This is a genomic window from Haloarcula onubensis, assembly GCF_031624605.1.
GTDB lineage: Archaea > Halobacteriota > Halobacteria > Halobacteriales > Haloarculaceae > Haloarcula > Haloarcula onubensis.
The window spans coordinates 445951-501725 of the sequence record NZ_JAMQOS010000003.1; the positions used below are offsets into that span (position 1 = coordinate 445951).

The 55775-nt window shown below is 68.5% G+C and carries 54 protein-coding genes and 1 tRNA gene (2 of these 55 only partly in view); 29 read left to right on the forward strand and 26 right to left on the reverse strand.

The window, feature by feature from the left end:
- Positions 1-2619, reverse strand: the 5' portion of a protein-coding gene (locus tag NDI86_RS11655) for a PAS domain S-box protein (RefSeq protein ID WP_310900598.1). 1122 nt of this gene lie to the left of the window's left edge; 2619 of the gene's 3741 nt are visible here — the first part of the coding sequence; it begins with the start codon at positions 2617-2619; its stop codon lies beyond the left edge, outside the window.
- Positions 2620-2827: 208 nt separating this feature from the next.
- Here NDI86_RS11655 and NDI86_RS11660 point away from each other — a divergent pair, with 208 nt between their 5' ends.
- Positions 2828-3148, forward strand: coding sequence for a DUF7344 domain-containing protein (locus NDI86_RS11660; protein ID WP_310900599.1), 321 nt, complete (start codon positions 2828-2830; stop codon positions 3146-3148).
- 65 nt (positions 3149-3213) lie between these two features.
- Here the strand turns inward: NDI86_RS11660 and NDI86_RS11665 are convergent, their stop codons facing one another.
- Positions 3214-3969, reverse strand: a complete 756-nt coding sequence (locus tag NDI86_RS11665) for a sugar phosphate isomerase/epimerase family protein (RefSeq protein ID WP_310900600.1) — start codon at positions 3967-3969, stop codon at positions 3214-3216.
- Between the two features lie 130 nt (positions 3970-4099).
- Between NDI86_RS11665 and NDI86_RS11670 the strand changes: the two genes are divergently transcribed.
- From NDI86_RS11670 to NDI86_RS11680, 3 genes are all read left to right on the forward strand, one after another.
- A complete protein-coding gene (locus NDI86_RS11670; RefSeq protein ID WP_310900601.1) occupies positions 4100-5485 on the forward strand; it encodes a phenylacetate--CoA ligase family protein in 1386 nt (461 codons plus the stop codon).
- Between the two features lie 61 nt (positions 5486-5546).
- The gene (locus NDI86_RS11675) at positions 5547-6164 is read left to right on the forward strand and encodes a class I SAM-dependent methyltransferase (protein ID WP_310900602.1); all 618 of its coding nucleotides are present in this window, start codon (positions 5547-5549) and stop codon (positions 6162-6164) included.
- Positions 6165-6235: 71 nt separating this feature from the next.
- The gene (locus NDI86_RS11680; protein ID WP_310900603.1) at positions 6236-6745 is read left to right on the forward strand and encodes a DUF8108 domain-containing protein; all 510 of its coding nucleotides are present in this window, start codon (positions 6236-6238) and stop codon (positions 6743-6745) included.
- 11 nt (positions 6746-6756) lie between these two features.
- Here NDI86_RS11680 and NDI86_RS11685 read toward each other — a convergent pair whose 3' ends face one another.
- The 6 genes from NDI86_RS11685 to NDI86_RS11710 form a co-directional block, all read right to left on the reverse strand.
- Positions 6757-7128, reverse strand: coding sequence for a winged helix-turn-helix transcriptional regulator (locus NDI86_RS11685; protein WP_417936267.1), 372 nt, complete (start codon positions 7126-7128; stop codon positions 6757-6759).
- 143 nt (positions 7129-7271) lie between these two features.
- Entirely contained in the window at positions 7272-8063 is a 792-nt protein-coding gene (locus NDI86_RS11690; RefSeq protein WP_310900604.1) for an alpha/beta hydrolase, read from the reverse strand.
- Between the two features lie 102 nt (positions 8064-8165).
- On the reverse strand, positions 8166-9017 hold the full coding sequence (locus tag NDI86_RS11695) for an eIF2B alpha/beta/delta subunit family protein (RefSeq protein WP_310900605.1): 852 nt from the start codon (positions 9015-9017) through the stop codon (positions 8166-8168).
- A 215-nt stretch (positions 9018-9232) separates the two neighbouring features.
- Positions 9233-10417, reverse strand: coding sequence for a site-2 protease family protein (locus NDI86_RS11700; RefSeq protein ID WP_310900606.1), 1185 nt, complete (start codon positions 10415-10417; stop codon positions 9233-9235).
- Between the two features lie 60 nt (positions 10418-10477).
- Positions 10478-11179, reverse strand: coding sequence for a DUF7504 family protein (locus NDI86_RS11705; protein ID WP_310900607.1), 702 nt, complete (start codon positions 11177-11179; stop codon positions 10478-10480).
- Entirely contained in the window at positions 11176-12159 is a 984-nt protein-coding gene (locus tag NDI86_RS11710) for a GAF domain-containing protein (protein WP_310900608.1), read from the reverse strand. The genes NDI86_RS11705 and NDI86_RS11710 overlap by 4 nt, the downstream gene beginning before the upstream one ends.
- Positions 12160-12268: 109 nt before the next feature.
- On the opposite strand from NDI86_RS11710, the gene NDI86_RS11715 reads away from it, so the two are divergent.
- The 4 genes from NDI86_RS11715 (at position 12269) to NDI86_RS11730 (ending at position 17822) form a co-directional block, all read left to right on the forward strand.
- Positions 12269-14302: a DEAD/DEAH box helicase gene (locus NDI86_RS11715; RefSeq protein ID WP_310900609.1), complete on the forward strand. Its 2034-nt coding sequence runs from the start codon at positions 12269-12271 to the stop codon at positions 14300-14302.
- 60 nt (positions 14303-14362) lie between these two features.
- Positions 14363-15763: an ICP22 family protein gene (locus NDI86_RS11720; protein ID WP_310900610.1), complete on the forward strand. Its 1401-nt coding sequence runs from the start codon at positions 14363-14365 to the stop codon at positions 15761-15763.
- A 75-nt stretch (positions 15764-15838) separates the two neighbouring features.
- On the forward strand, positions 15839-17695 hold the full coding sequence (locus NDI86_RS11725) for an SLC13 family permease (RefSeq protein WP_310900672.1): 1857 nt from the start codon (positions 15839-15841) through the stop codon (positions 17693-17695).
- Between the two features lie 56 nt (positions 17696-17751).
- Positions 17752-17822, forward strand: a tRNA-Pro gene (locus tag NDI86_RS11730).
- Positions 17823-17833: 11 nt separating this feature from the next.
- Here the strand turns inward: NDI86_RS11730 and NDI86_RS22105 are convergent.
- Complete coding sequence (locus NDI86_RS22105) at positions 17834-18037, reverse strand: hypothetical protein (RefSeq protein WP_417936269.1); 204 nt, start codon at positions 18035-18037, stop codon at positions 17834-17836.
- Positions 18038-18135: 98 nt separating this feature from the next.
- Here NDI86_RS22105 and NDI86_RS11740 point away from each other — a divergent pair, with 98 nt between their 5' ends.
- From NDI86_RS11740 to NDI86_RS11780, 9 genes are all read left to right on the forward strand, one after another.
- Positions 18136-18567: a group I intron-associated PD-(D/E)XK endonuclease gene (locus NDI86_RS11740; RefSeq protein WP_310900612.1), complete on the forward strand. Its 432-nt coding sequence runs from the start codon at positions 18136-18138 to the stop codon at positions 18565-18567.
- Positions 18568-18671: 104 nt separating this feature from the next.
- Complete coding sequence (locus tag NDI86_RS11745; protein ID WP_310900613.1) at positions 18672-19844, forward strand: AGE family epimerase/isomerase; 1173 nt, start codon at positions 18672-18674, stop codon at positions 19842-19844.
- A gap of 126 nt (positions 19845-19970) precedes the next feature.
- Complete coding sequence (locus tag NDI86_RS11750; RefSeq protein ID WP_310900614.1) at positions 19971-23990, forward strand: LAGLIDADG family homing endonuclease; 4020 nt, start codon at positions 19971-19973, stop codon at positions 23988-23990.
- Positions 23990-24262, forward strand: coding sequence for a DUF7854 family protein (locus tag NDI86_RS11755; protein WP_310900615.1), 273 nt, complete (start codon positions 23990-23992; stop codon positions 24260-24262). The genes NDI86_RS11750 and NDI86_RS11755 overlap by 1 nt, the downstream gene beginning before the upstream one ends.
- Positions 24263-24312: 50 nt before the next feature.
- Positions 24313-24876, forward strand: a complete 564-nt coding sequence (locus tag NDI86_RS11760) for a DUF7504 family protein (RefSeq protein ID WP_310900616.1) — start codon at positions 24313-24315, stop codon at positions 24874-24876.
- 40 nt (positions 24877-24916) lie between these two features.
- On the forward strand, positions 24917-25252 hold the full coding sequence (locus NDI86_RS11765) for a DUF7855 family protein (protein ID WP_310900617.1): 336 nt from the start codon (positions 24917-24919) through the stop codon (positions 25250-25252).
- A complete protein-coding gene (locus NDI86_RS11770; RefSeq protein WP_310900618.1) occupies positions 25249-26070 on the forward strand; it encodes a DUF7856 family protein in 822 nt (273 codons plus the stop codon). The genes NDI86_RS11765 and NDI86_RS11770 overlap by 4 nt, the downstream gene beginning before the upstream one ends.
- Before the next feature lie 33 nt (positions 26071-26103).
- Positions 26104-26880: a DUF7857 domain-containing protein gene (locus NDI86_RS11775; RefSeq protein ID WP_310900619.1), complete on the forward strand. Its 777-nt coding sequence runs from the start codon at positions 26104-26106 to the stop codon at positions 26878-26880.
- Positions 26877-27542, forward strand: a complete 666-nt coding sequence (locus NDI86_RS11780) for a MinD/ParA family ATP-binding protein (RefSeq protein ID WP_310900620.1) — start codon at positions 26877-26879, stop codon at positions 27540-27542. Before NDI86_RS11775 ends, NDI86_RS11780 begins: the two co-directional genes overlap by 4 nt.
- On the opposite strand, the gene NDI86_RS11785 is transcribed toward NDI86_RS11780, so the two are convergent.
- Positions 27521-28381 (reverse strand): transcription initiation factor IIB, encoded by an 861-nt coding sequence (locus NDI86_RS11785; protein WP_310900621.1) that lies wholly within the window; start codon positions 28379-28381, stop codon positions 27521-27523. The genes NDI86_RS11780 and NDI86_RS11785 overlap by 22 nt on opposite strands.
- A 170-nt stretch (positions 28382-28551) precedes the next feature.
- On the opposite strand from NDI86_RS11785, the gene NDI86_RS11790 reads away from it, so the two are divergent.
- From NDI86_RS11790 to NDI86_RS11800, 3 genes are all read left to right on the forward strand, one after another.
- A complete protein-coding gene (locus NDI86_RS11790; protein WP_310900622.1) occupies positions 28552-29046 on the forward strand; it encodes a DUF7858 family protein in 495 nt (164 codons plus the stop codon).
- A gap of 192 nt (positions 29047-29238) precedes the next feature.
- A complete protein-coding gene (locus tag NDI86_RS11795) occupies positions 29239-30759 on the forward strand; it encodes a glutamate-cysteine ligase family protein (RefSeq protein WP_310900623.1) in 1521 nt (506 codons plus the stop codon).
- The gene (locus NDI86_RS11800; RefSeq protein ID WP_310900624.1) at positions 30759-30986 is read left to right on the forward strand and encodes a hypothetical protein; all 228 of its coding nucleotides are present in this window, start codon (positions 30759-30761) and stop codon (positions 30984-30986) included. The genes NDI86_RS11795 and NDI86_RS11800 overlap by 1 nt, the downstream gene beginning before the upstream one ends.
- Positions 30987-31013: 27 nt before the next feature.
- On the opposite strand, the gene NDI86_RS11805 is transcribed toward NDI86_RS11800, so the two are convergent.
- Genes NDI86_RS11805 through NDI86_RS11825 form a run of 5 tightly spaced genes read right to left on the reverse strand, consistent with a single transcriptional unit; the run spans position 31014 to position 34409 of the window.
- Positions 31014-31457: a TIGR00725 family protein gene (locus NDI86_RS11805; RefSeq protein ID WP_310900625.1), complete on the reverse strand. Its 444-nt coding sequence runs from the start codon at positions 31455-31457 to the stop codon at positions 31014-31016.
- A 39-nt stretch (positions 31458-31496) separates the two neighbouring features.
- Entirely contained in the window at positions 31497-32966 is a 1470-nt protein-coding gene (gene phaC / locus NDI86_RS11810; protein WP_310900626.1) for a class III poly(R)-hydroxyalkanoic acid synthase subunit PhaC, read from the reverse strand.
- A 1-nt stretch (position 32967) separates the two neighbouring features.
- Entirely contained in the window at positions 32968-33510 is a 543-nt protein-coding gene (locus NDI86_RS11815) for a poly(R)-hydroxyalkanoic acid synthase subunit PhaE (RefSeq protein ID WP_310900627.1), read from the reverse strand.
- Between the two features lie 45 nt (positions 33511-33555).
- Positions 33556-34107 (reverse strand): hypothetical protein, encoded by a 552-nt coding sequence (locus tag NDI86_RS11820; RefSeq protein ID WP_310900628.1) that lies wholly within the window; start codon positions 34105-34107, stop codon positions 33556-33558.
- A gap of 5 nt (positions 34108-34112) precedes the next feature.
- On the reverse strand, positions 34113-34409 hold the full coding sequence (locus NDI86_RS11825) for an AbrB/MazE/SpoVT family DNA-binding domain-containing protein (protein WP_310900629.1): 297 nt from the start codon (positions 34407-34409) through the stop codon (positions 34113-34115).
- Positions 34410-34708: 299 nt separating this feature from the next.
- Here NDI86_RS11825 and NDI86_RS11830 point away from each other — a divergent pair, with 299 nt between their 5' ends.
- Complete coding sequence (locus tag NDI86_RS11830) at positions 34709-35257, forward strand: MaoC family dehydratase (RefSeq protein WP_310900673.1); 549 nt, start codon at positions 34709-34711, stop codon at positions 35255-35257.
- A gap of 6 nt (positions 35258-35263) precedes the next feature.
- Here NDI86_RS11830 and NDI86_RS11835 read toward each other — a convergent pair whose 3' ends face one another.
- The 4 genes from NDI86_RS11835 to NDI86_RS11850 form a co-directional block, all read right to left on the reverse strand.
- On the reverse strand, positions 35264-36118 hold the full coding sequence (locus NDI86_RS11835; protein WP_310900630.1) for an alpha/beta fold hydrolase: 855 nt from the start codon (positions 36116-36118) through the stop codon (positions 35264-35266).
- A gap of 126 nt (positions 36119-36244) precedes the next feature.
- The gene (locus NDI86_RS11840; RefSeq protein ID WP_310900631.1) at positions 36245-37540 is read right to left on the reverse strand and encodes an oxidoreductase; all 1296 of its coding nucleotides are present in this window, start codon (positions 37538-37540) and stop codon (positions 36245-36247) included.
- Positions 37541-37660: 120 nt separating this feature from the next.
- Positions 37661-38158, reverse strand: a complete 498-nt coding sequence (gene cgi121 / locus NDI86_RS11845) for a KEOPS complex subunit Cgi121 (RefSeq protein WP_310900632.1) — start codon at positions 38156-38158, stop codon at positions 37661-37663.
- Positions 38158-40566: an ATP-dependent DNA helicase gene (locus NDI86_RS11850; RefSeq protein ID WP_310900633.1), complete on the reverse strand. Its 2409-nt coding sequence runs from the start codon at positions 40564-40566 to the stop codon at positions 38158-38160. Before NDI86_RS11850 ends, cgi121 begins: the two co-directional genes overlap by 1 nt.
- A gap of 86 nt (positions 40567-40652) precedes the next feature.
- On the opposite strand from NDI86_RS11850, the gene NDI86_RS11855 reads away from it, so the two are divergent.
- The 6 genes from NDI86_RS11855 (at position 40653) to thsA (ending at position 47768) form a co-directional block, all read left to right on the forward strand.
- On the forward strand, positions 40653-41888 hold the full coding sequence (locus NDI86_RS11855) for a response regulator (protein WP_310900634.1): 1236 nt from the start codon (positions 40653-40655) through the stop codon (positions 41886-41888).
- 71 nt (positions 41889-41959) lie between these two features.
- A complete protein-coding gene (locus NDI86_RS11860) occupies positions 41960-42205 on the forward strand; it encodes a ferredoxin (protein WP_310900635.1) in 246 nt (81 codons plus the stop codon).
- A gap of 44 nt (positions 42206-42249) precedes the next feature.
- Entirely contained in the window at positions 42250-43722 is a 1473-nt protein-coding gene (locus tag NDI86_RS11865; protein ID WP_310900636.1) for an MATE family efflux transporter, read from the forward strand.
- Positions 43723-44214: 492 nt separating this feature from the next.
- Positions 44215-44763, forward strand: a complete 549-nt coding sequence (locus NDI86_RS11870) for a KH domain-containing protein (RefSeq protein ID WP_310900637.1) — start codon at positions 44215-44217, stop codon at positions 44761-44763.
- Between the two features lie 186 nt (positions 44764-44949).
- Positions 44950-45945, forward strand: coding sequence for an AAA family ATPase (locus tag NDI86_RS11875; RefSeq protein WP_310900674.1), 996 nt, complete (start codon positions 44950-44952; stop codon positions 45943-45945).
- Positions 45946-46088: 143 nt separating this feature from the next.
- Positions 46089-47768 carry a thermosome subunit alpha gene (thsA, locus tag NDI86_RS11880; RefSeq protein ID WP_310900675.1) on the forward strand — a complete coding sequence of 560 codons (1680 nt, stop codon included), beginning with the start codon at positions 46089-46091 and terminating at the stop codon, positions 47766-47768.
- A 282-nt stretch (positions 47769-48050) separates the two neighbouring features.
- Here the strand turns inward: thsA and NDI86_RS11885 are convergent, their stop codons facing one another.
- Both NDI86_RS11885 and NDI86_RS11890 read right to left on the reverse strand, forming a co-directional pair.
- Complete coding sequence (locus NDI86_RS11885) at positions 48051-49877, reverse strand: pentapeptide repeat-containing protein (RefSeq protein ID WP_310900638.1); 1827 nt, start codon at positions 49875-49877, stop codon at positions 48051-48053.
- 60 nt (positions 49878-49937) lie between these two features.
- Positions 49938-50429, reverse strand: coding sequence for a pyridoxamine 5'-phosphate oxidase family protein (locus NDI86_RS11890; RefSeq protein ID WP_310900639.1), 492 nt, complete (start codon positions 50427-50429; stop codon positions 49938-49940).
- A gap of 111 nt (positions 50430-50540) precedes the next feature.
- Here NDI86_RS11890 and NDI86_RS11895 point away from each other — a divergent pair, with 111 nt between their 5' ends.
- A complete protein-coding gene (locus NDI86_RS11895) occupies positions 50541-51491 on the forward strand; it encodes an AEC family transporter (protein WP_310900640.1) in 951 nt (316 codons plus the stop codon).
- A gap of 2 nt (positions 51492-51493) precedes the next feature.
- Here NDI86_RS11895 and NDI86_RS11900 read toward each other — a convergent pair whose 3' ends face one another.
- The 5 genes from NDI86_RS11900 to lrp all read right to left on the reverse strand — a co-directional run bounded on the left by NDI86_RS11900 (position 51494) and on the right by lrp (position 55097).
- The gene (locus tag NDI86_RS11900) at positions 51494-51754 is read right to left on the reverse strand and encodes a HalOD1 output domain-containing protein (protein WP_310900641.1); all 261 of its coding nucleotides are present in this window, start codon (positions 51752-51754) and stop codon (positions 51494-51496) included.
- 101 nt (positions 51755-51855) lie between these two features.
- Complete coding sequence (locus NDI86_RS11905) at positions 51856-52326, reverse strand: Lrp/AsnC family transcriptional regulator (RefSeq protein ID WP_310900642.1); 471 nt, start codon at positions 52324-52326, stop codon at positions 51856-51858.
- A 42-nt stretch (positions 52327-52368) separates the two neighbouring features.
- Positions 52369-53913 carry an MATE family efflux transporter gene (locus NDI86_RS11910; RefSeq protein ID WP_310900643.1) on the reverse strand — a complete coding sequence of 515 codons (1545 nt, stop codon included), beginning with the start codon at positions 53911-53913 and terminating at the stop codon, positions 52369-52371.
- Entirely contained in the window at positions 53910-54503 is a 594-nt protein-coding gene (locus NDI86_RS11915) for a TetR/AcrR family transcriptional regulator (protein ID WP_310900644.1), read from the reverse strand. The genes NDI86_RS11910 and NDI86_RS11915 overlap by 4 nt, the downstream gene beginning before the upstream one ends.
- Positions 54504-54641: 138 nt before the next feature.
- The gene (lrp, locus tag NDI86_RS11920) at positions 54642-55097 is read right to left on the reverse strand and encodes an HTH-type transcriptional regulator Lrp (RefSeq protein ID WP_310900645.1); all 456 of its coding nucleotides are present in this window, start codon (positions 55095-55097) and stop codon (positions 54642-54644) included.
- Between the two features lie 126 nt (positions 55098-55223).
- Here lrp and glnA point away from each other — a divergent pair, with 126 nt between their 5' ends.
- On the forward strand, positions 55224-55775 hold the 5' portion of the coding sequence (gene glnA / locus NDI86_RS11925) for a type I glutamate--ammonia ligase (protein WP_310900646.1). The gene runs 804 nt beyond the window's last position; 552 of the gene's 1356 nt are visible here — the first part of the coding sequence; its start codon is at positions 55224-55226; the stop codon falls past the right edge of the window.

Below are 55775 nucleotides of genomic sequence, written 5' to 3' on the forward strand. Positions count from 1 at the left end.
TTCCTCGCGAGTGGACTGCTCGATGACGGCGGCCGTCACCTCGCGGACGGCCTCGTTGAGGCTGTTGAGGGCGGCCAGCTGCTCGCGCTGGCGTTCGAGTTCGCGCTCGCGTTCGACGCGGTCGGTCACGTCGCGGACGACGCCGACCCGCTCGTGACCGCCGTCCGTTGTGAGCGTGTTGAACGTCGCTTCCGTCTCGACCGTCGAGCCATCGGGCCGCGACAGCGTCGCCTCGATGCTGGACGACTCACATTCGCCGGCTCGCAGTCTGGCGTCCATCTCGCGTGCCTGGGCTATCACATCCGGGTCGAGGACGCCGCTCTCGACCAGCCAGCCCGCCTTCCGACCGACCAGTTCCGTCGACGGAAAACCAATCATCTCTTTGTGTGCATCGTTGACGAAGGTGAACACGCCGTCCTCGGAGACGGTGTAGATACCGTCTTCGACGGTTTCGACGATGCTCTCGTAGCGTCTGAGCTCCCGCTCGCGCTTCCGGCGTTCGGTCACGTCGCGGACGACGCCGACGCTCCCGTACCCCTCGTCCCCGCGGTCGAACAGGGCGAAGCGCGCCTCGATGGGGACCGTCCCGCCGTCGGCGGTGGCGAGCTCGGCCTCCAGGGTCCCGACCGTTTCGTCGGACTCCAGCAGTTCGGCCCGGAGCGCGTCCCCGCGGTCCAGTCCGTCCTCGGGCGCGACCACGGACACGTGGGACCCGAGCAGCGCCTCGCGGTCGTACCCGGTCAGGTGGCAGTACGCGTCGTTGACGAGGACGAACTCTCGGTCCTCGTCGACGACGTAGACGCCGTCGCCGATGGTCTCGACGGCCCGCTCGTACTGTTCGAGTTCGCGCTCGCGCTCGCGGCGCTCGGTCACGTCGCGGAAGTACACCGAGAGGCCGCTCGCGGAGGGGTAGGCGTTGACCTCGAACCACGACTCGAGTGGCGGGTAGTACGTCTCGAACGTGACCGGCTCCTGTGTCTCCATCGCCCGCTCGTAGTTCCGCTGGACGTTCGTGTCAGTCGCTGCCTCGAACGCCTCCCAGATGTTCCGTCCGAGGATGTCACTGACGGGCCGGTCAACCAGACGAGTGGTCTGTTCGTTGACGTGCGTAATCCGCCAGTCGTCGTCGAGGGCGAAGAAGGCGTCGTCGATACGGTCGAACACCTCTCTGAGTTCGTCTTCGAGTTCGTCGCGGCGGCGCTCTAGCTGGTGCGCGGTCCGCTTGAGTTCGGTGACGTCCTCGCCGGCGACGACGACCCGCTCCAGCGCGCCAGAATCGTCGACCAGCGGCGCGGCGCTGACGCGCACCCAGCGCCGGTCGTCCGCGGGTGTGTCGTGGCCGACGAGCCGCTCCGAGACGGGCTCGCCGGTCGAAAGCACTGTCCTGGCCGGGTGGTCGGCCGTGTCGAGGGGCGTCCCGTCCTCGTCGTAGAACTGGTAGTCGGTCAGGTCGAAGTCCGACCCCTCGTCCGCTTCGAGGCCGAACATCTCCCGGCCCTCCGAGTTCATCCGGTCGAGCGAGCCGTCGGTGTCGAAGATGGCCAGCCGTACCGGCGCCGTCTCGAACAGCCGGGCGGTGAGGTCGCGCTCGCGGCGCAGCGCCTGTTCGCGCTCGCGGCGCTCGGTCATGTCGCGGGTAACCTTCGCGTACCCCTCCAGTTCGCCGTCGTCGTCCCGGATGGCGGTGATAGTCACGGTCGCCCAGAACCGCGACCCGTCCGCGGCCACGCGCCACCCCTCGGCTTCGACGGTGCCCTGCTCGGCGGCGGTCGCGAGGGTCTGCTCGGGGACGCCCGCCTCGCGGTCCGCGGCCGTGTAGAACGTCTCGACGTGTTCGCCGAGTATCTCGTCGGCGTCGTACCCCTTGATCTGCTCCGCTCCGGTGTTCCAGGTCTCGACGTGCCCGTCTGGGTCCAGCTTACAGATGGCGTACTCCTCGACGGCCGTGACGAGCGACTCGAACTGCCGGTGTTCTTCCGCGAGTTCCAGTTGCGTTCGCTTGCGCTCGGTCACGTCGTAGTACAGTTCGACCCGTCCGCCGGCGAAGGCCCCGGACTCGATAGGTTCGCTCCGGTGTTCGAGCCAGCGCTCCTCGCGGCCCTCGCCCGCCGTCACGCGACACTCGAACTCCTCGCGGCCGGCGTCGCCCTCGTACAGCGAGACCACCGTCTCGGTGAACGCCGCGCCGTCGTCGACGGTCTCGGCGATGGTCTCCTCGACGAGTCGGCGCTTGTCCGCGCCGATGACGCGCTCCCGGTCGAGACCGAAGTAGCGTTCGGTGGCGGCGTTTATCCACCTGACCTCGTTCGTGCCGTCGAGGACGAAGACGCCGACGTCGGCTCCGTCGAGTACGTCGTCGACGAGCGACGTCGCCGCCGCGGGCCAGTCCACGTCGGCCCGAGCAGTAGAAGACGCTTTCCGCCACCAGACCCGCCCGCTCGACCCGACCTTCTTCGTCTCCAGACAGCCGTGGTCGACCAGGCGCTCCAGGCGCTCGTAGGCGCTGCGGCGGCCGAGTCCGACCCGGTCGGCGACCTCGCTCGTCGCCAGCGGCGCCCCGCCGACGTCGAAGAGGGATAACGTCTCCTGTAGGGTGTCGGTCAGCGGTTGCTGTGCCATTAGGCCACATATACTCGGCGTCGACAAGAACCCTCCGCCGCCGGAGGCAGAGAAATCGTCGTCTTCGGGTTCGAAGGCAACACGTAAATTCGGTCACCTGGCCGTAAAGAGTATGCATACGACACGAACGAAACGCGGAACGCACCCTAATATGTTCTAGCGCAGGCTTAGGCAGATGGCAGTACTTCCCTGAGACAGAGTTCCAGATATGAATCTAACCGACGCTTCCGCAGAGTCGATGCCTGATGCCGCCTACGCCGAGGTCGACCTGTCGACCATCACGAGGAGCGAGCGCCACAAACTGCTCTCGGCCGAGCGACGGCGACACGTGCTCGACGTCTTCGACGCGGAGTCGCTCCCGATAGGGCTCGACGCGCTCGCAGACGGCGTCGGCGAACGCGAAGCCGCCGACGCGTCCGACATCGCGACGGCGGTCCGTGTCACGCTCCACCATCAGCACCTCCCGCTGCTGGACGACCTGGGCCTGGTCGAGTACGACCCGGTCGCCCGTCGCGTCCGCGCTCCGTAGCGACCGGTCCTCGCTGGCCCGGTTGGCCGCGCCTGGGTCCCGCGGCCGCCATCTGCCTGTCCGGGCTATCGTCGCTCGCCGAGCCACGCCGCCGCGCGGTCGGCGCTGTCCCGCAGTAACGCCACGTCGTCGGTGAACACCTCGACGGCGACGGTGCCGCCGAACCCGTCGAGGTGGCGTCCGAGCAGGTCGCCGTCGACCTCGCCCGCGCCCACCGGCATGTGGGTGTCGCCGCGGCCGCGAACGTCGTGGACGTGCAGGTGCGAGACGAGGTCGCCGTAGTACTTACAGAACCGCTCGACGCCGTCGTTGCCGGCCTCCATGTACGCGTGGCCGACGTCGAAACACACCGACGCGCCGACCTCGTCGGCGATGTCGCCAAGCACCGAGAGCTGGAGCCCGTGGCGCTGGTGGCCGACGTTCTCGACGACGACTTCAACGTCTCGGCTCTCGCCCGCCGCCACGATTCGCGAGAGCTGTTCGGCGGCCGTCTCGCGCAGCCCGGTGTCGTAGGGGTCCCGTACCGTCGCGTGCAGGACCGCTTTCCGGGCGCCCCGGGCGCTCGCCCAGTCGAGCAACCGCTCCTGGTAGGCGACGATAGCGTCGTTTATCTCGGGCACCGGCGTCGCCACGTCCTGCTTGAACGGGAGGTGGACGACGAGTCCCTGGTCGCGGTCGGCCAGCGCCCGCTCCAGGCGCGCGTCGTCGACGGACTCGGGGACGTCGAGGGCCTCGCCCAGCCCGAACTCCGCGAAGTCGAACCCGTCGGCGGTGCTTTCCAGGCGGTCGAGCGAGTCGCCGACGGTCACGCCAAACTCCATACTCGTCGTTCTCGCTCAGTGTCAATGAGCGGTTCGACGGCTGCGGTACCGGAAGCTGCTAGCCGACTGTCGACCACCCGACGGCCGACTGGTACGTGGTCCTATCCCGCGCACCGCCGAACCGGCTAGCATGGGTCACGTTTCGGCCGCGGAGCGTCTCCGCATCCGCGTCGACGCCGTCCGCCTCCGCCGGGCCGCCCGCGGGACCGTCCGCACACGTCAGTCCGCCCGTCTCCAGTCCCTGCTCTCGACGGTCCGTTCCGAGTCGCGGTTCTACCGACGGCTGTACGCCGACCTCGAGCGCCCGCTCACCCTCGACTCGCTCCCGCCCGTGACGAAACCGGAGTTGATGGCGGCGTTCGACGACGTGGTGACCGACCCGGCCGTCGACCGGGCGGGCGTCGACGCCTTCCTCGCCGACCGCGACGCCGTCGGCGAGCGGTTCCTGGGCCGGTACCCCGTCTGGACCACCTCGGGGACGACCGGCGAGCCGGGCGTCTTCCTGCAGGACGACCGGGCGCTGGTGGCCGCCGACGCCGTCGGCGACCGCTGGATGTTGCCCGCCATCGCCGACGTCGACGTGCTGGCACGGCTCGTCCGCGCACGGGGTCGCTTGGCCGAGATAGCGGTCGGGGGCGGCCACTTCGCCGCCGCGTCGGGCGTCGAACTGCTCCGGCGCGAACACCCGCTGCTCCGGGACCGCGTCCGCCTCGTCGACGCGGACCAGCCGCTCCCCGACATCGTCGCCGAACTCGACGCCTTCCGTCCCGCGATACTGATCGGATACGCGACGGTCCTGCTGGCGCTCGAACGCGCCCAGCGGGCCGGGCGCCTCTCGCTCGACCCGGCGTACATCGCGCCCACCGGCGAGGCGATACTGCCCGCCCAGAAGGTCCGGCTCCGGGAGACGTTCGGCTGTCCGGTCCGCGAGACGTACGGCGCGACGGAGTTCTACGGCCTCGCCACCGAATGCGGCCACGGCAACCTCCACGCCAACACGGACTGGGCGATACTGGAACCGGTCGACGAGGACTACCGCCCCGTCCCGCCCGGGGAGCCATCCGAGACGGTGTTGCTCACGAACCTCGCGAACCGAATTCAGCCCCTCGTCCGGTACGACCTCGGGGATAGCGTCACGATGCACGCCGACCGCTGTCCCTGTGGCAGCCACTTCCCGGTCCTAGAGGTCGAGGGCCGGCAGGGCGACGTGTTGACCTTCGAGAGCCGGGCCGGCGAGCGGGTCCCCGTCTTCCCGCTCGCGCTGTCGACGGTCGTCGAGGAGACGCCCGGCGTCGTCCGGTGTCAGCTCAGACAGACCGGACCGCGGACCGTCCGAGTCAGGCTCGACGCCGCCGACGGGGCCGACCAAACGGCGGTCTGGCCGCGGGTCGAGGCTGCCCTCGCCGACTTCTTCGCCGCCCGCGACCTCCCCGTGGCCGCCGAACTGTCCGCCGAGACGCCGCGACGGGACCCCGAGAGCGGGAAGTACCGCTACGTCTGGAGCGACGCGCCGTAGCCCTGCATCGCCTGCCGCCGAGACCGCCACCGCTTTTACCCGCAGCGGTCTCCACGACGGTATGGACCCCGAGGACGTGCGCCGGGACTGGGCCGAGCGGTCGGGCAAGTACTCCCCCGAGTACTACGCCGACATCGGCCCGAACGAGGTCAGCGAGACGCTGCGGGACGTGCTGGGCCACTACGTCCGCGACGACGCGGCGATTCTCGAGGTCGGCTGTGGCTCCGGCCGGCACCTCGAGCGGCTCCGCCGGCAGGGCTACGAGAACCTCACGGGTATCGACATCAACGAAGGCGCCTTCGACGTACTGGCCGAGCGCTATCCCCGCCTCGACGACGTCGGCACGTTCCACGCCGGCGCCGTCGAGGACGTCGTCGGGGAGTTCGACGACGACGCGTTCGACGTGGTCTACACCGTCGAGACGCTCCAGCACATCCACCCCGAGGACACGTGGGTGTTCGCGGAACTCGCACGGGTGACGGGCGACCTCCTCATCACTGCGGAGAACGAGGGCAACAGCCCCCAGCGCGGCCGGGGCGAGACCGCGGTGAGCTACGTCGACGACGAGTTCCCGCTGTATCACCGGGACTGGAAGCAGGTCTTCTCGGAACTGGGGCTCGCGCAACTGCTTCGGGAGCCGACCGACCGGGACACGATTCGCGTCTTTCGAGGGGTGTGAGGGCGACGCTCGCGTCGTCCGCTCGGTAGTATCGTCGGGCTTTATGATTTCGGCCCGACAACCCGCCCGCTATGTCGCCCTCCGATAGCGTCGCACTCGCCGACGCCCTCTCCGACGTGCTCTCCGCGCTCGCCGGCTGGCTCCTCGTCGGGCTTGGCGGACTCGGCGTCGCCGTCCCCCTGCTCGCGGTGCTCGACGGCACGCCGTCGAACCCCGCCGTGCCGGCCGTCGTCGTGTTGCTCTCGCTCTGTCTGGTCGCTTTCGGCGTGTTCGTCAACCCCCGGTTCCGCCGTCGGCTCGACCGCCGCCGCTCGATTCGGGAGTTCGGACGGTCCCGCGTGGTCGAACACCGCGTGCTGCGTGCCGCCGAGGGGCGGACGGAACGCTGTGTGGGCTGTGACACACGGCTGACCGAGGGGGAACTCAGACGCTACCGCGAGGAGTTCTGCCTCGCCGGGCTGCCGGTGTACACCCACGCCGAGGGCGAGAACGCCTACTGTCTCGACTGTGCGACTGCCGACAGCCGGGAAGCGGGGTCGGTCACAGCGGACGAACGGGCCGACCTACTGACCGAGTCGTAGCGCCGTCTCGGTCACCGCGGCGCCGCGTCCTCCCACTCCCGCGCCCAGTCGTCGAGTTCGTCCAGCACGTCCAGCAGCGCCCGCCCTTTCGGCGTGAGCGAGTAGTACACCGCCACGGGCGCCGCCTCCTCCATGCGCCGGTCGACGATGCCGTGCTCGACGAGGGCGTCCAGCGCGTCCGAGAGCGTCTTGGAACGGGCGTCAGTCGCCTCCTTGAGCCCGTTGAACCGCATTTCACCGCCGGCGAGCGCGTGGACGACGTTGAGCCGCCACGGCGTCCCGATTCGGTCGATAGCCCGGACGACGGGGCAGGCGGCCTCGTTGTGTCGCTCGACGGACGCCTGCCGGTCGGCGGTCTCGGCGGCCATCGTCACGCGCCCCATCGTCGTCGGGCGCCGCCGCGCTGTTGTGTCGCTCGATTCGCCGTCGCGGTCGTCCGCAGTCCGCGTGCGTGCATGGGTCGGGAAAACACACGGCTCACGGGTGCAAAAGGGCTCGCAGGAGCCATCTTCTGTTTGGAAACTGACTATTCGGCCCGCTCGCTGAGCCACGCGACGGTCCGGCGGTCCTGTTCGCGCTCGCCGCCGCTGGTCGCGGGGGTGCCCTCCGGCGTCAGGAAGGCGTGGCCGGTGTTCTCGACGGTGTGGAAGTCGGCGCCGCTGTCCGTCGCCACCCGCTTCGTCGGCGCGTACGGGACGATGTCGTCGTCGTCGCCGTGGACGACGAGCGCGGGCACCGACCGCGCCGCGAGGCGGGCGCCGGGGTCGTAGCGGTGGAGTTCCTCGTACAGCACCGGCCCGATTTCGAACCCGTCGGCTATCGCCAGCGCCCCCGACTCCCCCAGTTCGGCCACTCGCTCGTCGGAGAAGTGCTCGCGGCCCCACGCGCTCTGTGGCTCGACGAACGTGCGCTCGATGTCGAGCACGGGGTTCCACAGGACGAGGCCGGCGACGGTGTCGCCGAACCGCTCCAGCGAGAGACACGTCGACACCGCGCCGAAGCTCTTGGCCACGACGAAGTACGGGCCGTCGAAGGCCGCCCGCGCGTGGTCGAACGCCGCCTCGACGTCGAGGCGTTCGCCGGCGATTGTGACCCCCCGCGGCCGGCCGTCGCTGTCGCCGTGGCCCCGGTAACTAAAGCGGACAACGTCGAAACCGGCCGCGGCGAGGCGCTCGGCGAGCCGCGTGAACATGCCGCCCTCGTCCATGTCCTGAGTGATGCCGTGGGCCAGCAGGACGGTGCCCCGACCGGGGCCGTCCGCCGGGTGGTGCGCGCAGTCGAGTTCGAGCCCGTCCGCCGTCCGGATAGTCGGTGTCATCGTCCGTACTGCCGGCGCGACGGTAATGAAACGGCGCGTATAGCCCGGGAAACCAGGTTTCACGGCCCGTACCCGGTCGAATCGGCTCGGGCGGGCCGCGCTCTAAAACTCCATGACCGCGTTCTCGGTGACGACCGAGTCGATGAGCCGCGTCGGCGTCGCGTCGTAGCCGGGGTTCGCCACGTCGAACCCCTCGGCGGGTTCGAGCATGACCTCGCTGGCCGGGCGGAACGTGTTCTCGAAGGTGAAGCCGCCGCCGATGAACTTCGAGGACGACCCCACGACCGTCACGGGGACGTCGTGGCTGTTGGCGGTGGCGGCGACCGAGTGGGTGCCGATGCGGTTGTACACCACGTCCTCGATGAGGCAGTTCATGCCGATGACCACGCGGTCGACCTCCGCGAGGTAGTGGCCGGCGGCGCCGTCGGTGATGAGCGTCGCCGCGACCCCATCGCGCTCGGCGAGCTGGCGGGCGGTCTTCCGGCCGAGAAAGCGGGGCCGGGACTCGGTGACGTAGGCGTCGATTTCCTTGCCCGCAGCCAGTATCTCGTCGACGGTCGCCATCACGGTCGAGGAGTTCTCGTGGGTCAAAATCGTGTCGCCGTCGTCGACGAGTTCGGCCGCCCGTTCGGCGGCGCGCTGCTTGCTCGATTCGACCTCCTCGACCACGTCCTCGATGGCCTCGACCAGCACGTCCTTCGCTTCCTCGACGCTGTCGGCGTCGGACTCCGTAACGGCCTCGACGATGCGCTGCTGGGTCGTGTAGAGGGGGGCGTGGGACCGGTTGGCGCGCTGGAGCGCCGAGGAGTTGCGTTCGACGACGCGGTTGAAGTCCTCGACGGTGTGGCACTCCCGCTCGGTCAGTTCACGCAACGCCTGGGCGGCCTTGACGGCGACGATAGAGGAGCTCTGTGTCTGCATCTCCTCTATCTCCCTGACTGTTTCGTCTATCATGTACGTACATGCGGCAGACGGGAATAAGGACCTTCCCCCATCCAGTCGCCGTTTCCGGGGTGATTGGTTCGATTGTCGCGCATCCCGAGCGCCAGACCGTCCCGCTAACAGTCGGAGCTAGAGACATCGCGGTTCGCGGTGCTGGTGACACTCACTGCGGCTAGCGCGGCGGTCCACTAGGGCGTTCACGCGCGAAACTGCAGGCCCACTACGTGCTAGGACTCCATTCGCCGGAACTGGTTCGCACCGAGCCCGGCGTCCTCGCTGGAGCGCAGGATGGAGAGCGCGGTCATGATATCGGAGCGGGTGAGCAGCCCCCGGAACTCGCCGTCGGCGTCGGCGACGACCAGTCGACCGACGGAGTTGTCCTGGAGTTCGTTCAGCGCGTCCATCACGTCCATCTCGGGCACGACCGTCACGAGGTCGGTGGTCATCACGTCGCCGACGGTGTAGGCGTCGCGTTCGACGTCACGGACCGCGCGGGCGTCTTCGAGGGTGACGAGCCCGACCACCTCGTCGTCGACCTCGACGGGGTAGCCCGTGTGGCGCTCGCGGAACATCGTCCCGATGAGCTCGCGGACCGACATGTCGGGCGTGACCGTAGTGACGCGGTTGGCCGGCGTCATCACGTCCCGGACCTGGACGCCCTCCAGGTCGGCGCGCATCGTCGTCTCTCGGGCCTCCCCCGCGGCGCCGATGTAGATGAAGAAGGCGAGCCCGGCGAGGAAGATGTTGCCCGCGACGAAGAGGCCAAAGAGACCGAGGAAGATGGCGAAGACCTTGCCGACCTCGGCGGCGATTTCGGTCGCCCGCGCGTACGGTCGGTTCCGGGCCAGCAGCGCCCGCAGCACCCGCCCGCCGTCCATCGGGAACCCCGGCAGCATGTTGAATATCGCCAGGGCGATGTTCATCAGGGCGAGGTAGGCGAAGACGAAGCGGGCGGACTCGACGAGCGCCGACTCCGTGCCCGGCAGGACGACGAACAGCAGGTACGACAGCACGCCCAGCACGACGCTGACGATGGGGCCGGCGACGGCGATAGCGAGCTCTTGCTTCCAGTCCTCGGGCATCTCGGTGAGCTGGGCGACCCCGCCGAAGAGCCACAGCGTGATGGAGTCGATGGGGAAGCCAAAGCGAAGCGCCACCAGCGAGTGGCCCAGTTCGTGGAGGACCACGCCGGTGAAGAGGCCGACGGCGGCGACGACGCCCAGTATCCAGACGAGGCTGCCGCCGGTCAGCAGCGCGGGGTCCAGCCCGGTGCCCAGCGACCTGTTCAGCAGGTCGGCCGTCTGTGTTATCTGGGTCCCGATAATCCACGCGAACAGCGGCAGGATGAGCAGGAACGTCAGGTCGAGCTGGATGGGGATGCCGAAGACGCTCCCGATGCGGAACCGTCGCATACCCCTCTTAGGCGGGCGACGGTGATAAGCGCGGTGTGCCTCGGGAGGTGCCGTGGGCGGCTACGACCGCCGATGCGGTCTGTTCGCCGCCTGTGGGTCGAGCGGCCGCCACGCCCCCGGCGCCTCGTCGAACTCGCGCTCGCGTAGCTGTACCTCCCCGTCGGCCCGTCTGACCTCGACGGTCCGCTCGCAGAAGCGCTCGATGACCTCGACGGCCACGTCGCCGTCGAGCGAACTGTCGATGTGGAACACGCCGAGGTCGCCCGTCGCGATGATACGGCCCGTCAGCATGTGGACGAACCGCGAGACGGTCCGCAGGTCCGCGTGGGCGAGCATGGCCGAGACGGAGAAGACGCCGATGCGGACCCGCTCGAACCCGCTCGTCCGCAGCGTCTCGTAGAGGGTGCCGACGGCCATCTCGATGCCCATGACGTCGCCGGGGCCGTCGATGTGGTCGCCGTGGGACTCGAAGCGGTGGTCCTCGTCGGCGATGCCCGAGCAGTCGACGACCGCGACCCGCTCGGGGTCGACCCCGTCGCTCACTTCGCCCGCCCGGTCGAGCAGGTGTCTGCCGCTCACGTCCGCCGACAGCAGGAGTCGGGCCTCGTTGCGGTAGCGCTCGGGCTGTGTCAGGCGGAGCGCCACCCCGCGGGCGCCAGAGTCCGCGCCCCCTCTCACCAGGATGTTCGTCCCGGGTTCGACGCCGTCCGGGAACAGCGGCGCCGGGAAGCCAAAGCGAACGCCGCGTGCGCTCGCGGTCACGAGAGCTCTCCCTCCTCGGACACTCGGTCGGGGTCGTCTTCCCCGACGCCCGTCGACTCGCGTGCGACCTCCAGCCAGTCCATCACCTCGGCGGCGAGCAGGGCGAGGTACGTGCGGTCCCCCTCGCCGAAGACGCGCGGCTCCTCGTCGTAGACACAGAGCGTCCCGACGGGATGGCCCTCCCGCGTGGTGAGTGTCGCCCCCGCGTAGAAGCGGATACCCGAGGCGTCGACGGTCGTGTCGGGAAAGCGCGGGTCGGCCGCGACGTCCTCGATGACGGAGACGCCGTCGTCGAGAATCGTGTAGGTGCACGCCGAGTCCTCCCGCGGGCTCGGCTCGAACTGACCGCCGGCGCTGCCCAGGAACTGCTGGGTCCGCTCGCTGATGATGTTCACCGAACTCCGTGGCACCGCGAAGTGGGTCGCGGCCAGTTCGGTCACTCGCTGGACCGCCCGTCTCAGCAGTTCGTCGTCGAGGTCGATGGTCGCCAGCGCGGCGAGGCGCGCCTGTTCGTCGGGCGGGAGCGGATACGACGTCTGGCTCCGGTTGGCCGCGGTGTGTTTGACCAGCCGGCGGACCCGGTCGCCCACGTCGGGGACGCCCCTGGGGACGAACTCGGCGACGGGGCCGACGGGTGACGCCTCGGCGATACGGGCCGGCGGGGCGTCGGTCACGAGCACCGCGCCGGTGTCGGGGGCGACCTCACGGAGCGCGGCGACCAGCTCCACACCAGTCCCGTCGGGGAGGTCGAACTCCGTCACCACGCAGTCGACGGCCGTCGATTCGAGCACGCTCACCGCGTCTGCGACCGAGGTTTCGCGGTAGACCCGGATAGCGGGGTCGGCGACCAGCTCCCGCAGCGGCGAGGTCCCCGCGGTCGCGTCCGGGTCGACGTAGAGGACGGTAATCTCTCCCACGGACTCAGCCCCCCCGGCGTCGATAGTCCCCGGCTGGTCGTTCCGCCGTCGGGCGTTTGCCACGCATACACTGACTTCTCGCCCGACTGGCAAAAGTTGTATGTCTGACAACAATTCCCGCGCCGAGGAGATGCCGAGCCAGTAAAGTAGCTCCCGCAGTGTACGTACAGCCGTGTCGAAGCAGGCTGCGAAGGTCGAGACGCTCTTCCTCCACGAACACGGCGAGGACGTCCGCGTCGTCGCCCAGCGCGACGGCGGACGGCTCTTCCGCGGGGTCCTCGAACTGAAGGAGACCGACGCCGGGCCCCGTCCCCGCCGGCTCCGCATCGAGGACGGCTCCGGCGAGCAGCTGCGCTCGCCCGATCAGTTCGTCGAGCTGGCCCGCCGCGCGACCCGCATCCGCATCTCCCAGCAGACCGGCGCCATCGCCCGCGAGCGCATCACAGAGATGCTCGACGGCTACCAGCTTTCGGCGAAGGTCGTCCGGACCTGTCGCTTCTGTGCCTCGGCGGGGCGGTACTCGCCGATTACGAGCGAGACGGCCATCGAGGCCGACGGCGAGTCCATCTGTCCCGACTGTGCGAGCCAGGAGCTTGACCGCCAGCTCGCGTTCGACGGCTCGATTACGGGCGACGCCCGCGAACGCCTCGAAGAGCTGCTGCTCGAAGTGCAGGACCTGGACCGCATCACGAACCTGCTCTCGGGGCAACTCGACCCCGACCTGACGAAGTTCGACGAGATATCCGCGACGACCGACGAGGTCGACCCCGTCCCCGTCGACTCGCTGGGACTCCATCCGGGCATCCAGCAACACCTCGAATCGCGGTTCGATACCCTGCTGCCCGTCCAGAGTCTGGCGGTCGAACACGGCGCGACCGACGGCGAGGACCAGCTGGTCGTCTCCGCGACGGCGACCGGCAAGACGCTCGTCGGCGAGATGGCCGGGCTCGACCGGGTGCTCAACGGCCAGGGGAAGATGCTGTTCCTGGTCCCGCTGGTCGCGCTCGCCAACCAGAAGTACGACGACTTCCAGGACCGCTACGGCGACATGGTCGACGTCTCGCTGCGCGTGGGCGCCAGCCGCATCGCCGACGAGGGCGGCCGGTTCGACCCGGGCGCAGACATCATCGTCGGTACCTACGAAGGTATCGACCACGCGCTGCGGACGGGCAAGGACCTCGGCAACGTCGGCACGGTGGTCATCGACGAGGTCCACACGCTCGGCGAGGACGAGCGGGGGCATCGGCTGGACGGCCTGATTTCACGTCTCAAATACTACTGTGAGGAGGCCGCCACCGACACCCAGTGGATATACCTCTCGGCGACGGTCGGCAACCCCGGGCAACTCGCCGAGAAACTGCGGGCGAAACTCATCGAGTTCGAGGAGCGGCCGGTCCCAATCGAGCGACACGTCACCTTCGCCGACGGCCGCGAGAAGATAGAGACCGAGAAGAAACTGGTCAAGCGGGCGTTCGACACGAAATCGAGCAAGGGGTACCGCGGCCAGACCATCATCTTCACCAACTCCCGGCGGCGCTGTCACCAGATCTCACGGAAGCTGAACTACTCCTCTGCGCCCTATCACGCCGGGCTGGACAACCGCAAGCGAAAGCGGGTCGAACGCCAGTTCGCCGACCAGGAACTCGCCGCCGTGGTCACGACCGCCGCACTCGCCGCCGGGGTCGACTTCCCGGCCTCGCAGGTCATCTTCGACTCGCTGGCGATGGGTATCGAGTGGCTCACCGTCCAGGAGTTCAGCCAGATGCTCGGGCGGGCAGGTCGTCCGGACTACCACGACAAGGGGACGGTGTACGTCCTCGTCGAGCCCGACTGCACCTACCACAACAGCATGGAGATGACCGAGGACGAGGTGGCGTTCAAGCTCCTCAAGGGGGAGATGGAACCCGTCGTCACTCGCTACGACGAGGGCGCGGCCGTCGAGGAGACGCTGGCGAACGTCACCGTCGCGGGCACGGCGGCCAAGCGGCTCAACGACCGGATGGTCGGCGAAGTCCCCACGAAACACGCCGTCGGCAAACTCCTGGAGTACGACTTCATCGACGGGCTGGAACCGACGCCGCTGGGCCGGGCGGTGACGCGACACTTCCTCGCGCCCGACGAGTCGTTCCAGTTGCTCGACGGCATCCGCAAGGGCCGGGACCCCTACGACATCGTCGCCGAGATGGAACTGCGCGACGAGCACTGATAGTCAGCGAGCCGACACGCGGCCCATCCCTTCTTGTAGCCACGCAGTCTTGCGGTGTGCATGGGGCTGTTCGACAGCATCCGGCGCGTGGTCGGCGGCGACGACGGCAGTTCGGCGTCCGACGACACGGCGACACAGCCTGACCTGGTCGACACGCGGGCGCTAGACGCATCGGCGCTCCGCGAGCGGGCGGCCGGCGTCGCCGGCGAGGTCGCGGTGCTCGACTTCTCGCTTTCCTCGCTCGCGCAGTTCGACGACGCCATCGACGAGGGGTACGACGAGCCCCTCGCGACCGCGGACGAGGCGGGGGCCTACGCCACCGACACCGTTCGCTTTGGCTGCTATCTCGGCGAGGTGCTCGTCCGGGTCTACGACGGCGAGTGGACGCGCGACCCGGACTGGGGCGTCACCCTCTCCGGACCAGACGGCACCACAACCGTCGCCGTCTTCGACGTTGCCGAACGCTCGATAACCACGGGTGCGGTCTTTGCCGCCGTCACCGACCGGGCCGCGGTCGAGGTGGGGCTCGACGATTCGCCGGGCGACGACTCGGACGGCGTGCCGGACGACGAGTCGACGGCCGAGACGCCCAGCGACGGTGACGATTCGCCGGCCGAGACGCCGACACCCGAAGCAGTAGACGAGAGCGCCGACGCCCCCGACCCGACAGCAACCGGCGACACGCTGTCCGAGACCGACAGCGTCGACGACGCCGAGTCGCTCATCGAAGAGGCGGAGCCGGAGGCGGCCGGGGACGCCACGACGGGGGCCGACTCTGCCCCCTCGACGGCGGCCGGCCCTGACGAGTCGGAGCGAGTCGCCGACGGCTCGGCGTCGCTGTTCGAGGCGGACGCCGAATCGGCGGCCCAGGAGCCGACCGGCTCGCCGTCGCTGTTCGACGACGGGCCGACCGGCGCGGGACCGACCGTGGAAGACGCACCGTCGGCGGACGACGGAAGGCCAGTCGCGGGTTCGGACCCCGGGCCCGACGGCTGCGACGACCCGGCCGGCGCCATCGACAGCGACGACCCCGACACGGACCCGGCGGCCGACGACCTTCGGGAGACCTACGCCGAGGCGGCCGAGGAACTCGTCACCTTCTGGACCGAGTACGACCTCGACTACACCCCCGAGTCGCTGGCGCGACTCGACGCGCTGGTCAGCGAGGAGTGGGACGACGAGCGGTTCGACGACGCCGTCTTCGGCAGCGAGGACACGTTCGACGACCGCGTGTTCACCAGCGTCTCGACGGAGCTCGGGAGCTACTTCGGCGAGGTGCTGGTCCGGGACCTCGACGCCGAGTGGAGCGACGAGGCGACCACCGACGGCGTCGTCGTCCAGAGCGCCGACGGCCCGCTCGCCATCCCGGTGTTCAGGGTCGCCGGCACCTCGATCCAGCAACAGCCCGTCTTCGCGCGGAGCTACGACTCGTTGCTCGCGGACCTGGAACCGGACGGCTGAACGGCGTCAATCCCCACGCTTTTCGTCCCCCCTGCCTACCAGCATACTGTGTCATTGCCGCCGATTACGCCCGCGATGGCGTTCGTCTTCCTCCTGATACTCGTAGCGCTTGTCCTCTTTGCGACCGAGGTGGTCCCCGTCGACGTGACCGCCATCGCCGTGATGGTGGCGCTGCTGGCCGTCGAGCCGGTGACGGCCAGCCTCGCCGACCTGGGCCTGCTCGCCGGACCGCTGTACGTCCTCCGACAGCCCGGTACCGACGTCTCGCCGCTGGTCCAGGGGCTGTCCGGTTTCGCGTCGACGGCGACCATCACCGTCCTGGCGATGTTCATCCTCTCCGACGGCGTCCAGCGGACCGGCATCGTCCAGCTACTGGGCGCGAAACTCGCGACGCTGACCGGCGACAGCGAGACGAAGCAACTGGGGGCGACGGTCGGGCTGGTCGGTCCCATCTCCGGGTTCATCAACAACACCGCCGCGGTCGCCATCCTGCTCCCGATGGTGACAGATATCGCACACGAGGGCAAGATATCCCCGTCGAAGCTCCTGCTCCCCCTCTCGTATGCCTCGATGTTCGGCGGGATGCTCACCCTCATCGGCACCTCGACGAACATCCTCGCCTCGCAGCTCTCGGCGGAGCTGCTGGGTCGGCCCTTCTCGATGTTCGAGTTCACCCAGCTTGGCGTCGTCGTCACCATCGTCGGCACCGCCTACCTGCTGACGGTCGGCCGGTGGCTCGTCCCCGGCCGCATCCAGGCCCGCGAGGACCTCACCGACGAGTTCGAGATGGCCGACTACCTCACCGAGGTCGTCGTCCGCGAGGACTCGCCCATCGTCGGCCAGACCGTCCAGGAGGCGCTCGAAGCGACCGACCTCGACGTCGACGTGGTCCAACTCGTCCGAGACCGCCGGACCTTCCTGGAACCGCTCGGGCCGAAGGTCGTCCAGGCCGGCGACGTCTTCGCGCTCCGGACCGACCGGGACACCCTCGTCGAACTGCTCGACCTCGACGGGCTGGACGTCGTCCCCGACGCCGTCGACGACGCCGAACTCGAACGCGCGAGCGACCGGCAGAACCTCGTCGAACTCGTCGTCGCGCCCGGCTCCTCACTCGTCGGCGAGACGCTCGCCTCGTCGAACTTCCGCCAGCGCTACGACGCCTCGGTGTTGGCTCTCCGGCGCGGCCGCGAACTCGTCCGCCAGCGGATGGACCGCGTCCGTCTGAAAGTCGGGGACACGCTGCTCGTCCAGGCCACCGTCGACTCCATCGACCGCCTCGACGGCAACCGCGACTTCATCGTCGCCCAGGAGGTCGAACGCCCCGACTACCGCGAGTCGAAGATTCCGGTCGCCGTCGGCATCGTCGCCGCCGTCGTCGGCGTCGCCGCGCTCACCCAGGTCCACATCGTCGTCTCCGCGCTCGCCGGCGCGCTCGCCATGGTCCTGACGGGCTGTCTCCGGCCACAGGAACTGTACGACGCCGTCCAGTGGGACGTCATCTTCCTGCTCGCCGGCGTCATCCCGCTCGGTATCGCCTTACAGGTGACCGGCGGCGCCGACCTCATCGCGGACCTGTTCGTCCTGGCCGCGCCGGGCCTGCCCGCCATCCTCGTGCTCGGCGGGATGTACGTCGTCACCGCCGTCCTGACGAACATCATCTCGAACAACGCCTCCGTCGTGCTGATGATTCCCGTCGCCGTCGAAGCCGCCCGGCAACTCGGCGTCAACGCCTTCGCGTTCGTCCTCGCCGTGACTTTCGCCGCCTCGACGGCCTTCATGACGCCCGTCGGCTACCAGACCAACCTGCTCGTCTACGGGCCCGGCGGCTACCGCTTTACCGACTACCTGAAGGTCGGCGCGCCGCTGCAGGCGGTCTTTGCCGTCGTGACGACGCTGGGCATCGCCTTCTTCTGGGGTCTTGCCCCGTCGTGACAGGGTTCGGAGCGCAACGAAACCCTTTACTCGCTGACGGGCCGATTCAGATGCGCGGGACCATGGGTTAGTGGTATACTCCAAGCCTTGGGTGCTTGTGACCCCGGTTCGAATCCGGGTGGTCCCACTCTTTCCCGTCTACTTCTCACGACTGTCACAGACCACGGATTTGAGCTCGTCGTAGAGCGTGGGATGATGCTCTTCGAGCAGTTCGATGTCTTCCGGTAGCTCCTCGCGAATCCGGCGACGTGCCCGTGACACTGCCTCGTACCGTCGCTGCTCGTCTTCTGAATTACCGGCTATTCGTTCCCGCTCTGTCTCAGTCAACAGCGCTCTAGACATGCCGTGCAAGACCGTTCTGACTCCGGTCACTAAGGACAAGAGGTTGCGCATTTACGCAACTTTATACACTTTCGTGGATAAAATACGCGTATAATCTCATGAAACCACACGACCGAGGCGACGCAACAGAGGCGCGGGTCATTGCGGAGCTGAAGGAGCGAGGCATACCAGTCGCTATCCCGTTCAGCGATAACCAGCGGTACGACATCATCGTCGAAACGCCAGCGGCCCAGTTACTCCGGGTTCAAATCAAGACTGGTCGCCTGGTGGACGGAAAAATCGACTTCCACGGTACATCTCAGCACACGAACTCGACCGGGAACACTTACCAGAAGTACGACGGCGATGTGGATTACTTCCTCGTCTATACCCCAGCACGTGACAGTCTTCACGCAGTTGGCGAACACGAGTTCGATACACGGATTCAGCTTCGTGTGGACGACCCGAAACAGGCCGATTCGAGCATCAATTGGGCCGAAGAGTACGAGTTCGACGAGCGGTGGCCGCTGGACCCTGTCCAGTTATCTTAGGTCGTCTCCTGACCAGTGATACTGGTGTCTACTGCCGCAGTCTCAGTTCTACACCACGCAGTCACCCGAACGTTCTTCGGGCGAGAACCAATCAACTCTAGAACATGACCGACTACGCCGACCCCGACTGGCTCCGCGGTCGGATACGGGACGTCCTGGAGTTTTACTATCCGACCTGCATCGACGAGCGCCACGGCGGCTTCGTCGCGCAACTCGACGCCGAGACGGGGGCGGTGTACGACCCGGACGCGAAGCACCTCGTCGCGACGGCGCGGTTCACCCGGAACTTCGCGCTGGCGGCCGACCGCTTCGGCGAGGCGCGCTGGGCCGAGGCGGCCGAGCGCGGCGTCCGATTCCTCCACGAGCAGTTCCGCGACGCCGACCGCGGCGGCTATCACTGGCTGCTAGAGGGGACGACACCGGTCGACAGCCGGCGGGTCTGCTACGGCCACGCGTTCGTCGTCCTCGCGTACGCCCGCGCGTCCGAGGCCGGGATTCCGAACGCCGCGGAGTATCTCGCCGAGGCGTGGGCGCTCCTCGACGACCGCTTTTACGACCCGGACCGGGGGCTCTACCGGAGCAGCTACGACGCCGACTGGACCGCGGCCGACGCCTACCGCGGCCAGAACGCGAACATGCACGCCTGCGAGGCGGCGCTGGCCGCGGCCGAGGCGACCGGCGAGCGGCAGTACGGCGACCGGGCGGCCACGGTTGCAAAGCGCCTGTGTGTCGACCTCGCCGACGACGGCCGCATCTGGGAGCACTACGACGCCGACTGGCGCCCGGACTACGACTACAACCGCGACGAGCCAGCCCACCAGTTCCGGCCGTGGGGCTATCAGCCGGGCCATCACGCCGAGTGGGCGAAACTGCTGGTCGCGCTCGACGACCACGTCGACGCCGACTGGCCCGCCACGCGGGCACGGGAGCTGTTCGAGACGGCGCTGACGGGGTGGGACGAGGGCCGCGGCGGCTTCTACTACACACTCGATAGGGACGGCGACCCCGTGGTCGAGGACAAGTACGGGTGGGAAGTCGCCGAGGCTATCGGCGCGGCGGCGGCGCTTTCGGACCTGACCGGCGAGGACCGCTATCGGGAGTGGTACGACCGTCTGTGGGCGTACGCGACGGCTCATCTGGTTGCCCCGGCCGGCAACTGGTACGAGCGGGTCGACGCGGCCAACGAGCCGTATCCGACGGGGGACGGCCCCGCCGTCGAGCCCGGCTACCACCCCATCGGCGCGTGTGAGGAGGCGTTTTGGCGTCTCTGTGAGTGAGCCGACCCCACCCCTCATTTTCCCCTCGACTCCGGCGCGGTCACCCGGTCTCTCGCCCGTTCGTATCACTTCCGGTACGCTACACGAACCTTCTTAGGCGGGGCCGCACAAACCCTGTACACTCAGATGGCGACTGCCGAGAACACCGAGCTCATCGACCGCTTCGAGGAGTTCTACCGCAACTACTACCGCAACGAGATCGGTGAGCTCGCCCAGAAGTACCCCAACGACCAGAAGTCGCTGTACATCGACTGGGACGACCTCTACCGCTTCGACCCGGACCTCGCCGACGACTACCGCACCAAGCCGGGCCAGCTACAGGAGTTCGCCGAGGAGGCCCTGCGACTCTACGACCTGCCCGTCGACGTCTCGCTGGGCCAGGCCCACGTCCGCGTGCGGAACCTCCCCGACTCCGAGGACATCCGCGAGATTCGCCACCAGCACCACGGCAACCTCATCGCCGTGCAGGGCATCGTCCGCAAAGCCACCGACGTGCGGCCGAAAGTCACCGAGGCGGCCTTCGAGTGCCAGCGCTGCGGGACGCTGACGCGCATCCCCCAGACCGCCGGCGACTTCCAGGAGCCCCACGAGTGCCAGGGGTGTGAACGCCAGGGCCCGTTCCGGCTCAACACCGACCAGTCGACCTTTATCGACGCCCAGAAGATTCGCGTCCAGGAGTCCCCCGAAGGACTGCGCGGCGGCGAGACGCCCCAGTCCATCGACATCAACGTCGAGGACGACATCACCGGCACGGTGACCGCGGGCGACCACGTCCGCGCGACGGGCATCCTCAAGCTCGACCAGCAGGGCACCGACCAGGACAAGTCCCCGATGTTCGACATCTACATGGACGGGGTTTCGGTCGTCATCGAGGACGAGCAGTTCGAGGACATGGAGATAACCGACGCCGACAAGAAGGAGATCGTCGAACTCTCCAACGAACCCGAGATATACGACACGATGGTCGGCGCCATCGCGCCCTCCATCTACGGCTACGAGAAGGAGAAGCTCGCGATGATGCTCCAGCTGTTCTCCGGGGTGACCAAGGAGCTTCCTGACGGGTCACGAATCCGTGGCGACCTCCATATGTTGCTGATAGGGGACCCGGGTACAGGGAAGAGCCAGATGTTGTCCTATATCCGCGAAATCGCGCCCCGCTCGGTCTACACCTCGGGGAAGGGGTCCTCGAGTGCCGGGCTCACCGCCGCCGCGGTTCGCGACGACTTCGGCGACGGCCAGCAGTGGACCCTCGAAGCCGGAGCCTTGGTCCTCGCGGACCAGGGCATCGCCGCCGTCGACGAACTCGACAAGATGAGCTGTGTCACCGGCGACACGCTCGTCCACGGGGCCGACGGTATCTCGCGCATCCGTGACCTTGCCCACGACGCCGCCGAGACGGGCAGCGTCGAGTCGCTGTCGAACGGCCGGACCATCCGCGACGTTGGCGACCTCGACGTGTGGACGATGACCGACGACGGGCGGCTGGTCACCCGCCCGGTCACGGCCATCCACGAGTACGATTCGCCCGAGGAACTGACGCGGGTCACGCTGGAGACGGGCGAACGGCTGACCGCGACGGCGGACCACCCGTTTTTCGTCCGGGAGGACGGTGAGCGGCTCGAACGCCACGCCGCGGACCTCGAAGACGGCGACTGGGTGTACGTCCCAGAGAGACTGAGCGAACCGGCGGCAGACGGCGGCGTCGCGGCGCAGTCCGACGGCGAGTCGCCGCCCACACCGGACAACGACGCCGTCTCGCCGGCGCTGGCGTCGGTGCTGGGCTACATCGCGGGCGACGGCAACGTCTACTACAACCGCTCCGAGGGGGTCTACGGCGTCCGGTTCACCAACGCCGAAGAACAGCTGCTGGCCGACTTCGAGGCGTCGTGTCGCACCGCCTTCGAGGCCGAGCCGGTTCGCCCGCCGAGCGAGCAGCGAACGGACGGCGTCGAGACCGTCCGCCTTCCCGGGAAACAGTACGCTGATACCGTCCTTGACGCGGGTATGAACCTGGAGACGTACGAGGGCAAGCGACTGCCCGAGTCAGTCACCTGCTCCTCGCGAACTGCCAAGGCCGCCTTCCTCCGGGCGCTGGCCGACAGCGAAGGGAGCGTCGACGAGCGCAACGTCCGTATCCACTCCTCCAGCTACGAGCTCCTGCTGGGCTCGAAACAACTGCTACTGGAGTTCGGTGTCTCCTCGCAGTTACAGACCCGCGAGCGTGCCGAGAAGCGGGACGTGTACGCGCTCACGATTACCGACGCCGACTCGCTGGCGGCGTTCGCCCGTCACGTGGGGTTCACGCTCGACCGGAAACAGCGAGCCCTCGAGGCGGCCCTCGAGCGAGTGTCGGGCGACCGGTCGATACTCGACGTGGTCCCGTCCTGTGGCGACCTGCTCGCCGACTGCCGCGAATCGCTCCGGCTCTACCAGTCTGAGTGTGGCCTCGACGACGCGACCTACTGTAACTTCGAGAACGAGGACGCGAACATCTCACTGCGGTGTGCACGGACCGTCCTCGAACGGTTCGAGACGCGCCGACACGAGGCGGCAGCGGACCGCGAGCGGCTCGATGGAGCACAGTGGGAGACGCTCGACTCGCTCCGCGAACAGTACCACGTCTCACAGTCGGAACTCGCCGAGGGGACCGAGTACAGTCAACAGCAGGTGTCCCGGCTGTGGGGCGAGGATTCGGCGCTTCGGGCGACCGTCGAATCCCGACTCGCCGCCATCGTCGCCGACGTGGCAGCCACCGACCTCGCCGACCTACACCACCTCGTCCACGGCGACGTGAAGTGGCGCCGCGTCGACGATGTGGAGACGGTCGCGTCGGGAGTCGACGACGACCGGAGACGACTGCTCCGCGAAGAACTGGCCGAGCTGCTAGGCTGTACGGCGGACGAGGCCGACGACCGCGCCCGCGACCTGCTCGACGACGAGCCCACCGTCGACGACTGGGCGGCACTACAGGCCCATATCGACGAGTACGGCATCTCGGGGGCGACGCTCGCGGCCGACGTGGGCGTCGACCAGTCGACGATCTCGCGCTGGTTCCGCGGCGTCGTCGAGACCGACCGCTTCGACGAGGTTCGACAGGCTGCCAGAGGCCGGATCGAGGGGGTTCGCGACCAGCTTCGCTCCCGTCTCGACGAACTCGAGGCCCGGCAGACCCCGAGCGTCTACGACCTCACCGTCGCCGGCACCCACAACTTCGTCGCGAACGGGATGGTCGTCCACAACTCCGAGGACCGCTCCGCGATGCACGAAGCGCTCGAACAGCAGCGCATCAGCGTCTCGAAGGCCGGCATCAACGCCACGCTGAAGTCCCGCTGCTCGCTGCTGGGCGCGGCCAACCCCAAATACGGCCGCTTCGACCAGTACGAGCCCATCGGCGAGCAGATAAACTTAGAACCGGCGCTCATCTCGCGGTTCGACCTCATCTTCACCGTCACGGACCAGCCCGACGAGGAGTCCGACCGCAACCTCGCCGAGCACATCATCCAGACCAACTACGCCGGCGAACTCCACACCCACCGGGTGCAGAACCCGACCTCGAACTTCTCCGAGGAGGAGGTCGACACGGTGACCGACGAAGTCGCCCCGACCATCGACCCCGAACTGCTCCGCAAGTACATCGCCTACGCCAAGCGCAACTGCTTCCCGACGATGACCGAGGAGGCCAAGGAGACCATCGAGGACTTCTACGTCGACCTGCGGCTGAAAGGGCAAGACGAGGACGCCCCGGTCCCCGTCACCGCGCGAAAACTGGAGGCGCTGGTTCGGCTGGCGGAGGCCTCCGCGCGGATGCGACTGGCCGACACCGTCGAGGAGGCAGACGCCGACCGCGCCGTCGACATCGCGCTGTACTGCATGAAACAGATAGGTATCGACCCCGAGACCGGCGAGTTCGACGCCGACGTGGTCGAGACGGGCACCTCCAAGAGCCAACGGGACCGCATCCAGAACATCCGCGGCATCATCAACGACATCGAGGACGAGTACGACGAGGGCGCGCCCATCGACGTCGTCGTCGAGCGCGCGGAGGAGGTCGGCATCGACGAATCGAAGGCCGAACACGAGATAGAGAAACTCAAACAGCGCGGCGAGGTGTACGAGCCACGCACCGACCACCTCCGAACGACCTGATGGACCGAATCAGCGCGCTCAGAAACGTCGAGGAGGCGCTCGCGGCATTCGAGAGCGGCGAGTGCTCGCTGTCGGAGCTAGAAGCCGACGTTCGCGGTGTCCTCCGGACCTACGCCGCGGACTTCGAGGGCGACTTGCGGGCCTACCGGGCCAGTAGCGACGGCCCCGCCGACGGGCTGGTCGTCCTCGCCGCCTCGGCACCGGAGGCCCGCGACCGCGTCGCCGAACTGGTCGAGGAGCCCCGCGACGTCACCGTCTCGCCGGTGGAGTGAGCCTGCGACCGGGGAAGCTGTTTTACTGTCGCACGATGAGAGACCACTCGATGCGCACGCTCCCTGTGACAGTCGATGACGCCCCCGCGACGCTCGTGTGTGCGTCGTCGATGGGTCCCGAGGACAGTTGCCTGGACCTGCTCGCGACGACGCCGGCGACGACCGTCCTCTGGGTCACGTACTCCCGCCCGCCGTCGGCCTGTATCGACCAGTTCCGCGCGGCCGACGCGTCGGGGTCGCTGTCGGTCATCGCCGTCGGCGATTTGCCGACCCCCGACGACGACGACGTGACGGTCAAATCCGTGTCGACGCCGGACGACCTCACCGGACTCGGAATCACGCTCAGCCAGGCGCTCTCGGCCAACGACGACGCCGTCGTCTGTTTCGACTCGCTGACCACGGTGCTCCGGCACGTGGCGACGGAGACCGCCTACGAGTTCCTCAACGCGCTCACCGGGCACCTCTACGCGGCCGACGCCAGCGCGCACTTCCATCTCGACCCCGCCGCCCACGACCCCGAGACCGTCGACGCGCTGGCGTCACTGTTCGACGCCATCGTCGAGCGCGAGGACGGCGAGTGGGCGGTTCGACGCCGGAGATTGTTGCGGCAGTAGAGGACAAAATTTTAATCAGATACGCCCGTCAGCACGGTCTGTGCTGCTGGTCGTTACGTACACGCGGGCGGCACGCCGGGACCTGCGAAACGTCTGCCGGGCCCACGAGGAGCTTGTCGTCCGGCAGTTCGGCCAGGCCGCGCTGCTGTCGGCCACGGAGTTTGGCGCGTTCCAGGCGCTCCGGCTCCGCGAGAAACACGGCCTCGACGCTCAGATAGAGCGCGTTCGGCCGTTCGAGCCCGAGGACGCGCCCGAGCGGGTCCGCGAGGCGGCCCGGGCCTACGAGGCCCGCGAGACCGCTTCGACGCCGTACCGGCAGTTCGCCGCGGGGCGGGACCTCCCCGCCGCCGACCGGCTCCGGGGTGAGGAGCTGTGAGACTCCGCGTCCGCGGGACGACCTACGAGGGGCGGGCCGTCGACCTGCGGTGTCGGGACGTCGACGGGCGAACCGTCGCTGCGGCGCTCCGGGGCGACCGTCGCCTCCCGGCCGTCGACGCGCCCGCGCCCGGCCCGGTGGCCGACTACTGCGGGCACGTCCACCCGGCGATGGGCCTGCGGACGAAGACGGCGCTGGCCGCGGCCGCCCGCTCGCGGGGCCACGAGACGGCCCACGACGAGGCAATCGCCGACCTGCGGGACCGACTGGCCGCCCTCGACCCGGCGGAGCCGTCGCTGCCGCGGGCGCGGGCCCCGGTCGACGACCGGACCGTCGCCGAACTCCGCGAGGCGGCCGCGACGGCGCGCGGTCGGCTGACGGCCCGCGAGGAACTGGGCGCGGACACCGACGCGGTCGAACAGCGGGTGCGCGAGACCGCCCGGACCCTGGCCGAACGCGAGACCGAGCGCGCCGCGGCCGCACAGAGCCGCCGGCAGCGGCGCGACCGCGCCCGGGAGTACCGCGACCGACAGGCCCGGCGCCGGCGGCTGGCCGACCGGCTGGCGAACCGGCGGCGCGACGCCCGCCGCGCGCTCGTCGAGAGCGTCGCCGACGAGTTCGCGGCCGCGCTCGACGCCGTCCCGGGGGTCACGACCGACGAGCGCGGCGACGACCCGCTCGACGCGCCGCCGGTCCCGGCCGCGCTGGCGACCCTCCGACTCGCTCGTACCGACGCGCCGGTCGTCCTGGAGACCGACCGCTTTTCGAGCCCGGCGGCCGCGGCCGACTGGCTCTCGGCGCCGGTCGTCCGGTGCTGAGATTTAAATCCGAGCGAGGGACCACCGCCCGGCATGGTTACGTTCGACTGCTCGGCCAGCCACCACGACGGGGTGACGCTGGTCACCGTCCGCCTGCGGGACATCGACGTCCCGACGCGAGTGACCGTTCGGAACTGCCTCGACGGCCCGGTGTGGCCCCCGCGCAGCGAGGGGTTGCCCGAAGCGGGCTGGACGGCGACCGGCTTCTCGGGCGTCGTCGCGCCCGGCTCGCACGCCCTGGGTTACGCGACGCCGGCCCGGCCCGAGGGGACGCCCGCCGAACTCGCCGACGCCGTCGCGGTCCCGGAGGCCGACCCGGTCGGCGAGCGGACCGACCGCCCCGCCGACGTGGTCCGCAAACTGGGTGACCCGTCGCCGCCCGGCGACGCCGTCCCGGCCGCTGAGTCGGCGGTGTCCCCGCCCGCACAGACGACGGCGGACACCGCCGCCGCGTCGCCCCTCTCGGAAGACGGGCGCGGGTCCGGCCCCGCGCCGTCGAGTGCGGACGCCGAGCCGGCGCCCCGTGGGCCCGACGCGGAGGCCGACCAGACGCGGCTCCCGCCGGAACTCGGCCCGTGGCTGGCGGAGATGGAACGCCGGGCCGACGTCGCCGAGGCGCTCGCCGGAGCCGAGACTGTCCCCGAAGCCACGGATGCGGTCCGGGCGGCAGGGGGGCTGGCCGCGGTGCGGACGCTCTCGGCCGCCGGGGACGAACGCCAGCTCAGACGCCTCGCTCGGCGGGCGCGCCGGCTCGCCGACCGGCGGGCGGCGGCGACGATACCGGTCGAGACGCTCTCGACGCTCGCATGATTCTGGCCGTCACCGGCGGCAAGGGCGGCGTCGGCAAGTCGACGGTCGCGTACAACCTGGCGGCCCAGCTAGACGGCGTCGTCGTCGACGGCGACCTCGCCATGGCGGACCTGCCCGCGGGTCACGGGCCGGACCTCCACGACGTGCTGGCGGGCCGAGCGACGCCCGGGGAAGCCGTCCGCGAGGACGGGCCAGTGACGATGCTCCCCTGCGGGCGCACCCTCGCCGGCGCCCGGGCCGTCGACCCGACGGAGCTGACCGACACGCTCGAAACCCTCGACCGAACCCACCGCTGGGTGGTGGTGGACTCGCCGGCCGGGCTGCGCGCCGACGTGGGGCTGCCACTCGCCGTCGCCGACGCGGCGGTGCTGGTGACGACCGACTCGACGGCGGCGCTGGCCGACGCGCTCCGGGTGCGGGAACTCGCCAGAGAACTCGACGCCGGGCTCTGCCGGGTCGTCCTCAACCGGACCGGCGCCGACCCGGCGACCGAGGCCGTCGCCGACCGCTTCGGAGCCCCGGTCGTCCCGGTCCCCGACAGCGAGGCGCTGGCGGCGGCCCAGCGCCACGGCCGCCCCGTCGACCGGACCGCGCCGGACTCGGCGGCGGCGACGGCCTTCGAGTCGCTGGCGGCGGGCGTCTACGCCTGTAGTTCGGTGTAGGTCGCCCGCAGCGTCACCGGCGTCACGTCGGCCACCTCGGCGGCCTCGGCCTGCGTCAACTCGCCGTCTCGCTCCTGAGCGGCGGTGTAGAGACACGCCGCGGCGACGCCCGCGGGATTGCGCCCGCCGACGAGCCCGCGCTCGCGCGCCTCCGCGACGAGTTGCTCGGCCCGGCCCCGGATTTCCTCGGGGAGGTCCAGCGCGCTCGCGAAGCGGGGGACGTACTCCCGCGGGTCGATTGGGCCGGTCGGCAGACCCAGATCGCGGTTCAGGGCGTCGTAGGCCGCCCGGAGTTCGGCCGGGTCCGCGCGGGCGGCCCGACACAGCTCCTCGACGGTCCGGGCGACGCCCTCGGTCCGGCAGGTCGCGTAGACGGTCGCCGCGGCAAAGCCCTCCAGCGAGCGACCCTGCAGCAGGTCTTCGTTCTGGGCCGACTCGAAGAGCACACACGCCCGGTCGCGGATGGCCGCCGAGAGGCCGAGCGAGCCGACGATACGCCGTATCTCCGTGAAGGCGTACACCTGGTTGCGCTCGCGCTTGGAACTGACCTGCGCCCGGCGGTGTTGCCGGCGCAGCCGCGCCATCTGTCGTCGCTTGCGGCCCTTGAGCCGGGTCGACCGGCCGATTTCCGTCGAGAGCCCGCGGTCGTGTCGGGAGCGGGTCAGCGGTGCGCCGGTCCGGGCGCTGTCGGTCTCCTCGTCCTCGAAGCTGCGCCACTCCGGCCCGCGGTCGATGCTGTCCTCGCCGACGACCAGCCCGCAGTGGGTACACACCGTTTCACAGCCGTCCTGTTTCAGCGAGCCGTCGCACTCGGGGCAACCGGCAGTTGTCGTTGACATACTCGAAGCTACGGCCGCCAGGGGGGTTAAAAAACCGGCGGGAGAAGCGTTCTGTGGCCGCTTTCGGACGAAATCACCTACCGGTTACCGGTAGGTAGAAAACCATTGCCGACGACGCCGCTACCGCGCAAACCCCAAACTTAAATTCGAAGACGGCGAATCCGGAACCAATGGGCCTGGCCGACATCGCTGCCGGCATCGAGGTGACAGAGTGCCAGCGCGAGCGCGGCGTGGCGGCCGTCGACGACACCGACGACTCGCTGGCCGAGCAGTTGGCGCCCTTCGCCGAGGAGCTCCCCTGTGACCCGGACGCGGCGGCGACCGTCGTCGACGCCTACGCGGGCGGCCGGGCCGTCGACGACTGTGGCCACATTGCCGACGTGCCGCCGGTGACGGCGGCGAAGACGTTGCACCTGCTCGGCGAGCAGGTCTCGCCGGTCGGCCCGCAGGGACGGGACATCGTCGCCGACTGGCTCGACGGCCGGCTCTCCCGCAGCGACGCCATGGCACTGACCGGTGTCGGCGAGCGCACCTTCGCGCTTGCGGCCTACGTCGAGAGCACCGAGCCGCTGCCCGAGGCCCGCGACGCCGTCGAGGGCGCGCTGGAAACTGAGGACGCGGACCCGCTGGGGGAGGCCCGCAGCGATGTCGGCGAGCTGCTGTGAATCTCCGTGTGAACGCCCTCTCGGCTGCGTCGCTGGTCGGCGGTGTCGGCGAGTCGCTGTAACGTTCTCACCACCGGCGACCGAGGCACCGGACACAGCCGTTTCGCGCCACCTTCAGCCCGTCACCGTCACCGGTTCTGTAACTCTATCTACTGGACCACGCTTTTGACCCCCCGCGGAGAACCCAGGGGTATGTCGGCATCCGAACTGGCGGCGGCGGTGGGTCGGGCCCTCGCCGTGGACGGCGAGGAGTTCCACGAGCGGGCGCGAGCGGAGGCCACGGAGCTCAAAGAGGAGATTCGCTCGGGCACCTTCGACAACACGGAGGCCATCGTGGGGATGGAACTGGAGCTGTACGCCGTCGACGACCGGACCGACGCTCTGCGCCGGGTGCCACGCCAGCTGCTGGAGCTCATCGGCTTCGAGAAGGAACTGGGGCTCCACAACGCGGAGATGCAGACCAGCCCACAGCCGCTCAACTCCCACGGGCTGGCCGCCCAGCGCGACGAGTTGAAGGCGTCGCTGCTACCGGCCCAGCAGCGGGTCCGGAGCGAGGGCATCCGCCTCGTCTCCGATGGGATGTGGACGGTGCCGCCCAACGGCGAGACGGCCCGGGACTACCTCTGTGACTGCGTCGAGAAAGACGGGGTGCGCATCGGGACGAACATGACCGACGCGGTGCGGTACCACACGATGGCCAACACCGACTACCCGTCGGCGTTCGAACTCGACGCCCCGCACGTCTCGCTTTCGGCCGAGACCGTCATGCCCGAGTCGCTCATCACCTCCATCCAGCCCCACTACCAGATTCCCCACGCGCCCGACCTCCCGGAGTATTTCAGCTACGCCCTGCGCATCGCCGCGCCGGTGCTCGCGCTCTCGGTCAACTCGCCCTTTTTTCCGCCGGACCTCTACGACGACGCGCCCGACGAGGATATCGTCGCCGACGCACACATGGAGAACCGCGTCGGCGTCTTCGAGTCCGTCCTGAACCCCCGGGCGGACGATTCCACGCCGGCGAAGGTGTGTTTCCCGCCGGACTTCGAGACGGTCGCGGACGCCATCGACGACATCGTCGAGGACGACACTATCGTCCCGCGTCGACTCCAGTCGGGCACTCGCTTCGACGACGACTTCGTCCACTTCCGGCACAAACACGGCTCGTACTGGCGGTGGGTCCGCCCGGTCTTCGAGGGGCCCACCCGCTCCGCGGCGAACGCCCGCATCGAGTTCCGCCCGCTGCCCGCCCAGCCGACCGTCGACGACGCCGTCGCCTTCGAGGCGCTCGTCGCCGGACTGATGGAGAGCCTGGTCCGCTTCGAACACCCCATCAAGTCGCTCGACTGGGAGACGGCCAAGGAGAACTTCTACGCGGCCACGCGGCACGGGCTCGCGGCCGAGATGGAGTGGATTACGGCCGACGGCGCGACCACGACGGCGACCGACGAGATATACGGCGAACTGTTCGAACACGCTCGCGAGGGGCTGGAGGGCCGGGGCCTCTCGGCCGAGGCCGCCCACGAGTATCTCCGCCCGCTGCGCGAGCGCGTCGACCGCCGGACGACGCCGGCCCGCTGGAAACACGACTACGTCCGCAAGCGCGTCGAGGAGAACGTCCCGCTGGCCGAGGCCATCTGGGGGATGCAGAACGCCTACATCCGCCAGCAGGAGGCGACGCTGCTCGACGGCACCTTCCTCGACTGGCTCGAATAGTGGTCCGAATCGACGTCTCGCCGCGACTGCTCTGGGTCGGGGCCGCGCTCGTCGGCCTCGTCCACCTCGCCGTTCCCGGTCGCCTGCTTCGCTCGGGCGAGTTCGCCTACCGGTGGTTCCTGCGGGTGGAGTTCGAGCCGAAACCGGGGGCGAACGGGCGGGTCCGACTCGTCGGCCTGGGGTTTCTGGCCGTCGCTGCAGTCGTGCGCCGACTACTCGACGGCTGAGTCCACGTCGTCGCAGTCCGCCGACCGCTACTGGACGGCCGACTCGACGTAGTCGACCGCCTGCTCGGCCGTCTCGACGTGTTCTATTCCTTCGAGGGAATGTGTTCCGATGCCGGCTACCGGCCGGTCGATATCGAGCGCGTGACCGAGTTCCGAGAGTGTTCCAGTACTGCCATCGACGGCGATAACGGCGTCGCCGTTCAGCACGACGAGGACGTTGCGGGCGTTGCCCATCCCCGTCCCGATGACCGTCTGGACGTAGTCGTTGGCGCTCCCTCGGTCCTCGTTGGGCAGGATGCCGATGGTGTGGCCGTCCGCCTCGCGGGCGCCCGCACAGACCGCTTCCATCACGCCACCGAAGCCGCCACAGACGACCTCGTGGCCGCGCTCACCGAGGAGTTCGCCCACTTGGCGCGCCTGTTCGTACTCCTGGTCCGTCGCACTGGAACCGCCGATAACGGCAACACGCATGCCCCGGCTATCGGCTCACGGGGCAAAAAGAACCCCTGCTCAGACCTGGTCGAGCCAGTCCTGGGCCTGCGAGGGGGAGGCGTTCGTTATCTCGGCCAGTTCGGCCGGGTCGTACGCCTGTAGGTCTGCGACCGTCTGGATGCCGGCGTCGTGGAGCCGGTCGGCGTAGGTCGGCCCGATACCGGAGACGGTGTCGACGTCCGCGCTAAGCTCTCCGCCCTCCTCGGCGGCGACAGCGTCGTCGGCGTCGTCTTCGGTCGTCGCTTCCGACGCCGCGGCGGCCTCGCTGTCCGACTCGGCGTCCGCGTCGACGGCCTCGCTGGCCGCTTCCGCGACCTCGTCGACCGCGGCCCGGGCCTCGTCCTCGGGGGACTCGACCTCGATGTCGACCTCGCTGTCGTTGCGCTCGCTGTACCACTCGGCCACGTCGGGCCACAGCTCGGCGTGCGTCGAGGAGGAGACCGAGAGGCCGATGTGACCGGTGGAGAACTCCATGATGGTCGTGTCGTCGCTCGGGATGACCTCGTTGAACGGCTTGGAGGCCGCCGCCGGGACGAGGTGGTCGTACTCGCCCATCAGCTGGAGGACGGGCATGTCGATGTTGTCGATGTCGACGTGCTTGCCGCCGATTTCGAGCTCGTTCTTGTAGAGCTTGTTCTCCTGGTAGATATCCTCGAGGAACTGGACGTACGTCTCGCCGGCGACGTCGATGCCGTCGCCGAGCCACTTCTCCATCCGGCCGAAGTTCTCGACGAACGACTCGTTCTCGATGTTCTCGGCGAAGCGGATGTACTTCGAGACGTAGTTCTCGACGGGGTCCATCAGCGCAAAGCCCACGTCGAGCATCTCGGCGGGGACGTTACCGAACGTGTCGGTCACCTCGCTTGGCTCGTAGTACTCGCCCGCGCCCCACTCTTCGAGGACGCCGCCCGTCTGGTCGAAACAGAGGCCGGCGGCCATCAGACCGAGGGTGTTGACCTTCTCCCTGTGCAGCGCGCTGTACATCACCGACATCGTCCCGCCCATACAGTAGCCAAGCAGGTTGATGGCGTCCTCGCCGGAGCGCTCGCGGACCACGTCGACGCAGTTGTCGATGTAGCGGTTGACGTAGTCGTCCAGCGTGAGGTGCTGGTCGAGCCGCGAGGGCTCGTTCCAGTCGATGAGGTAGACGTCGTGGCCGCCTTCGAGCAGGCGGCGGACCACGGAGCGCTCCTCCTGGAGGTCCAGGATGTACGGCCGGTTGATGAGCGCGTAGACGATGAGGATGGGAACCGACTCCTTGTCCTCTTCGTCGACCTCGATACCGGCGGCCTCGGCGTCGTAGTGGAGCAGTTCGAGCTTGTTCTCCTCGTAGACGACCTCAGAGGGCGTCTGGCCCACCTCGACGGACTCCATCAGCTCGACGCGCTCGTCGGCTATCTGGGCCGTGTCGGCGGCGTCGGTCATCGCCTCTAGGGACTTGCGCTGCCAGTCGAGTGCGGCCGCGAAGGGGCTGTAGTTGCTTGCCATGTTATTCGAGTTGCTCGATGATTCTGTCGAGCTTCTCCTCGACGGCGTGCTGGCGCCGCTCCAGTTCGACGAGTCGCTCGGCGACCTCGTCCATGTCCCCGCGGGTCGGGAAGCCCATCTGGGCGATGGCGTCCTGGTTCATCTCCTGGGCGTCCTGTTGCATCTCCATCATCGACTCGACGAGCTGGCCGTTCGCCGCGGCGAAGGCGGACGTGCCCATCACGTGCTTGAACGCCTCGTTGGCCGACTTGAGCCAGATGTCGCGGAACTCCGCGGGGTCGACGTCCTCGCCCTGGGCGGCGTCGGTCGAGCGCGCTATCATCTGTTCGGCCGCGTCGACCCACTCCTCGTAGGCCCGGTTGTACCCCTGGAACCCCTCGCTGAGTTCCTCCTCTTTGGGGATGGAGTCCTCGACCGCGTCGGCCCACGACTCCACGAACGTCGCCTGTGCCTTCATGTTCTGCTCCATGGAGTCGGCGACCGCCGCGTTCATCTCCTCGACCATCTCCGTCCACTCGTCTTGCATCTGGTTTGTATCGCTCATTGGTGTACTATCGTCCTGTTGCGCACAAAAAACGGCTGGTTCGGGTTACGCCTCGACGGCGTCGGCGGCCTGAGCCTGCACTTCCTCGACCTGGGACTGAATCTCCTCGACCTGCTCCTGGACCTCTTCGAGCTGGTCACCGAACTGCTCGGCGACCTCGACGGACTGGGACTCCAGTTCCTCGTGGGCCTCGACGAGCATCGAGACCTGCTCGTCGACGGCGGCGACGTAGTCCTCGGTCATCTCGTCGTAGGCCTCGACGCCCTCGAGCATCTCGCTCTCGACGCTGTCGAAGACCTCGGCGTGGTTCTCGAGCAGGAAGTCGTACTGCTCGTCGACGGTGGCGCGGACCTCGTCGATGGTGCCGGCCATGCCGGGGACGGTCGCCTCGACGGCGTCGAGGTAGCTGTGGAAGGCCGTCTTCGTCAGCTCGACGGAGCGGCGCTGGGCCGACTCCTGGGTGTCGAGGCTGTCGATGAGCGCCTCGTTGACGTTCTGCTGGAAGCTGATGGACTGCTCCAGGGCCTTCTGGCTCTGTTCGATGGTCGCACGCTGCATCTCGAAGGCGGTCGTGACGGGGGTGGTGTAGTCTACCATTGGTATCACTCTTGGTTATTGCTGACCGGGAGGACGACTGTCTGGACGATGTCACCTTCCTCGATGCCGAGCGCCTCGCGCTCCGCGTCGGGGATGCTGATTCGGCCGCCGCTCTGGACACGCGTCTTGAACGTCGCCATCTGGCTCATCGCACCCAGCTGATTCATATCGAAGCTCGGCATGCCGCCGCTGGCGAACAGTTGCTTCATCAGCTGCTGTTGCTGCTCCATCGCGCTCTCGCTCGCCTGCTGCATTCCCCGGAACATCGGGGGCCACATCATCGAGTCGTCCTCGTCGGCCATCGGTACCTGGTACTTCTCCGTTCAGCGACTTAAAACTTTCCGTCTCATACCATCTGTTACCATTGAATGGTTCTGAATGGTTTAGCTCCCGGAGCGGCGTCGAACGCTCCGCTCGCTCTCGCTGCACGCGTGAACTGAAATCGATATTGCCGTTGACGGGCGATAGACGCCGTCTCCTGCCCGTAGAGTGAAATTTAACACCAAAGTTTAATAGCCCGACCCCTAAACACGATTTATCAATGAGTTCTGAATCATTGCGGAACCCACTGCTCGACACGTGGACCGAGACATCTTCTCACATGTTCAACAGCGTCGTCGCGGCCAACCGGGCGGCGTTTGCGGCGTTCGGCGTCAACGCCGACGACGAACTCCCGAAGCCGGCCGAGCGCATCGAGCCCGACGAGGACCTCCCCGAGTGGCACGTGACGATTTCGGAGGACCACCCCGGCGAGATGGGTGTCGGCGACCGCATCGAGTTCACCAAGACCATCTCCGAGAACGACGTCAAGCAGTTCGCCGCCGCCAGCGGCGACACCAACCCGCTCCACCTCGACGAGGAGTTCGCCGAGGAGACCCGTTTCCGCGGCCGTATCGCCCACGGCACCCTCGTCGGGAGCCTCATCAGCGCCGCACTCGCGCGCCTGCCCGGACTGACAATCTACCTCTCCCAGGACCTGGAGTTCCACAACCCCGTCCGCATCGGCGACCGCCTCACCGCCGAGTGCGAGATCGTCGAGGACCTGGGCGACGAGCAGTACCGCCTCACCACGCGGGTCAAGGAAGACGACACGGTCGTCATCGACGGCGAGGCCGTCGTCCTCATCGACGACCTGCCCGAAGACAGCTAGCCGGGCTCACTCCCCCGTCGCACAGAACGACCGCACCGCGCTGTTGAACCGTTCCGGACACTCCCGTGGCGGGTTGTGGCCGCAATTTTTCACCAGTTTCAACTCGCTCTCCGGCAGCGTCGCGGCCGCCTTCCGCGACCACGACGGCGGCAACAGCGGGTCCTCGTCGCCGTGAATCACCAGCGTCGGCACGGAGAGTTCCTCCAGCCGGTCGGCGTAGTTCGTCCGGAACCCGGTCCGGCCGAACTCGCTGCGCTGCCAGCGCCGCATCGCCCGCACGGTCCGGCGGTCGACCACGCTGTCCACGTCCTCGACAAGCGCCTGTGGCGGCTCGGTCGCGCCCATGCTCCGCAGTCCCGTCCTGATGGCCGGCTTCGACGTGCTCACGCCGTGCCAGAGCAGGTTCCCGAGTACCGGGGTCTGGAGGACGCTGCTTGCGGCCGTCCGCCAGTAGGCGTCCCCGCCCAGCCCGTAGCTGTTGACCAGCACCAGCCGCTCGACGCTGCCGCCGTCTAAGGCGTGGCCCAGCGCCAGCGCCCCGCCCATCGACAGCCCCGCCATCGCGGGCTCGTCGACGTCTATGGCGTCCAGAAACGCCTCGACGGTCGCCAGATAGTACGACGTCGTGTACGCGCGGTTCGGTTTGTCGCTCTCACCGTGGCCCGGCAGGTCCGGCGCGTAGACGGTCCGCTCGTCGGCCAGCGCTGGCAGCGCGTGGCGCCAGGAGACCGTCGCGGCGTCCAGTCCGATACCGTGCAGGAAGACCAGCGGCGGCCCGCTGCCGCCGGTCCGGTAGTGGAGGTCCACGTCGTCGCCGTCGACGGTCAGTTCGACGCGCTCTGACGTGATGTCGGTGCTCATTGTCCCCACTCGGGCCCCGCGCCGGATGAGGCTTTCTCAACACTGATTACCACGACACACAGTCGCTCGTCGGCCGCCGCTCGATGCACCGACGGCGGAGCCACGAGGGCGTCCCCGCCACCTATTTCACTCGTAGGCACCGTCTCGCTCGAGTCGCCCCTTCTCCCGAACTACCGACGGCGTCCGACACCGCCCCGGTTCCCCGGCCACCTGCGGAACAGTGCAGTTGTTACAGCTCTCACACAGGGCGTCCTCCCCGGCGAGCAGTCTGGTGCCCAGTCGCGGTTCGGCGTAGAACGGCCGGGCCATCCCCACTGCGTCGGCCGCCGGCGTGGTTCCGTCGGCGCCCAGATACCGGTCGCAGTCGGCTCGCGTCCGTAGCCCCCCTTCCAGCAGCACCGGCACGTCGACCCGCTCGCGGACCCGTCGGCAGAACTCGGCGTTCCACCCCGGCTCGCGGTCGAAGCGGCGGGCCTGCAACCGATTCAGGAACGCCACCGCTCGCGCCCGGAAGCGTCCGCCAAACGCCGCCGCGTAGTCGGCCCGTAACTCGCTCGCTTCCCACGCCCGCTCGGGATACGCGCCGCGGACGATGCTCATGTCCCAGAACGTCGAGACCTCGACGGGAACGAGGGCGTCGTACCCGATTGCGGTCAGTCGCTCTGCCGTCTCGACGGCTTCGGCCATCGAGATGTGCCTTCGAACGAAACTCGGTGCGACGGTCTCCGCCGGCACCTTCGTCACCAGCGGGATATCGCCCGCGTGGTCGCGGACGGCGTCGTGAATCGCCTCCAGGAAGCGGACGCCGTCGGCGAACTCGTCGTCCCGCCGGTTGTAGAAGGGCGAGAGGAACTGCTGAATCAGACTCATGTTCGCCGCCGAGAGGTGGATACCGTCGTAGCCGGCGTCGACGGCGTGGCCCGCACAGCGGCCGAACTGCGCCGCCAGTTCGTATGTTTCCTTCGTGGATAGTATATCTGGGGCAAGCGAAAGCAGCCCCAGACGGTCCAGCGCCCGGAGCTGCCACGGCGGTCGCGAGACGGCCAGTTGTCGCTCCTCGGCGTTGCGTTCCCGGTACGCCGCGTGCCACGTCGCCATGCTCCGCAGCCCGCCGTGTGCGAGCTGGAGGAATATTTTACCTTCGTGTGTATGAATCGCGTCGGTGAGCCGTTCGAGTCGGGCGACGAAGTCGGGGTCGTGGACCCGCGTCATGTTCGGTGCGGCACAGCCACCCTCGGGCGTGACGATGCTCGCGCCCTGGAAGACGAGGCCGACGCCAGAGGCCGCGCTGGGTTCGAGTTCGGAGACGAGCGTGTCGACAGCGCCCTCGCCGTTGCCGGCACACTCCAGCACCGGCGCGCGGTAGAGGCGGTTCGGAAGCTCGCAGCCGCCGATTTCCAGCGAGTCGGTGAGTTCCGTCACGGCTCCGCGAGTCGCTGCGTTCGGTCGCCGCGCTGTCCGCGCATACGTCTACCTTCGCGCGTGTGATTCAAAGTCCCGTCGCCGATACTCGCTACTTCTCGACCCCGTCGCCGATACTCGCTACTTCTCGACGACCAGCAGCGCTACCCGTTCTCGGACGGCGTCAGCCAGCGTCCCCTCGGTCGCGGCGAGTTCGGTGTCGCCCACGTCGAAGAAGTCCCGGACGCGCTCGGCGTCGTAGCCGCCCAGCGTCTCGGCCGGCGTGAGCAGGTTCCGCAGGTCGTCGGCCGCCCGTTCCGCGTCGTCGTCGCTCTCTGCCACTACCACTGCGACGACCGGACAGTCCCCCTCGCTGACGCCCATCTCCAGGGCGCGGTTTATCTGGCGGCGGCCGGCGGCGTACAGCAGTATCTCGACGCCGAAGTCGTCGGCGATGGTGTCGCCGCGCTCGCGGGTGCGGGCGGCCAGTTCGACGGCCCGTGCCAGGTGCGCGCGGTCGACGACGTAGCGGGCGTCGAACGCCTGTATCGTAACGCCGTGGGCGTCACCGACGGCGTCGAGTTCGGCCACGAACGCGCCCACGTCGTCGATATCGGCGTGGCCTTCGACGACCTCCATCAGAAGTCCCCCAGGCTGGACTGGTCCTCTTCGGATTCGGCCGCGTCGTCCTCCTCGCCGTCACGGGGCGATTCCTCGCTCACCTCGACGTCGGGGTCGGGCTCGACGCCCTCCATCGAGGGGTTCCGGTGGCCGGCGTTCTCGAGGACGTTCTCGGCGGTCTTCCGACGACCCCGCAGGGCGGCCAGCACGACCGGTTTGGCGGCGTCGCGCAGTTGTGCGCGGTCGGCGATACCGGCCTCGAACAGCCGTCGGGCGCGCTTGCGACCGACGCCCCGGACCCCGGCGAGGTCGACCAGTTCCGCCCGCACGCCGTGTTCGACGCGGATGCGGGCCTTGCTGATTGCGCGGGCGGCGTCGGAATCGACCTCGCCGGCCAGGGACTCGGCGGCCCCCAGCAGCCACTGGGCCGTCTCGACCTTCCCGCGGATGTCCCCCGGTCCGACGCCGTACCGCTCCGTGATAGTCTCCTCGTCGACCTCGCTGGCCCAGTCTTCGAGCAGGCGGGCGGTCTTGAGCGCGGAGAGCCAGTCCTCGAAACGCTCGTCCTCGAACTCCGAGGGCGTGGGCCCGAGCAGTTCGTCCTCCCGCTCGTACAGCGCCATCTCGTACTCCTCGCGGTCGCCCGAGCGCAGGTAGAGCTGGTACATGTCCGGCGTGCGAGATACCAGATGATAGAGACCGAGCGCGGAGATGTCGTCGGGGTCGACGGCGTCGTTCTCCTCGCGCTCTTCGGCGAGTTCGCTCGCGGTGGTGAAGCCGTCGGCGGCTGCCTCGTCCGGTTCGTCGCTCGCGGTCTCCTTGCCCGCATGGCGCGCCCAGTACTCCAGCCCGTCGACGATTTCCGCGGCGCTCATCGGGTCGAGATACAGCCGCGAGACCGTGTGTCCGAGCGAAGTCGCGTCCAGCTCACCGGCGTCGACTTCGAGGAAGCCGTTGCGCTCCAGATACGTCAACACGTCGTCGACCACACGTTCGAGGCGGCCGCTCTCGTCGGTCTGGCTGGCATACAAGGTCTGTTCGAGGAACTCCAGCAGGCCCGACCGGGAGCGGGCAAAGCCCGAGGCGACCGTGGCGAGGATGTGGGTCCGCAGCGCCGGTTCGGCGGCGAGTTTCGAGCGCACGGGCTCGGGGTCGGCCCAGACGTACCGCTCGAACAGTTCGTCGAGTTCGTCGTGGCTGCTCGCGACGAGGACGGCTTCCCCGTACGGGTCCAGTCCGGGTCGGCCGGCCCGTCCCATCATCTGGTGTACTTCGAGTACGGAGAGGGGCGCCATCCCGCCCGCCGACCCGTCGTAGCGGCGCCAGTCCCGGACGACGACGCGCCGGGAGGGCGTGTTGACCCCCGCCGCGAGCGTCGGCGTCGCACAGACGACCTTCACCAGCCGGTCCTGGAACGCCTGCTCGACGAGTTCCCGGTGGCCCCGGGCCAGCCCAGCGTGGTGGAAGGCGGCGCCGTCTTTTACGGCGTCGGCCAGGTCGTCGCTGGTCTCCGTGTCGCTCACGTCGCGGATTTCGGCGGCGATGCCCTCTAACTGGGCCTTCTCGTCGGCGCTGAGGTGGGGCCGGACCGTACTCGCCAGCCGGCCCGCGGCGGCCTCGGCGTTGCGCCGGGAGTTGACGAACACGAGCGTCGACCCGCCCTCCTCGACGTTTCCGTCCTCGTCGGTGTCGTCCTGCAGCGTGTCCCGGACGATGGCGGCCGTGGGCTTCTCGCTGTTCTGCACCGAGAGCCGGTGCTGGCTCCCGTCTTCCAGGTGCAGGGCCTGCCCGTAGTGGACGCCCTTCTGGAGCTCGATGGGGCGCCAGTCCGAGTCGACGAGTTCGGCGTCGAGCCAGCCGGCGAGTTCGCCGGCGTTGCCGATGGTCGCGGAGAGTGCGACCGTCTGGAGGTCCGGGTTCAGCCGACGGAGTTTGGCGAGCGTCACTTCGAGCGTGGGCCCACGCTGGCCGTCGTCGACCAGATGCACTTCGTCGCTGACGACGCAGGTCAGGTCCTCCAGCCACGGCGCGTCGTTGCGCACGAGGGAATCGACCTTCTCGCTGGTGGCGACGACGATGTCCTTGTCGCCGAGCCAGCCCCCGTCCGACTCGTAGTTGCCCGTCGAGACGCCCACCGAGAGCCCGTACTGCTCGAACTGCTCGAACTCCGCTTGCTTCTCGCTGGCCAGCGCTCTGAGGGGGACGATGTAGAGGGCCTTGCCGCCGCGGGCGACGGCCGACAGCATCGCCAGTTCGGCGACGAGCGTCTTGCCGCTCGCCGTGGGGATGGCGGCGACGATGTTTTGCCCCTCGGTCACCCCCGCCTCGACGGCCTCGGCCTGTGGCGGGTACAGCTGTTCGATGCCGTCGGCGCGTAGGTGGTCGGGGAGCCAGTCGGGCACACCCGGCAGGTCCGCAACGTCCATTGGTCCGTGGTTGGGTCCCGCGGTGATTTAAACTCTCGTCATCGGTTGCCCGAATCGCTTTTATGCTTGCTTGGCCTCGCGGATGTATGGAGACCCCCGTCGACGACGGTGCCGACCGGACGATTCGCGTCCTCCTCGTCGACGACCAGCCCGACCTCGCGGAGGTGACCGGGCTGCATCTGGAGAACCGGCGCGACAGCTTCGAGGTGGTCCTGGCCCCCGACGGCCCGACGGCGCTCGACCGCCTCGAAGCGACGGCCGTCGACTGCGTCGTCAGCGACTACGAGATGCCCGGGATGGACGGTCTGGAACTGCTGCGGGCGGTCACGGAACGCGAGCCGTCGCTCCCCTTTATCCTCTATACGGGCAAGGGCAGCGAGGAGATAGCCAGCGAGGCCATCTCCGCCGGCGTCACCGACTACCTCCAGAAGCGCACGACCAGCGAGCAGTACGACGTGCTGGCAAACCGCATCGAGAACGCCGTCGCCCGGCGGCGCTCCGAGCGGGCCCGCGAGGAGTCAGAGGGTCGCTACCGCACCCTCGTCGACGCCTCGCCCCACGCCATCCTCGTCCACTACGGCGAGACTATCGTCTACGTCAACGACACTATGGTCCGGATGTTCGGCTTCGAGGCCCAGTCACAGGCCCACGGGACGGCGGCGATGTCGTACGTCCATCCCGACGACCGCGACGCCGTCCGCGAGCGGATGCGGCTGGTGCTCGACGACCGCGAGGAGTCGGACTGGATAGCCTGGCGGCTCCTGCGGGACGACGGTGAGATACGCGAGGTCGAGAGCCGGGGGACCCCGGTCGTCTACGACGGCCAGCGGGCGGTCCAGGTCGTGGTTCGTGACCTCACCGACCAGCGCCGCCGCGAGCGCCAGCTCGGCGCGCTCAACGGCGCGCTGGACGACCTGGCCGCGGCGGACGCCCGGACCGCCGTCGGCGAAACCGCCGTCGACGCCGTCGTCACGCTGCTCGAAGCCCCGACGGTCGGCGTCTTCGAGGCCGTGGAAGGCGCGTTGCTCGAACTCGCCGTGGCTGGGGCCGACGGGGTAGGCTTTCCGCCCGACGCCCGGGGGCTCCCGGACGACAGCGTCGAGATGGCCGCCTACCGGGCCGGCACCCCCCGGCTCGTCGACTCCTACGCCGCCCGCGAGGACCGCCTCGTGGACGGGGTCGCGTCGGTGTTCCTGTTTCCGCTCGACGACGACGGGTTGCTGTGGGTCGGGTCGCGCGAGGGGTTTGCGTCGGCCGACCGCGACGCCCTGGAGATTCTCGGCCGCGCCGTCGTGGCGGCGTTCGACCGTCTCGACGACTGAGCCCGTCTCCGCCGGCGTGAACGACGCGCTCGACCCCGAACGCCTTTGTCCGTCACCGCCGAAATCCGGGTATGCGAATCGAATACGACCGGGACACCTGCATCGGGATGTTCCAATGTGTCGCGGAGTGGGACGGGTTCGAACGGGACGAGGACGCCGGCAAGGCCGTCCTCGTCGACGGGGAGGAGACCGACGAGGACGTCTTCGTCAGGGAGGTGCCGGCCGAGGCCGAGTTCGACGCGAAGTTCGCCGCGCGGGTCTGTCCGGTCGACGCCATCGCCGTCTACGACGACGACGGCGAGCAGTTGATTCCCTGACCGAGTCGAAAGTCATTGGTGGCTGTCGCCCCCAGTTCGCGTAGATGGCCCGCCGTCTGCTCGGCTCACTGCTCTCTCGGCTCGTCCGCGCCGTCCCGGCGCTGCTCGCCCGCGCCGGCCTCGTCGACCGGCACAAGGCCACGGAGGCGACGGACCTTGCCGCGCCGGTGATGGTCTCGGGCGGGCTGCGAATCCTGCTTCGGCTCGCGGACTTCCTGATGGTCGGCATCGCGCTGGGCGACGCCGCTATCGCGGGGCTCGAACTGGGCTTTCAGTACTACTTCGTCGGCTTCGGGCTCTCGCTCGCGATCTCGTCGGGCACCATCAGCGTCGTCTCTCGACTCCAGGGGAGCGACCGGCCCGCGCGGGCGGACCTCGCGGTCAAGCAGTCGCTGTGGCTGGCGCTTCTCATCTCGCTCCCGCTGACCGCCGCCTCCTGGTTCTACCCCGAGGCGCTCGTCGGCGTCCTCTCCTCGGACCCGACGACCGTCGACTACGGCGCGACCTACCTCTCCATCGTGATGCTGTCGATGGCGCCACGGTTCTGGAGCATGGTCGCCTCGCGGGCGCTCGCCGGCAGCGCGGACACCCGCACGCCCATGTACGTCCGCCTGCTCACGCTCCCGACGAACGTCGCGCTCAACGCCGCCCTCATCTTCGGCCCCGGGCCGTTCCCGAAACTGGGCATCGCCGGCGCGGCGTGGGGCACTGCCATCGCCAACACGCTCGCGGCGGCCATCTTCGTGGGCCTGCTCGCGTCGGGACGCTACGCCGTCCGCCTCCCGCTGGCCGGCCCGCAGGTCGACCTCTCTCTGCTGCGGGAGATAGTCCGGGTCGCGCTGCCGCTTTCGGGGATGCGCCTGCTCCAGACGTTCGCGCGCTTTCCGTTCCTCTTTATCCTGGGCGTGCTCGGGACGCCGACGCTGGCGGCCTACGCCATCGGCCGGCGCGTGATGCTGTTCGCCCTGATGCCCGCCTGGGGGTACTCGACGGCCGCCTCGACGCTCGTCGGCCAGCATCTCGGTTCGGGCGACGAGGACGCCGCGAGCGACTACGGCTGGCAGACTCTCAGAGTGGCGCTGGCCGTCCAGCTCGCCGTCGCCGCCGTCATCGTCGTCTTCGCCCGCCCTATCGTCGCCCTCTTTGGCACCGCCTACCCCGCCCTCGCCGCCCAGTTCATCCGCGTGTTCGGCCTCATCGTCGCCGGCTTCTCCGTCTCCCGGACGATGCGGGGCAGCCTCCGGGGCGCTGGCGACACCCGCTGGCCCCTCTACGGGACGATACTCGGCGGCTACTGCTTCCGGCTCCCCGTCGCCCTGCTCGCTCTGCCCGCCGGCTTCACCGTTCACGTCGCGGGACTCCCGCTCGCGCCCGGCCTCGGACTGGGGCTGCCGGCCATCTTCGCCGCGCTGGTCGGGGATTACTACCTGAAAGCGGCGGTAAACACCGGTCGGTTCTGGACCGGCAAGTGGCGGGACGTGGCGAGGAGGTCTGCGGTGGGTGTGAGTGATGACTGATGCTGGGCGGGTCTTTTATCTCCCACAGCTACCGTCCTGACTGCGGTTCAGAACAGCCAGAAAGCCCCCGGACGCTCAGGGGCTGCGACTCGCTGTGCTCCTCGGTCGCGTTGCTCCCTGCGGTGCTTACCGCGTCTCGCTCCCTGAGCGTCCGGCCCCTTTCAGTCCCGCCCCGTGGAACAGCCGACCGGGCGGGACTGAAAGGGGCGGCCAGTTGCACGAACCCCGACGACGCAAGCACCACAGGAACGAACGGAGTGAGTGACGAGGAGCGCAGCGAGGCGCGGGAGTGCAACTGGCCGGGGCTTTCTGGCTGTTGTCGATGTCGCTTACAGACTCTGCTAGCGGGGCTTTCTGGCTGTTCTGAATCCAGCCCAGAGCGCGTCTCTTGACGACTCAGACACCCACCACACCCACACAGACACTCCCACCCACAGCAGATGCTAGCGCCGAAGTCTTAAACAGGCAGAACCCCGTACCCCGAACCATATTATGAAACACGTGAAGATTCCGCAGGACCGGATTGGCGTACTCATCGGCGAGGGCGGTGAGACCATGCGCGAGATAGAGTCGCGTGCGGAGGTGCGTCTCGATATCGACTCGGAGGACGGCACCGTCAAGGTCGACACCGTCGGCGACCCCGTCACGGGGCTGAAGGGGCCGGACATCGTGAAGGCCATCGGCCGCGGGTTCACGCCCGAGGACGCCCTGGCGCTGCTGGACGACGACATGATGATGTTCGAGATGATAGACATCGAGGCGGCCTCGCGGAACAAGAACGACCTCCGCCGCCAGAAGGGGCGGCTCATCGGCGAGGGCGGCCGGACCCGCGAGTTGATGCAGGAACTGACCGGCGCCGCGGTCGTCATCTACGGGTCGACGCTGTCGGTCATCGGGGGCCCGGAACAGGTCGACGCGGTCCGCGAGGCCGTCGAGATGCTGCTCGACGGCGCGCCACACGGCTCGGTCTACTCGTTCCTCGAACGCAAGCACAACGAGATGAAACACAAGGGCCTGGAGTACCACCAGTTCACGGGGTGAGACGGCCCCGAACCGGTTCGGCCGGCGAACTGACAGTTCAGCGTCCGGCTCGCGTTTTTTCACGACCCGCCCGTAACATATAACCCTCCGAGCGGTCAAACACTCCGGCAGACGACCGTGTCAGAGGACACCGACGGCCAGGGCGGGACCACCGAGACGGAGAGCGGACAGACCGTCACCGAGGTGATGGACCGACTGGAACAGCTCCGTGCCGAGGAGGCGGAGCGCTCGGCGACGACGGACGAGGGCGTTCTGCTCGACCAGCTAGCGGAGGTCGAGAGCCGCCTACTGGCCTTCGGCGAGGGGCTGGGCGGCGACCCCGAGGACGTGACCGACCTCCCCTTCACCGAGGAGGCGGGGCTCGACCACATGCCCGAACCGCTCTACGTCCGCCACGACACGGAGATGCTGAACCAGGTCACCTCCTGGCTGTTGCAGGACCAGCACATCGGCCTCGTGAGTCCTTACGGGACGGGCAAGTCCGCCTTCCGCGAAATCGTCCTGCGGGACCTCTCGAAACACGACGACTTCGTCGTCACGCACCTGGACAACCCCCGCGAGTCGACGGCCCGCTCGCTGTTCCGGACGATTCTGGAGGCCGCCTACGCGGGCGGGTACTCGATCGACCTCGGTCGGTACTCTCAGGTCCGCAACGGCGTCCCGTGGGCGACGGCGGAGGTGAAAAACGCCGTCCACGAGGTCGTCGGGCGCGTGCGCGAGGACGGCAAGACCCTGCTGCTGGTCGTCGACGAGATAGAGGTGCTCACCGCCGACCTGCTCTCGCCGCTGCAGGTCGCCGGGGACGCGGGCGTCCGCCTCTTTCTCACCGGGACTCCGGAAGGGAAACGCCGCGTCGCCGAGATTCGGGGCACGCTCGACTCCCGGCTTCGCTACTACGAGTACATCGACCCCTTCTCGCCCGACGACATCGCCGAGTACGTCGCCCGCTCGCTGGCCTATTTCCGCGACGAACCCTACACCGGGCAGGCGCCGGACCTCTTTACCCGTGAAGCTATCGAGGACATCCACGAACGCACCGAGGGTAACCCCCGCGAGGTCCGCATCGAGTGTCGCGAACTGTTCACCCGCGCCGCCTTCGTCTGGTACCGGACCGGCCAGGATATCGACCGTATCAAGATAACGCCGGAGTTGCGCCACCGCCGCTTCGGGATGGGCTACTGACCGCTCCAGGGGATATATAAAGTGGGTGCGTTAACCAATATCACACCGTCCAGTGGCGCCGCAGTGTAGCGGTCCCTCAGCCCTCACCACAATCTTTATATAGAATCACTTTCAATCATCGTGTGACTATGGCTCAACAGCAGATGGGCAACCAGCCCATGATCGTACTCTCGGAGGAGTCCCAGCGCACCTCTGGGAAGGACGCCCAGTCGATGAACATCACGGCGGGCACGGCTGTCGCCGAGGCCGTTCGGACCACACTGGGTCCGAAGGGCATGGACAAGATGCTCGTCGACAACTCGGGGTCGGTCGTCGTCACGAACGACGGCGTCACCATCCTCGACGAGATGGACATCGAGCACCCGGCGGCCAACATGATCGTCGAAGTCGCCCAGACCCAGGAGGACGAGGTCGGGGACGGCACGACGACGGCCGTCGTCATCGCGGGTGAACTGCTGTCGAAGGCCGAGGAACTGCTCGACCAGGACATCCACGCCACCATCCTGGCACAGGGGTACCGCCAGGCCGCCGAGAAGGCGAAGGAAATCCTCGAGGAGAACGCCATCGACGTCGACGCCGAGGACACCGAGACCCTGGAGAAGGTCGCCGGCACGGCGATGACCGGCAAGGGCGCCGAGTCCTCGAAGGACGTGCTGGCCGAACTCGTCGTCCGCGCCATCCAGTCCGTCGCCGACGAGGACGGCGTCGACACCGACAACGTCCAGATAGAGACCGTCGTCGGCGGCGCCACCGACGAGTCCGAACTCGTCGAGGGCGTCATCATCGACAAGGAGCGCGTCCACGACAACATGCCCTTCGCCGTCGAGGACGCCGACATCGCCCTGCTGGATACGGCTATCGAGGTCCCCGAGACCGAACTCGACACCGAGGTCTCGGTCACGGACCCCGACCAGCTCCAGGAGTTCCTCGACCAGGAAGAGGCCCAGCTCAAGGAGTACGTCGACCAGATCGCCGAGACCGGCGCGGACGTTGTCATCTGCCAGAAGGGCATCGACGACATGGCCCAGCACTACCTCGCTCAGGAGGGTATCCTGGCAGTGCGCCGCGCCAAGAAGTCCGACATCGAGGCGCTCTCGCGCTCGACGGGCGCCCGCATCGTCTCGAACATCAACGACATCGAGGCCGACGACCTCGGCTTCGCCGGCTCCGTAGCTCAGAAGGACATCGCCGGCGACGAGCGCATCTTCGTCGAGGACGTCGAGGACGCCAAGGCCGTCACGATGATTCTCCGCGGCGGCACCGAACACGTCGTCGACGAGGTCGAGCGCGCCATCGAGGACTCGCTCGGCGTCGTCGCCGCCACGCTGGAGGACGGCAAGGTCCTCCCCGGCGGCGGTGCCCCCGAGACCCAGCTCGCGCTGGGCCTGCGTGACTACGCCGACTCCGTCGGCGGGCGCGAACAGCTCGCCGTCGAGGCCTTCGCCGACGCCATCGACGTCATCCCGCGCACGCTGGCCGAGAACGCGGGTCACGACCCCATCGACTCGCTGGTCGACCTGCGCTCCAAGCACGACGGCGGCGACGTGACGAGCGGCCTCGACGCCTACACCGGCGAGGTCGTCGACATGGAGGAGGACGGCGTCGTCGAGCCGCTCCGCGTCAAGACCCAGGCCATCGAGTCCGCCACCGAGGCGGCCGTGATGATTCTGCGCATCGACGACGTCATCGCCGCGGGCGACCTCAAGGGTGGCTCCGGCGACGACGACGACGAGGAAGGCGGGCCCGGCGGGCCCGGCGGCGCTGGCGGCATGCCCGGCGGCGGCATGGGCGGCATGGGCGGCGGCATGGGCGGCATGATGTAAGACCACTTTTTGCAACTCCCTCGGGCGGCTTCGCCGCCCTCGGTCGTGCAAAAACGTCCTCAGAAATCTTCGATTTCTGATGGGCTGCGTCAGAGCTTCGCTCTGACGAACGTGGGGAAAAATCGCGGGGTGCTCCCTTCGCGCGCCTCCGGCGCGCGGCGGTCCGCTCCCTGCGGTTGAACCGCGGCCTTCGGCCGCGGACATGCGCCCTACCGCAGTCTGCACCGCTCGCTAACTGATTTCTCTCTTTGCCGTTTCGAACCGTTCAGTGCCGACAGTTCCTCAGAACCGCTCCCGATTGCCCAGAATATAGCCCAGCAACACGATGAGCAAGGTTCCGCCGAAGGTCTCTATTAGCGCGATGGCGCCGACGAGCGGAAGCGTGGGCTCGCTGTCGGGCGGCGGCGCGGTGGTGAAGGTCACGACGCTGTAGAAGACCGGGTCGGCGATGCCGGGGTCCAGTTCGTAGGCCACCGCGGCGACGGCAAAGAGGACGAACATCCAGGCGGTCAGGCGCAGCGGACGGACGCCGAAGCCGGTCGTGACGCGGGAGACCCACGAGCCGAGATAGGCGCCGTAGGCCCCGACGTTTCCCCTGTCGGGTGACACCGTCGGCACCCCATCGCGAAACTGGACGTAGCCGGTCACCGACCCGTTCGCGCGGGCCTCGAAGCCGCGGGCGCGGCGTTCGAGGACGTGCTGGCGGCGGGCCTTCCCCACGAGACCGGCCTCGCTGTAGGCCCCTTTCAGGTCGTTGTACGCCCGGGCGATGGCGTCCCACGCTTCGGCGTCGGCGGCCGCCGCTTCGGCGCTCGTCTGTGCGCCACAGCGGGTCCCCTGGCTCACGGTGATGTCGGCCAGCACGCTGTCGCGGAGGTCGCCCCCGCCCAGTCGCGCCCCGCGACAGTCCACGCCAGTGAGGTCGGTCCCGCGACAGTCCACCGCGGGGAGGTCGGCGTCGGAGAGCGTCGCGCCGGCCAGGTCCGCTTCTCTGAGTGTGAGTCCGGCGCCGTGGGTGCCTTCGAGGCTGGCGTCGCCCATGGCGGCGTTCCGGAACGACGCGCGGTGCAGCGTCGCCCCCTCGAGACCGACGCCGACGAGGGTCGCGTCCCTGCAGCTGGCCTCGGTCAGGGTCGCGTCCGCCAGCCCGCTCCCGTCGAGGCTCGCCTCCCGCAGGTTCGCCGCGGTCAGGTCGGCGTTGCGGAGGTTGGCGTCGCGAACGTCCGCCCGGCCAAGCGTCACGCCGACGCAGTTCGCGTCCCGCAGATTCGCCCCGTTGAGGTCGACCTGTGCGAGGTTCGCGCCGGAGAGGTCGGCGCTGTTGCAGTTCGCGCCGCGCATGTCCGTCCGACCGAGATACGCGTCGGCCAGCACGGCCTTGTACAGCGTCGTCCGCCGCAGCGTCGCCCGGCCGACGGACGCGTCGGTGAGGTCGGCGCCCTGCAGGCTCGCCCGCGTCAGGTCCGCCCGGCCGAGTACCGCTCCGGTGAGGTCCGCCCGACCCAGGTAGGCGTTCGTCAGGTCGGCGCTCTCGACGTTCGCGCCGGTCAGGTCCGCCCGGCCGAGGTAGGCCGTGCGCATGTCGGCCCGATAGAGCTTCACGTCGGGCATGGTCGCCCGCCGGAGGTTCGCATCGCGCAGGTCAGTCGCCCGCAGGTTCGCGTCGGTGAGCTCCGCGCCCTCCAGGCTCGCGCCCCGCAGGTCGGCGTCACGGAGCGTGGCGTCGGTGAGGGCCGCGCCGTCGAGGGTCGCCCCGCGGAGGTCGGCCTCCCGGAGCGAGGCGCCCCGGAGGTCGGCGCCGGACAGATTCGCCCCGCGGAGGTCGGCCCCCCGGAGCGCGACGCCGGCGAGGGACGCATCGGTCAGGGTACACTCGACCAGCGCGGCCCCGTCGAGCAGTTCGACGAACGGCCCGCGCCGGCCGCGGGGCGGCGTCCACTCGACCGACCGCACCGCGTCGACGGTCCGCCCGGTCCCGTGGAGCCGACAGCGCCCGGTCTCCCCGTCGGCGACCGGGCGAGCGCAACACGAGGCCTGAACCGGCTCGTCGCTCGCTCGCTCGACCCGCGGGCAGTCCGCCGGCCACTGGTAGCCACACCGCTCGACCATATGTCGGATTCACGACCGGTCGGCTTCAAATTCCCGGCGCTCGCCGGCTCCGATGCGGCCTTACTCCATCCGACCCGACGAGTCCGGCTCCCTGAGTTCGGGCGGCAGTTCGAGCTGTTTGATGCCCGCCTGCTCGCCGACGTCGAACCGATAGATGGCGGTGGTCTCGGACTCTGCGGCCCGCTCGAACAGGTCGGGGCGCCAGGAGACGTCCATCCGCTCTTCGAGTGCCTCCCGCTCGGCCGCGGAGACTTCCTCGATACTCCCGGTCAGCAGCACGCTGCGCCAGTTGAACGGCGCCTCGACGTTGTAGACGAGAAAGCGGGCGACGTCTGCGCTGTCGCTCAGCGACGCTTTCCGGCTCTCCCCGCCGAGGACGTAGACGAAATACAGCGCGTCCTCGCCGTCAAACCAGTAGGAGAGCGGGCGGAGACTGGGCGCGCCGTCGGTGGGGAGGCCGAGCACGCCGACGCTCTCTCTCGAGAGCGTCCGCTCGATGTCGTCGTCGTCCATCCGCCGCATCCCGAACGCTTCGAGTTCGTCGACCGTCATAGTTCCAGTTCGTCGCTGGAAAACATAAAGACACCAGCCGACTCCGGCGTCGCGGGACTCGTCGCGCCCGAGTCGAAACTGTCCTTACCGTCCGCCAGAGACATGTTGGCAGTGTCGCTGCTCGGAATCTTCGCGACGGCCATCCTCCCCATCGTCGCCGTCGCGGCCGTCGGCTTCGCACTTGGCCGGTACCGCGACGTGGAGGCCGACGCCCTGAACACCATCACGGTCTACGTCCTCGCGCCGGCGCTCGTGGTCCACAGCCTCGCGACCTCCGACCTGGGCGGTGAGACCATCCTGGCGGTCGTGGGTGCGGTCGCGCTCTTTACCGCCGTGATGCTCGCCGTCGGTGAGGCGGTCGGCCGACTCAGCGGCCAGCGAGAGCCCCTGCTCGGCGCGTTCGTCCTCGTCACCAGCTTCCCCAACACCGGCAACTACGGCATCCCGCTGGCCGATTTCGTCTTCGGGCCCACGGGACGCAGCGTCGCGGTGCTGGTCACCGCCATCGAGGCCGTGTTGCTGTACACTGTCGGCATCTACATCGCGGCCAGGGGCGGTGATTCGGACCCGCTCGCGGACATGCGACGGGTGTTCGGGGTGCCGCTGGTGTACGCCGTCGTCGTCGCGCTGGCGGCCCGCTACGCCGGGGTCGTCCCGCCCGCGACGTCGACGCTGATGGAGACACTGGAACTGGTGGGCAACGCTTCGATTCCCGTGATGTTACTCATTCTGGGCGTTCAGCTTGCCGGCGTCGACATCGAGGGGACGCTCAGGCCCGTGGGGGTAGCGGGCGCGCTGCGACTCGTCCTCGCGCCGCTGGTCGCGAGCGCGGCGGTGTTGCTCGTCGGCGTCGGCGACCCGACGGTCGCGAGGGCTGTCGTTCTCCTGCTGGCGACGCCGACCGGCGTGACGACCATCATCCTCGTCGGCGCGTTCAGCGGCGCGGGCGAGCGAATCGCGCCCGGCGAGTTCACCAGCGCGACCGTCTTCGTCACCACGGTCGCGAGCGTACTCACGGTGACTGGCCTCGTCGCGGTGCTGGAAGCGGGCTGGCTCGTCTGAACTCACTCCGCTATCGGGCCGAGTTCGACGCGACCGCCGCCGTGGACTGTCACCCGATAGCCGCTGTACTCGAATACCGTGGTGACGCCGTCCCCGTGGTTCCCGTAGAGGCGGTCGAGCGCGTCCGGGTCGATAGCGTCGAAAAGCGGTGTCGAGATGTCGAGCGGCGAGACCCCCTCCCGGTCCGCGACAGCCCGGATAACTCGGTCGCTGACAGTACAGGCGGTGTCTGTCCCGTACTCATCTGACTTGACGTATCTCATCTCACGCCTGTTTCGTAGCAGGGAGAATATACTTATCGGATATTATAAACCCGCTGCAGTTTTCGAAGTCCGGCGGCTGTAACGAACGTCCGGCCGTCGGGCTACGAGTCCGCGTCGGGCTGGAACCGCCCGAACGGTTGTCGCGTGTGGCGCCGAATGAGGTGTTCGCGTTCGATTTGTAGTCCCGACCGGTCGATGTGTTCCGCCAGGTCGGTGATGTCGTCTTTCTGTGCCGCGGCGGCGATAACGTAGACGTTGTACGTGCCGGTCATCACCGTCAAGACCTCCGTCACGCAGGGGCGCTCTCGGACCTGCTCGGCGAGTTCGTCGCGCTCGCTGACGCGGGCCGAACAGACGAACAGGTAGTAGTGTTGGACGCCCGCCTCGTCGTAGTCGACCGTCGCCCGGTAGCCCGTGATGACGCCCCGCTCTTCGAGCGACTGGATGCGGTTGCGGACGGTGTTGTCCGAGACGTTCACCGCGTCCGCGATGTCGGTAACCGGCGTCCGGGCGTTCTCCTGGAGTCGGTAGAGGATGGCGCGGTCGAGCCTGTCGGTCTGATTAGACTCCACACTGACATATCGGCGGTCGGCATCTTAACGGTCGGCCCGCCGTCAGTCGTCGGCCACCGCCGCGTCGGGTTCGCCCCGCGGGTCGGCGTCACGCCAGGTGCCGCGGGTGAACCACGCGAACGCGAGCGCGGCGGCGACGACGTTCGAGACGCCAAAGGCGAGCCAGATGCCCTGCTCGGCCAGCGAGACGGCCAGCGTGTCCGTGACCGGCCCGACGAGCCACGCCGGAATCGCCAGCGGCCCGCCGAGCCACGCGGGCAGGGGCACCGCGGAGAGCCACGCCGGCGCCGGGACGGCGCGGGACATGACCCACGCGACCGGGAGTCGGATGAGGCCGAGCATCGTCACCGCGAGTGCGGCCGCGGTGAGCGTCTTGCCGGCGCCGCGAAAGCCCCCCGAGTAGGCCCGCACGATGCCGATGAAGCCGAAGGTGGGCGCGACCCACTGGAGGAACTCGGCGCCGATACGGACCACCTCGGGGTCGTCGCTGAACACGCTGACCACCGTCGGCGCGGCGAAGATGGTGACGACGCCCAGTATCGACAGCAGGACGAACGACACCTTCGCCGCGAAGTGGTTGGCTTTCGCCGCCCGGTCGGGGTGCTCGGCGCCGAGGTTCTGGCCGGTCATCGTCTCGACGCCGCGGTCCATCGCGATGGCGGGCATAAAGACGAGCGAGAACACGCGGATGCCGACGCCGAAGGCCGCGACGACCGTCACGGAGAACGTCCCGACGATAAACAGCATCGCGTTGACCGACAGCGCCCGGCCGGTCCCCTCGATGGAGGCGGGGACGCCGATGGCGAGCAGTTTCCTGAGATAGCCCAAGTCGGGCACCATATCGCGCGGGTTGACCTGGATGCCGCGGTCCCCGCGCAGCATGATACCGACCCCGACGGCGAAGGCCAGCCCTCGCGAGAAGATGGTCGCGACGGCGGCCCCGACCACGCCGAGTTCGGGCAGGGGTCCCACGCCGAAGATGAGGAACGGGTCGATGACGATGTTCAACACGACCGTGCCGAACATGACGAGCATCGGCGTGATAGTGTCGCCGGCGCCGCGCATCAGCGAGATGAACACGAAGAAGCCAAACATCGTCGTCAGCCCCAGCGAGACCACCTGCAGGTAGCCCGTCGCGCCCGGTAACACCTGCTGGGACGCCCCCAACAGTCGGAGGAAGTCCTCGACGAAGAAGAAGCCGACCGTCCCCAGCAACACGGAGCCCGCAACCGCGAACGTCAGCGTCTGGGAGGCGGCGTACTCGGCCTCGTCGGGTTCCTCGGCGCCGGTGTGCTGGGCGACCAGCACGCTCCCCGCGACGGAGAGGCCCATCCCCAGCGAGATGAGCAGGAATATCATCGGGAAGGCAAAGGAGATGGCCGCCAGCGCGGTCGTGCTGTACTGCCCGAGCCAGAAGGTGTCGGCGAGGTTGTACGCCACCTGCAGGAGGTTCGTGACGACGATGGGAAAGGAGAGGTAGAGGAGCGGCTTCCCGATGGGGCCACTGGTCAGGTCCAGTTCGTCTTTCCCCTTGAACAGCCCGCCCAGCCGCTCGGCCAGGTCGCTCGCGCGCCCGCGGTCGCTCATGCCGATAGCGCCTCCGCGTCGGCGAGCAGATGCGACTCGACGTACTCCCGGAGCATCCGTCGGCTACACTCGACGGGTCGGCCGGCGGTGACCCGCTGGGTCGACGCGCCCGTCAACACCGTGACGACGAAGCTGGCGGCGTCGCCGGGGTCGACGTCCTCGCGGAACGTCCCCGCCTCGACGCCGGCTTCGAGGATGGCGGTGAGCTCCGCGACGAGGTGGTCCTCGAACCGCGTCAGCCGGTCCCGGAAGCCGGCGTCGTAAGGGGCCTGTGCCCGTATCTCCAGAATCGCCGTCTCGAAGGCCTCGCGGTCCTCGCGCTCGGTCAACACCGCCTCGACGAGCCCGAGCAACCGCTCGTGTGCGTCCTCGCCCGCCACGTCGGCCGTCCGCTCGACGAACCGGTCGTAGAGATAGTCGAGAAACGCACACAGCAGGTCGTGCTTGCTGTCGTAGTGGTAGTGGAGCGCGGCCTTGCTCTTGGAGGACTCGTCGGCGATGTCCTGCATCGTCAGGTCCGCGTATCCGTGCGAACAGAGCGCGCGGTACGTGGCACACATTATCTCCGTCGCGGCGTCACCATCGCTCATTGTCGAAGCTAACTGACTGGTCAGTCAAGTACCCGTTGGTTCCGGCCTCCCCCGCCTCGACTACGGACGGCGCGGCCGCTCTGTGGACACGCTGTCTCTCCGGCCCCCTCAGGCCCCGTTCCAGTCGGCGCTCGCGTGTTACTCCAGGTCGAGTTCGAACTGCTCGTGTTCGCTCGCGGTGTTCAACACGACGGAGGTGTTGGACTCGTTGATTTCGGGGTCGGTGAGCAGCTCCTTGATCTGGGCGTTCATCCCGTCGGTGTCGGTGAACTTGCCGACGGCGATGATGTCGTAGTCGCCGGTGACCTCGTACACCGATATCATCTGCTTGTGCTTCTTGAGGTTCTCGGTCACTTCGGGGAGCGAGGACCCCTCGACCTTGAGCTGGATTATCGCCGTGACGTCGTAGCCCAGCGCGTCGTAGTCCACCTTCGGCGTGTAGCCGTTGATGATGCCTTCCTCCTCCAGGGTGGAGAGGTGGTTCGAGACGGTGGTAACGGACACGTCGAGGTCCTCACCGAGGCTTCGCAGGCTCGCTCGCCCGTCGCCCAGAAGTGCATTCACTAGCTTGCGGTCGAGATTTTCATACGTCATTACATCCACTCACGGTAGCGGGGGATTAGAATTTTACGAATGTCCAAATGCGCCCGAGCAGGCCGAAATCCTTGCGCATAACGGCAGGGTTTTAGTATTAGCAGTGTTCCTTCCCGGTGTCCAAGCATGACAAGCGAACTTTCCGCTGAGGCCCAGGAGGTACTCGACGAGATCGAAGAGAAGAACGTCGACTTCCTGCGACTTCAGTTCACGGACATCCTCGGTACGATCAAGAACGTCTCGATTACGGCCGACCAGGCCGAGAAGGCATTCACGGAGGGCATCTACTTCGACGGCTCCTCCATCAACGGCTTCGTCCGTATCCAGGAGTCGGACATGCGCCTGGACCCGGACCCGTCGACGTTCGCCGTCCTGCCGTGGCGCGAGAACGTCGAGGGTGGGTCCAGCGCCCGCCTCATCTGTAACGTCATCGACACTTCGACGGGCAAGCCGTTCTCCGGCGACCCGCGAGGCGTCCTCAAGCGCGCTATCGACCGCGCCAACGAGATGGGCTACGAGGTCAACGCCGCCCCGGAGCCGGAGTTCTTCCTGTTCGAGGAGGACGAGGACGGTCGCGCGACGACGAAGACCAACGACGCCGGTGGCTACTTCGACCTCGCGCCGAAGGACCTCGCCAGCGACGTCCGCCGTGACATCATCTACGGGCTGGAGGACATG

What these genes read in the sequence shown, in the direction of transcription:
- NDI86_RS11660 (WP_310900599.1), top strand. Translation starts at nt 2,828, where the DNA reads ATGAATCTAACCGACGCTTCCGCAGAGTCGATGCCTGATGCCGCCTAC.
- NDI86_RS11665 (WP_310900600.1), bottom strand. Translation starts at nt 3,969, where the DNA reads ATGGAGTTTGGCGTGACCGTCGGCGACTCGCTCGACCGCCTGGAAAGC.
- NDI86_RS11670 (WP_310900601.1), top strand. Translation starts at nt 4,100, where the DNA reads ATGGGTCACGTTTCGGCCGCGGAGCGTCTCCGCATCCGCGTCGACGCC.
- NDI86_RS11675 (WP_310900602.1), top strand. Translation starts at nt 5,547, where the DNA reads ATGGACCCCGAGGACGTGCGCCGGGACTGGGCCGAGCGGTCGGGCAAG.
- NDI86_RS11680 (WP_310900603.1), top strand. Translation starts at nt 6,236, where the DNA reads ATGTCGCCCTCCGATAGCGTCGCACTCGCCGACGCCCTCTCCGACGTG.
- NDI86_RS11685 (WP_417936267.1), bottom strand. Translation starts at nt 7,128, where the DNA reads ATGGGGCGCGTGACGATGGCCGCCGAGACCGCCGACCGGCAGGCGTCC.
- NDI86_RS11690 (WP_310900604.1), bottom strand. Translation starts at nt 8,063, where the DNA reads ATGACACCGACTATCCGGACGGCGGACGGGCTCGAACTCGACTGCGCG.
- NDI86_RS11695 (WP_310900605.1), bottom strand. Translation starts at nt 9,017, where the DNA reads ATGATAGACGAAACAGTCAGGGAGATAGAGGAGATGCAGACACAGAGC.
- NDI86_RS11700 (WP_310900606.1), bottom strand. Translation starts at nt 10,417, where the DNA reads ATGCGACGGTTCCGCATCGGGAGCGTCTTCGGCATCCCCATCCAGCTC.
- NDI86_RS11720 (WP_310900610.1), top strand. Translation starts at nt 14,363, where the DNA reads ATGGGGCTGTTCGACAGCATCCGGCGCGTGGTCGGCGGCGACGACGGC.
- NDI86_RS11725 (WP_310900672.1), top strand. Translation starts at nt 15,839, where the DNA reads ATGGCGTTCGTCTTCCTCCTGATACTCGTAGCGCTTGTCCTCTTTGCG.
- NDI86_RS22105 (WP_417936269.1), bottom strand. Translation starts at nt 18,037, where the DNA reads ATGTCTAGAGCGCTGTTGACTGAGACAGAGCGGGAACGAATAGCCGGT.
- NDI86_RS11740 (WP_310900612.1), top strand. Translation starts at nt 18,136, where the DNA reads ATGAAACCACACGACCGAGGCGACGCAACAGAGGCGCGGGTCATTGCG.
- NDI86_RS11745 (WP_310900613.1), top strand. Translation starts at nt 18,672, where the DNA reads ATGACCGACTACGCCGACCCCGACTGGCTCCGCGGTCGGATACGGGAC.
- NDI86_RS11750 (WP_310900614.1), top strand. Translation starts at nt 19,971, where the DNA reads ATGGCGACTGCCGAGAACACCGAGCTCATCGACCGCTTCGAGGAGTTC.
- NDI86_RS11755 (WP_310900615.1), top strand. Translation starts at nt 23,990, where the DNA reads ATGGACCGAATCAGCGCGCTCAGAAACGTCGAGGAGGCGCTCGCGGCA.
- NDI86_RS11760 (WP_310900616.1), top strand. Translation starts at nt 24,313, where the DNA reads ATGCGCACGCTCCCTGTGACAGTCGATGACGCCCCCGCGACGCTCGTG.
- NDI86_RS11775 (WP_310900619.1), top strand. Translation starts at nt 26,104, where the DNA reads ATGGTTACGTTCGACTGCTCGGCCAGCCACCACGACGGGGTGACGCTG.
- NDI86_RS11780 (WP_310900620.1), top strand. Translation starts at nt 26,877, where the DNA reads ATGATTCTGGCCGTCACCGGCGGCAAGGGCGGCGTCGGCAAGTCGACG.
- NDI86_RS11785 (WP_310900621.1), bottom strand. Translation starts at nt 28,381, where the DNA reads ATGTCAACGACAACTGCCGGTTGCCCCGAGTGCGACGGCTCGCTGAAA.
- NDI86_RS11790 (WP_310900622.1), top strand. Translation starts at nt 28,552, where the DNA reads ATGGGCCTGGCCGACATCGCTGCCGGCATCGAGGTGACAGAGTGCCAG.
- NDI86_RS11795 (WP_310900623.1), top strand. Translation starts at nt 29,239, where the DNA reads ATGTCGGCATCCGAACTGGCGGCGGCGGTGGGTCGGGCCCTCGCCGTG.
- NDI86_RS11805 (WP_310900625.1), bottom strand. Translation starts at nt 31,457, where the DNA reads ATGCGTGTTGCCGTTATCGGCGGTTCCAGTGCGACGGACCAGGAGTAC.
- phaC (WP_310900626.1), bottom strand. Translation starts at nt 32,966, where the DNA reads ATGGCAAGCAACTACAGCCCCTTCGCGGCCGCACTCGACTGGCAGCGC.
- NDI86_RS11815 (WP_310900627.1), bottom strand. Translation starts at nt 33,510, where the DNA reads ATGAGCGATACAAACCAGATGCAAGACGAGTGGACGGAGATGGTCGAG.
- NDI86_RS11820 (WP_310900628.1), bottom strand. Translation starts at nt 34,107, where the DNA reads ATGGTAGACTACACCACCCCCGTCACGACCGCCTTCGAGATGCAGCGT.
- NDI86_RS11825 (WP_310900629.1), bottom strand. Translation starts at nt 34,409, where the DNA reads ATGGCCGACGAGGACGACTCGATGATGTGGCCCCCGATGTTCCGGGGA.
- NDI86_RS11830 (WP_310900673.1), top strand. Translation starts at nt 34,709, where the DNA reads ATGTTCAACAGCGTCGTCGCGGCCAACCGGGCGGCGTTTGCGGCGTTC.
- NDI86_RS11835 (WP_310900630.1), bottom strand. Translation starts at nt 36,118, where the DNA reads ATGAGCACCGACATCACGTCAGAGCGCGTCGAACTGACCGTCGACGGC.
- cgi121 (WP_310900632.1), bottom strand. Translation starts at nt 38,158, where the DNA reads ATGGAGGTCGTCGAAGGCCACGCCGATATCGACGACGTGGGCGCGTTC.
- NDI86_RS11850 (WP_310900633.1), bottom strand. Translation starts at nt 40,566, where the DNA reads ATGGACGTTGCGGACCTGCCGGGTGTGCCCGACTGGCTCCCCGACCAC.
- NDI86_RS11855 (WP_310900634.1), top strand. Translation starts at nt 40,653, where the DNA reads ATGGAGACCCCCGTCGACGACGGTGCCGACCGGACGATTCGCGTCCTC.
- NDI86_RS11860 (WP_310900635.1), top strand. Translation starts at nt 41,960, where the DNA reads ATGCGAATCGAATACGACCGGGACACCTGCATCGGGATGTTCCAATGT.
- NDI86_RS11865 (WP_310900636.1), top strand. Translation starts at nt 42,250, where the DNA reads ATGGCCCGCCGTCTGCTCGGCTCACTGCTCTCTCGGCTCGTCCGCGCC.
- NDI86_RS11870 (WP_310900637.1), top strand. Translation starts at nt 44,215, where the DNA reads ATGAAACACGTGAAGATTCCGCAGGACCGGATTGGCGTACTCATCGGC.
- NDI86_RS11875 (WP_310900674.1), top strand. Translation starts at nt 44,950, where the DNA reads ATGGACCGACTGGAACAGCTCCGTGCCGAGGAGGCGGAGCGCTCGGCG.
- thsA (WP_310900675.1), top strand. Translation starts at nt 46,089, where the DNA reads ATGGGCAACCAGCCCATGATCGTACTCTCGGAGGAGTCCCAGCGCACC.
- NDI86_RS11885 (WP_310900638.1), bottom strand. Translation starts at nt 49,877, where the DNA reads ATGGTCGAGCGGTGTGGCTACCAGTGGCCGGCGGACTGCCCGCGGGTC.
- NDI86_RS11890 (WP_310900639.1), bottom strand. Translation starts at nt 50,429, where the DNA reads ATGACGGTCGACGAACTCGAAGCGTTCGGGATGCGGCGGATGGACGAC.
- NDI86_RS11900 (WP_310900641.1), bottom strand. Translation starts at nt 51,754, where the DNA reads ATGAGATACGTCAAGTCAGATGAGTACGGGACAGACACCGCCTGTACT.
- NDI86_RS11910 (WP_310900643.1), bottom strand. Translation starts at nt 53,913, where the DNA reads ATGAGCGACCGCGGGCGCGCGAGCGACCTGGCCGAGCGGCTGGGCGGG.
- NDI86_RS11915 (WP_310900644.1), bottom strand. Translation starts at nt 54,503, where the DNA reads ATGAGCGATGGTGACGCCGCGACGGAGATAATGTGTGCCACGTACCGC.
- lrp (WP_310900645.1), bottom strand. Translation starts at nt 55,097, where the DNA reads ATGACGTATGAAAATCTCGACCGCAAGCTAGTGAATGCACTTCTGGGC.